The sequence below is a fragment of the Arthrobacter livingstonensis genome (genome assembly GCF_003219815.1).
GTDB lineage: Bacteria > Actinomycetota > Actinomycetes > Actinomycetales > Micrococcaceae > Specibacter > Specibacter livingstonensis.
Genome location: NZ_QJVD01000024.1, coordinates 1 through 55,642, shown reverse-complemented (window position 1 = coordinate 55,642; position 55,642 = coordinate 1). Strand labels below are relative to the sequence as shown.

Here is a 55,642-nt window from a genome sequence, read left to right as displayed (position 1 = left end):
AGGCATAGCCATCAAAGATGCCCCCGCGTGGATTCATGCAGGCGCGCTGGCCGTCAGCCTGGGCGGGCCCTTGATCGGGGACGCCTTCGCCGGGGGCTCCCTCGCCTCACTCACCCAAAGGGCAGCACTTGTGCGCCAGCTGGTCGATGAGGCAGGTGGCACACTATGAGGCGCGATCTCATAACGCCCTACGTAGTGACTTTTGGTGAGACCATGGGCCTCATCAAATCCGACCAGCCTGGTCCATTGGCCCACGCCACGTCGTTGAGCCTCGGTATCGGCGGTTCTGAGTCCAACGTTGCCATCGGCCTGCAACGCTTGGGCGTCGTGTCCGTCTGGTGCGGAAGGGTGGGGGACGATGCGCTGGGCCAGCGCGTCATCCGCGAAATTCGGGCCGAAGGCATCGATGTGTATGCCACAGTGGACGCGACGGCAGCCACCGGATTGATGCTGAAGGAGCGTCGAACCTCGTCTCTGCAGAATGTGACCTATTACCGCAAGGGAAGCGCCGGCTCCAAGATCAGTGCAGCCGACATTCCAGCATCGCTTATTTCAAGTGCGACGCTCCTGCATATCACCGGCATCACCCCAGCCCTGTCAGCCGAAGCCGCGCAGACAATGCAATATGCCATTGACACAGCCCGGGGTGCCGGCGTGCCCATTTCGCTGGATCTGAACTACCGTCGCGCACTTTGGTCGGAAGAAGACGCCGCCGTGGCCTACCGGGAATTGATTCCCCAAGTGAACATCGTCTTCGCCAGCGACGACGAGGCAGCCATTGCCGTAGGCGCCTCCGACGGTCCAGCTGATCTAGCCGCGAAGCTGACAGCCATGGGACCAAGCGAGGCCATTATCAAACTGGGTGCCGAAGGGGCCCTGGCAATCATTGACGGTGCCGAATACTTCCAACCGGCAATCCCCGTCGACGTGTTGGATACCGTCGGCGCCGGAGATGCCTTCGTAGCCGGCTACCTGACAGAATTGGTCACGGGACAAACGCCGGAAGTGAGATTGAGAACGGCCGCCAAAACAGGCGCCTTCGCCTGTCTGGTACCCGGCGACTGGGAAGGGGCACCACGTCGGAGTGAACTGGATCTCCTGAACAGCAAAGAACCAGTGTCCCGATAGCGCTCAGACACCCCTTGGTCTCGACAGGCAGACCCCTACGCCTCTTATAAGCTTGGCAGGCCTTGCCGAAGGACTCAGGTACAACTATGAGGCAAGTTTCGACTTGAACTTCCCTACCATTGCGGGTCTGCCTTCCGCTAGGCAACGGTTGTTTTCACGACCATATGGCCGCTTCTCATTGAACTCGATGCCGAGATCAAGGTAGCGACGACGGCTATGGATGCTTCTACGACCGGGTTGTTCTTCAGCTTGGCCGTGCGTTCAATCGCAAGGAAGGAAAGTTGCTCAAATTTAACGTTTCCACTCACGTGGTAGAGGGGCTCTTCAGAATTCAGGGTGTAGTTTCGGTCTGAATCCGCCAGATTCGAGCAGTGATCTGGCGACATAGTTGGTGAGATTGCGGAAGCCGAGGGCGGATCCTCGGAGGTGTTCCAGCCGGCCATTGATCGCTTATGCCGATGTTTGGGTTATGCCGACATTGTGGTTGTTTGTCTTGGTTGGGGCCGGTTCACTCGGAGCCTTGTCGGCATAATTAGAGGCCTGCGAGCCAGGTGAGGATGTCGGGTCCTGGGATGTAGTTGCCGGGAATGACTTCTGGTGGTCTGGTCTTTTCCAGTGCGGCATTTTTTGTTGCCATGTCGGCGTGGAGGTAGATGTCGGTTGTGGAGGTTTGCTCGTGGCCAAGCCACAGGGCGATGACGGTGATGTCGACTCCAGCGTGCAGGAGGTTCATGGCGGTGGTATGGCCGTTATGTGGAATTCCACATAAGCGGCACACCACCCGGGCGCGCCTCCAGTTCGTGTTGGCGGGATAGCCCGTATGTGTGTCGGCGTCGACAGCGGATTGGTGGCGGCTCGGCAAAGCGAACCGGCCGGGGTGCGGCGTGCCGTCAATGATGGTGAACGGGTCGATGACCAGCGGCTGAGGCCAATGACTGTATCGCATGCCGCTGGCCTGGCGAGGCCCCCTATTCCGCACCGGGGACCAGACGTCTCCCAGCGGCAGAATTCCCACTCACGGTTCCTCAAGCGGCGCGCCTCTCGCGAGTGCTGAGGGTGGCCACTGCCTCGGCGTCGCTGGCTTCGGCTCGTATAAAATAGTCCGCCCATTCCTGGGCGTCGGGATAACCGGATTCTGCGCGAACCAGTGCGACTGCGGCGTCAACATCCATTCGGATTCGATGAAGCGTAACGGATCCGCCTTCCAGCCATTCGACGCCAAGCCGGACGGCGTCGAATGGCTGTGCTGGGACGTGGCAATCGCCGCGCCCCACCAGTCTGCAACGCCGTCATCGGCTGAGGGCGGTTTCTTGGTTGATTCCGCTGAGCTTGTCGGGATTGGCGATTGAGTAGACCCGTGTAATTTGTCCGTTCTCCACGGTGAGGCTCGTAATGGCAACGAGGTGCCCCTTCAACTCAAGTCGAATCCCGGGCCGACCGTTTATCCAAACCGCGGAAGCCACGAATTCGCCTGCCGCTTTGGAGATGCCTCCGACGAGAAAGCGCGCGAGTCGATCTGCGCCGATGATAGGGCGACGAGCTGCCCCTGGTACATTTCCGCCGCTGTCGGCAATCGAGACGACGTCGGGGGCGAGCAAGTCCATGAGGCCCTGAAGATTGCCCGTGTTCAGCGCGGCCACGAACCGGTCGACGACGTTTTTGTGTTCGGCGCCGACTACACGTATTCTCGGCCGCCGCGCCGAGACGTGATCCTTGGCGCGGTGTTTGATCTGCCGCACGGCCGCCGGGGTTTTCCCGACGGCATCCGCGATTTCTTCGTAGGGCACCTCGAACACCTCGCGCAGGACGAAGACGGCGCGTTCAGTCGGGGTGAGTGTCTCAAGCACGGAGAGCATGGCGATGGAGATGCTCTCCGCGAGCTCGGCGTCCTCCGCGACGTCAGGACTGGTCAGGAGCGGTTCGGGAAGCCACTCCCCCACGTATTCCTCTCGTCGCCGCGAGACGGTGCGGAGGTAGTTGAGTGCCTGCCTCGTGACGATGCGAACGAGGTAAGCCCGCGGCTCCCGGATCACGGCCGGGTCGACCGACACCCACCGGAGCCAGGACTCTTGCAGCACATCCTCGGCGTCGGCGGCCGAGCCGAGGAGTTCGTAGGCAACGGTGAATAACAAGCTCCGGTGGATGACGAACGGATCGTCATCGGGACGCGCGGCGCGGCTCATTCCCATAGCCTACTCGGCGGCCGAGCCGGCCGACGGCACGGCCAACGGGGGCAGGCCACACGCGGCGGCGAACTCCTCGGAGTGGATGCCGAGCGCGACGTTCATGCGAGCCGTCATGTTCATGGCGGCCACGCGGGCCGCGAGCTCGACGAGGGCCGCAGGCCCGAGTTCGCCGAGGAGCGCCGCTGACAGCTCATCCGTAACTGCCGGCGGCGTTTGGCTCGCCGCCTCCGCGTACTCCATGACCTGGCGCTCTAGCACCGTGAAAATGTTTGACTCCCGCCAGCGGGGCACTTCGCGGACCTTTGTCTCGTCAAGTCCGCGATTGTGCGCCATGAAGTAATTAATGTCGAGACAGAAGCTGCAGCCGATCGTGGCAGCTGATGCCATGGCCGCGTACGAGGCGAGGTCTGGTTTAAGCTCGCGCCAACCATCGACTTTGCGCCCGAACCCCATGGTGCCCTTCATGACGGCCTGGTTGTGCCATAGCACGCCGATAGATTCTGGTACGTGGCCCACCATCTTGCGGGCTGCGAACTTCATGATCGTTCCGTACACGCCGGTGATCTTAGTCGCGGGGATACGCATCTCGTTGGTCATGTCTACTCCAATGTCGTGGATGGGTCGAGTCCTTCAACATAAAGACACCGACCAACACGCGGGTGTGACATTTGCTCCGGGGCGGGCGCCAAAAATGCAGAAGCGATCCACGCGCTAACCGCGAGCCAGCACACAGCGGGTCCACCAATTCCCACAGGGCGTTCGGCTTGCGGGCAGAATCCATGGTGGATATTCGAGTCCAAGTTATTTCTACTGTGAGCGTTGTCCGCGCAAGTCGCGTGTGGAATGTTTGTACAGTGAAAGATCTCAGGATTAGACGGCTCGGCCGAGGCGATCTGACGGCAGCGCGCGAGCTGTTCACGATGATGGTGGACATCTTCGAAGAGGGTGCCACGGAAGAGGACGTTGGACCGCTCACTGACGACTATCTCGACCGGCTCCTGGACCGAGATTCGTTCTGGGCCTTCATAGCGTTCATCGGCTCCGACATTGTCGGAGGCCTCACAGCTCATACGCTGCCGATGACTCGATCCTCCTCCTCGGTAGTCTTCATCTACGACCTCGCGGTTCGTCTGGAATACCAGAGGCGTGGCGTCGGAAGTCTGCTGATTCACGAACTGCGCGACTGTACCGCGGCGGCAGGCATCCGCGAAGTGTTCGTCGCAGCAAACAATGAAGACACGCACGCTCTCGACTTCTACCGGGCCCAGGGGGCTGTGGCCTCCCCGGTCACATTCTTCACCTTCACCCCTCGGTAAATGTTCCGCTTACCGAATGGTTCCTTTCGTTGCTCGGTATCCGCGGAACCGTTGGCTAAACCATTCACCGCCGGATTCACTCCGACGCAGCACCGCGGGCAGTTTTAGATGCCCCACAATTGTTCATGTGCCGTCAAGGTGGGCTTCGGCGAGGATGGGCTCGAACAGTTCCACGGGGTTGCCCGACGGGTCGTCGAGCAGAACCTGCTTGCCGTCTATGCCGGTCACGATTTCGTTGCGAAAGTGGGTTCCGGCTGCGCGCAGCGCCTCTACGGTTGCCGCAATGTCGGAGACCTCGATGGAGAAGCGATTCCATCCACCCGGCACTGGGATTGTGCCATCGGGCATGGACTGACCCCCTCCGGGCCCGCTTCCGGGTGCGCTCAGCACAAGGCGCAGGTCACCCCTTGCGAGCATGGCGAAAGCCGGAGCGGGGTGCATCACTTCGTGAAAACCGAGATGCCGGCAGTAGAACGCGATGGCGGCGTCCACGTCGTGGACGATGTACCGGACGCTGACTGTTGCCACCTAAGTTTCTCCGTAAATCGTTATCCAAATTCTAATCCTGAAACCCGCTTCCGCCGCTCAACCGAGCACTCCTGCCTCTTTTTGGCATGCTTCGCTTACTCGCGCTTGAGTGAAAGTGCCAGGCTGGGCACGAGGAAGGAGAGGAGGAAAACCGGCAGGATGCTTTTCCCGCTGCATCGGTAGCTGGCGGTTTCACCGTCGACGACGTCGAAGGTCTTGGTCCGGCTCGTGTTTCGGCCCTCACGCACTTGCACGGTGTGATGCCCGGGGATGACGGGAATGTCAATGCTCTGGTTCAGCTCAAGGGAACCAACAGGCTTCCCATCTACCAAAACGCCGTAAGTACCGCGGCGGACTTCCACCCCGATGGTTTTGTGTGTCAGCTTCAGCGTCGCAGACATTTTTGTTCTCCTTTTCTTGACTATGAGTGCGTCGCGACAGCCCCTTGGAGGCGGTCGCAAGATGCAATAAGGAACGATCCGCCGCTACCGCCCGAGCGGTTCGAGGTGTATTTGTTTGGCAAGTTCGTACGCTTCGTGAAGATCACCGTCGCTCTCGACGAAGACACGCCCGACGACGAGCACGGAATCCGTTGGCGAAGCAATCTGTGTCGTCCCATCCGGGACGGTGCCTTTCCATCCCGGTCCGTTAAGAACATAGTCACCGGCCCTCGTGCCCGTGGTGCGTTTTCCAACATAGGCAAAATTTGAACTGCGCGCGGGATCGGTGAACTGCACGCTGTAGTACCGGCCGGACATGTCAGGGACATGCAGGACTTGTGGCCCCTTCGCCAGTTCAAGCCAGCCGCCAACGTAAAGCAGGTCCTCGGCCCCGGTGGCCATAAGGCTCCCTCCAGCCCCCGAGGGCGCGGCAGTCTCGGGTACGGCGTAGAGAGTGTTGATGGGGATCGGTCCCCCGCCCAGCCCCTGCTTGAGGATCGCCCTTTTGTAGCCGTTGACCGTCAGGCGCGGCCAGAAGTAAAGAAAGGCCGGCAGCGCGAGCAAGTAGACGATGACCGCCGCTACGGCGAGGACAACCACGTCATTCCATCCGTGCGAGACCTTCCGGTAAATGACCCAAGCGAATATAGCCAGTATGACGACAGTGATGGGATATCCGTATTTCAAAATCAGACGGTTCATCTCACTGCGTCCTCACCACTGGCGGAAGGCTGTAGGCTCCGTTGAGAATCGCCGCGCCAGGCAAATATGCGCGCAGCATCAGCTTGAAATTACCGGTAGGAGTTGAGAGCCAGTTGTCTTCGTTTCCACTCTGAGGCCCCGGCGCCTTTGGCTGGAGGTGGATATCAATGGAACCGTCGGTGTTTTTTGCCAATTGTGAACGGTCACCGACACTCTGGCGTCCAGTTGAGCTGGTAACCATGTACCCGACCACATCGGTCGGCGTGAGTGACCAGAAACCGTCATTCGGAGGCAGTTGCCCAGGTGGGAAATGCAGGACGTAGGCATGCCTGCCGCTGAGCGTCCGCCCGGAGCCATCCTTCGTGGTCGTCCAGTAGGCAGCCTCTTCAAAAACGTTCACGACGGGCAGTGCCTTGGCACAGGCTGCCCTCACGAGGATCCCATTACCGGGCTGGCCGCATGCGCGGATGGCACTCCATCCGTTGACCGTCGCTGTGATCCGCCTGCCCACGGCGTTCATGATGAGGATTGCCGTCAAGAATGCCATCGTAGCGCCGATGATTACCCCCTGCACCACACCGGAACCAGTGACCCACACGAGAATATTTCCCATATCCGCACACTAGCACTGTTCTAGTTGTTATAGAATAACCAGATGCTGTTCCGTATTGACCCCTCAAGCGAAGCGACACTGTTCGCTCAGTTGGCGGCTTCGGTGCGCACGGATGCCGCCGCCGGCAGGTTGCGGCCAGGCGATCGGCTCCCGGCTGCCCGGGAAGTGGCGGCATCCCTGGGGATCAACGTGCATACCGTGCTGCACGCCTACCAGGACCTGCGTGAGGAAGGGCTGGTCGATATGCGACGCGGCCGCGGCGCGGTGGTCACCGATGCCGCCGAGCCCCTGGCGTCCCTGCATTCGGAGATCCTCTCGCTCGCCCGCTCCGCACGAGAGTTGGGCCTCTCCCCCGATGCGATCGCATCCCTCGTGAAGGAGGCCGCCCTTGAGCCATGAACGTCCCGATCCCGCCGTGCGACGGTTCGCGCTGGTCACCATCGTCCTACCAGCCGTCGTGACGACGGTCGGGCTGGTGGTCCAGCTCGCATCGTTGCCGCAGGCGCCGGCGCGGATCCCCCCGTTCTGGGACAGTTCGGGCGCGCCGAGCGGCTGGGAACCTGCGTGGCTGCCCCTGGCCCTTACCATCGTGCTCGGCTTCGGGCTGCCCGCAGTCTTCGGCCTGAGTTCACTGCCGAGCCTGCGCCGTGGCGATCGCAGCCCCACCTTCCGGATCTTCGGTGCCCAAGCCCTGGCAATCTCCGTCTTGCTGACCGTCGTCGTGACGTCCCTCCTGCTGCAAAGCCTAGGAACAGCAACAGAGGCTGGGAACCGCCTGTGGCACCTGCTCCTTGCTGGACTTGCCGCGGCAGTCCCGGCCGCTGCGCTCGGGTGGCTCCTACAGCCAAAGGGTTCGCCTCCAATGCCAGCACCCGCTGCCAGTGCAATCGACTTGGCACCGGGCGAGCGTGCAGCCTGGATGCGTACGACGTCGCTGCCCATCCCTGCGGTGGCGGTGATCACCGCGGCTGCGGTGATCATGGCCCTCAAAGCGGGCCTCACTTGGGCGCTCGGCGATCGAGCAGGCAGCGCGGCTCTCCTGACAGCCATCGCTGTGGCACTGCTCGCACTGCTGGCGGCCACCGCGGCTTTTCATGTGCGCATCGATGCGCACGGCCTCAGTGTCCGGTCCATGTTGGGCGTGCCACGCTTCCACGTTGCACTGCACGAGGTGGACTCGGTGACGGTTATCGATGCCCGATCCCTGGGCGTGCCGGGCAGTTGGGGCATCCGCATCCGCCGTGACCGAACAACGATCATCATGCGGCCAACCATGGGTATCCGAGTCACACGGCAAGACGGACGATCCCTCTTTCTCACCGTGGACGACGCCGCGACAGGCGCCGCACTGCTGCAAGCACTCGCAGCACAGGCCCCACGCCCGACGGACAATCCATCCACTCATCAATAAGCGAGACCGCAGAACCAAGACAGATGACGCCGCGACACAGGGTTCCAACGCTACGTCAACAGGTGGCCACGGCTGCCCAGGTCCTACTCAAACGCCAGGACTGGCAGAACACACCCACCCGGTGCGATGATGTCCCATGACGACCGAAGAACCTGGCAGCGAGCCGGAAGAGCAAATGTGTTGGTGTTGTGGCACCGTGTATCCCGAGTCACGGCTCATCCGTCTCGGGTCTCGCCCGGAAGCAGGCGTATGTCTGAACTGCACCATCCACCTTCGGAGAAGAGCCCGAGAGCGGTTGGCCGAGGGTCGGAGACCCCTAGCACGCTGGAAGGCGCAGGTATCCCGCCAAAGCCGTGAACAAATCATGGAACACCACTGGCACCAACGCCCCATCATCGGCCCCATACTGCGCTGGATCAACCGCCACCTGCTCTAAAACAGCCCTCCAGGACACGCCGCTATGAGAGATCTTCGGAACAAGAGGACCAAACCGTGCCCGACACAGGGACCCAGGCACCGTACCCCGTCCAGTGTCACTTCGGGGGCAACGCAGAGAACGGAAAAAATCGTGCGGTAGGGACACGCGGAGGCGAGTACCCCCCCGGTCCGTGGCTTGACCATGGGCGCTTCAGCCCAGGATATGGGGCTGGTCGATCACCCATAGCCACGTGCCGTCCGGTTGACGGCGCGCGACTTCCGCGGTGGCGCCGTTCGGGATACGTGTGGACGTCAAAGCAAGTTCGCCGTTGCGCACGGCAGGGAGTTGCTCACCAGGAGCGAACGTGGGCCGGTTGGCGAGTAACTCTTCATAGAACTGACGAATAGCGCGGTGACCTATTGCTTTCCGACCGGCCCCGGTAACCAGCACCGCGCCGGGTTCGTAGAGGGCCACCAGTCCTTCGATATCACCGACGTTCGCCCGTTCGATGAAGTATCGGCTCAGGTCCTCAGGCCGTACGGCGCCTTCGTGATTTGTCGCCAGACTCATGTATCAAACCTTTCGATAGGCAGACATTGCCGCTCAAGCCCCATGAACAATCATGCCCGTCGACGCCAACATGGAACTGACCGCTGCCTGGAGCTTGTTTTGACCGGCCAGGCAAGTTCTAGCGGTCGTTGCAACACCCCTCTGGAAAACGGGAGTTGCACCACGCTTTGCTCATCATCATGTTTCGGGCGTCGCTGTGTTCACTGTCGAGTTGAGCCAGGCGAGGATTATCCCCACACTTTCAGGGTCGAGGTGGGCGCCGGGTTCGTTGTATCCGTTCCCTGGCGACGCGGCGACTTCGGCCGGGCTGCGCGTGTCTTCCTTGAATACATGATTTGCGTTGGGCGGGAATGCGAAACTCACGTTGGCCCTCCCGGCCGTGGCCGCCTGAAGCGGGTCGCCGTCCGCGTGCCTGTCGATCTGCACGTCGCCCCCCCCAATCATCACCAGCGTGGGAATCTGGACCTTGCCCAGTGAGTCGGTCGTGGATTCGACCCACAGCTCACGGGCAAAGGGAAGGTTCGCCGGGGTCTCGAAGCTGGAGAGGACCATCTTCACGCTATCGGGCAGGGCCGGGTCGGGATTCATCGACTCCCCCGCCGTGTAGCGGGCTGCAGCTTCCTGGACCTTGGGCATCAGCTCTACCCCTCCGGGGAAGTGGGCAGACTGAAGAGCCAGTTGGGAGAGCAACACGTCCTGGATCGGACGTCCCGGTGGGGCCGCCAACACGATCCCGGTAAAGGGAAAGTCCTGGACGCTGGTGGCGTAATGGATCACATGCAGGGCGCCTTCGCTGTTGCCGAGTCCAACGATCCGCGATGAGTCAACAAAACCCAGTCCGGAAAGCGCACGGACGGCTCCCACCAGCTCATCCAGATGCGACCGCATGCTCAACTTCCCGAAGAGCTTGGGAACATTCTCCTTAGCATGCGGACCGGACACCCGCTTGTCATAACGCAGAGATGCGATACCGGCGTTGGCAAAAGCCTCCGCGAACAGCCGGCCGCTGCCGTTGCTCCCAGGAAGCAGCGGCGAACACCAATCCCTGTCAGTTGGACCGCTGCCGGCGACAAGGACCACGGCAGGAAAGGGCCCGACGCCGTCCGGACGGGCACAGTGCCCTCCATCGTGATGCCATCCAGATCCCAAGAAACATCCATAGAACTCATCATGGTCACAGTCTTCCGGCGAACCAACAACGGCACAAGGCTTCCACACCCAGGCCATAACCCGGGGACAGTTTCGTGATACCAGCGACCCGCGTTGGGCCACCCTAGGGCGAGACCGGCCGGCTTGGATCCGGGCCGACTTCTCCCCCCGAGTAGTGTCACCCACACGTCGCGTAATTCCCACGGTTCTGCAACGGGGATTCGTCTGTCGGTCAGCAATGAGCATGTCAGTGGTAGCCGCGTTTGAGGAGCGTCCCCGCCGATTTTCCAAAGTCCAGGTCACTCGGAATGCTGAAGTTGAGAGCGTCGGCATAGCGGGTGATGATGTTGAACAAGGCCGCGACTGCTGAGGCATCTTCTAGTTGCTGCGTGGTCATCCCGGACGCGAGGGCAGCACGCGCATCATCGGCGGTCATCAACCCCGGATCGACGGTGAGCTTGTCGTTAAACGCCATCGCCGCGCGAAGGTAGGGAGAAATCGGAGCGGAGGCCGGGTCCTCCAATGCTGCCGTGACCGTCTGCGGGTCCATGCCGCGCATGGCCACCGCCGTGTGTGCACCAATGCAGAAAGCGCAGGAATTACGTCGAGCGACGGCGGCGGCCATCAGTTCGCGCTCCGCCACCGACCACTCGCTGGGCCCGCGCATGGTCCGTTGAGCCCACTGGCCAAGGCCGGGACTGATGAAATCACGGTCGTAGAAGGCAACCCGTGCCGCATCCGGGAGCCGGACACCGCTGAGCATCGAGATGAACTGGATCAGGAGCCTGGTGCTCCACCTGCCCCCACGTTCAACGTCACGAAGTCGCATCAGTGGCCTCGGCAATAATGTGGGCTGCAGCGTCCCATCGCCTCATTCCGGCACCGGCCGCCGCGGCAAGAATGATTTCAAGCGCGGCACGATCCGAGCCGGTGCGTTGACGAACGGCGTCGACTTGATCGTCGGTCACCCGATAGGCGGCGGTGCCGATCTGTGCCGCAAGCTCGTCGTAGGGCTCTTCAACCACGCCGCGCCCGGCTGCCCGATTGAAAACTGCTTGGCGCAGTGCCGACTCGGTGACGCCCGGTCCTGTCACCCGCTTCCGCAGGGCCTCTGCGAACTCTGTATGCGAGCTGTTCTCCATGGAGCCCAATACTAGACCCCACCATGCCTGTCCCGGCCCGTGGACGGATTCGCTGAGCGGGGCTGTCCCGCAAGGTTGCCCTGCGGGACATGGAAACCATCACATCCAGCTATGAGTTGACCGTCGTTCAGACCTAAAAAATCACAATGCCCGAAATTCCATCCCCTGCCATCATTGGCAGCGTCTCGATCTCGAGACGACCCACCACCCCCTGCCCGAGCGTAAACTGGTCATCACGGACAGTAACCTGCACTGCGCCGAAGAGGATCACAGATGAAGCTGCTTTCGACAAGGCTGGCAGCCTAATCCGCGATGACGTCGGTACTCACCAAGAGTCACCCATCTTTTACTCATCTATTTCAACCGAAAACTACGGCAGTCGTTGACATGTCGTAGGCACCTACAACAGCGAAAGTTCCCGAGAATACACGACTATTGATAGACAGCGACACGCCTTAGCATCCAGATGGTGAGATTCTCTTGGTCACTGGTTCGATTCCAGTCCGGGGCACCAACATGGTCCTGACCTGCGGTTATATCCCGCAGGTCAGTGATTTTCGAGGCCAAACCCGCCCCCACTCCCCTTTTACTCCTCCAATTCAGCTAATTTTCCTCGCGCTGCAGCTCCCCTTTTTCAGCTGAACGGCCCCCCTTTTCCAAGGCACGCACTTGAAAAGCGCGAGAATACTAGGTTTTCACCCATCCGGGTACCTTGACGCTCTGGCGGATAACGGTGAAGCCTACGATCGTCCTGCTCTTTGTACTAAATGACTTCGGCACATACTTGGACTTGCCATCTGCTGCACGACGTCTAATGACCCACCCGACCTAGACAGCTCTGGCTGCATCGATTCCGACGGTAGGCCATGCCAGCTGGCGTGGCTCAACTGTCCCGGGCGTATCTGGACTCGCAACAACCTTGGCAACCCGGCCGCGGGGGTCAACGGCTCTCAGTTCCCTACCCGCCTCAAGATGGAACGCATGAAGTGGACCAGTGTTTTCATTCGGTACGCGACAAAGAGGGTTGGTCCTGGTTTTTGCATGCCCCGTTCAGCGTCCCACCACCCGGGGAATCAACGAACGGGTCGTACGGAAACTCCCAGAGCCCACAACTCAAGAACCGCAGGTCAGCACCCTATTTGTCCGAGGAAGTACCGGCTTGCGGGACAATTGCAAATGCCTATACGGGACGCGCTTCAAGGACGCCAAATCTGCAGGTCGCGCAACTAACCGCGCTGGATGTCAGCCTTACGGGTATGCCCGAGGAACGTATAGTGCCACGTCAGTTGCGCGGAGTACGATGCCGTCATGGACGTCATTCTTATTCCCGGACTCTGGCTCGAGGCGTCCTCGTGGGACGCGATCCTTCCCGCCCTCGAACGTGCGGGGCACATTGCGCATCCATTGACGATGCCCGGCACTGGTGAGCCGGCGGCCGAGTCGTCGTCCATCGGCATCGCCGACTGGGTCTCCGCGGTGGTGGCCGAGGTCGATCGCCTCGATGGGCCGGTCGCCATCGTCGGCCACAGCGCAGGCGGAAACGTCGCCTGGGGTGCCGTTGATGCGAGACCCGACCGAATAGCCCGGGTCGTGTTCGTGGACACGGCACCACCCCCGAACGGGAGCGGGATCTCCAAGTTCAACGTGGTCGACGGTGTAATCCCCTTTCCGGGGTGGGATTACTTCGATAGTGACGACGTCGCCGATCTCAACGAAACTGTACGTGCCCAGTGGGCTGAACGGGCAAGGTCGGTGCCCGAGCAGGTTCCGGTGGAGGAGCTGGAGTTGCACAACGACCTGCGATACGGCGTGCCGGTCACGATCCTCTCGAGCTGGATGGACGAAGACGCGTACCGGGCGGGAATGGCACACGGAGGTCGGTTCGGCGAGGAATTCGAGGCAATCGCCGATGTCGAGGTCGTTAAGCTCAACTCAGGACACTGGCCACAGTTCTCCAAGCCGTTGGAGTTGGCTCGGGCGATTGTCAACGCGCTGCGCTAACACGGCCCTTCGAATATCTGGTGCGGAATGCCGGCCCATTCTTTGAGTACCAACTGGTCACACTGGAGAGGATGGCTCGGCACAACGCGCGCTCAACTTAACCGAGCGCCCGTAAAGCGTTCGGCGAAAGGGACGGTCGCATGTGGACGATTTACCTTGTAGCTGGATGGTCGTCATTAACCCACGTATTGCCTGACGATATCTGACAAGGCCCTCGATGCGCGTCTCGAGTCTCCCGTGAGAATTGTCAGTTCGGAACTGTGACAGAGACTCTGTCAAGGAAGCCGTCCGACGGTGGAGTATGAAGACAGACGAAACAGAGGTGTACCAGTGGAGCAGGCAGATCATGAGGGGATCGCACGGGCGTTGAGGGAACACCCGGCGAAGAAAGGCGTGGTATTTAACATCGCTGTCACGGTGCTGGAGGTCGGCGGGGGCATCGGACTCTTCCACCTCGCCAAGGGCATCAGCGGAAATGACGTTGCGGCATACCTGGCCGGTAGCATCGCCCCGCTGTTGGGAGCGTTGGTCGTCTGGGTGCGCTCGAGGAAGTTCAGCGGCGCCTCAGCAGCAATGTTCGCGTTCGTTGCACTGTCGGCCGTGGTGGCGCTGGTGGTAGGCAGAACGGATCCGAAAGTGTTGCTGTACAAGGACTGCGCCATCACCGCGCTGGTCGGCTTGGTGTTCGGTCTGTCCTGTGTGCTGATGCCTCGCCCGGTGGTGTTCTATTTCGCTCAGCGTTACGGTACGGACGGGACCCGTGAAGGTATGTCCGCGTTCGACAAAATGTGGGTCGCCTACCCGGCCTTTCGCCACGGCATGTACCAGATCAGCATCATCTGGACCGTGATCTACCTCCTCCAGACCGGCGCCACGGCCCTGATCATTGCCTCCACGACCTTCTCAACGGCCTACAACTGGAACCAGATCCTGCCGATCACCGCTTTCGTGGTGGCGATCGGCCTGACGGTGATCATCGCCCGCCACGGCCAACGCATCGGTCGGCAGGAAGCCGCAGACGCCGCAGGTGATCAGGGGAATAGCTCCAAGTGAACGCCCCCGAGAGTTCCCGCGGGCTCGTCTGGAATGCCACCCGATAGACACGCGTATGCCGAAACGACAAACCCTGAGTGTCCGTAGGCCGTTCCGGATACGGTTCAGGCCTGGCATCGGTCATTCAACAAATTAACAAATCAACCCAGTCTGCCCGCGCGGTTTTGCGGGGTGGCGGTGGTGTTTCGGGAACGTGAAAGATCGGCGTAGATCCACGCCGGCGTGGACGGTTCACTCCAGCCCGGATTCGAAGCCCTGCCGCCAACTCGAATAGGACGGTTGCCACGCCAATTCTTCTCTGGCCTTGGCATTGGATGATCCCCTGATCCGGGTTATCATTGACATTCCCATGTCGCCCACCAGCGGCCCGGCGATCCATGCCGGCAGCCGCATCGGGGGTTTCGCACCGATTGACTCTGCCAGGTACGGCAGCCACCGCGACACCGGAGCCGGTTGGTCATCGACAATGTTGTAGATGCCCGGCTTCCCATGCGTGACGGCCGCCACGGTAGCAGCGGCTGCGTCGTCGACGTCGCAGAACGACCACACACCCGCTCCACCGGCCACGAGCGGAAACCGGCGTCCGGCCACCATCTCCAGGAGACCGCCCCCTTTTCCAAGTCCGGTCCCGGGTCCGTACAGGCTGCCGTACCGCAGTGCCATTCCGTCAATGCCGGCCGTGTGGGTTACTGCATTTTCCAGGTAACGGATCGCCTCAACCGTCTTGAGCGACGCCGCCGCCGGAGTGGGATCAAGCGGGTCTGTCTCGACCTTGATAAGGCTCCCTGTGGGTTCATTTGGCCAGCCGGTGTAGCTCTGAGCGATGAAGCGCTGTGCCCCGGCAGCTACGGCAGCGGCCAGCAGATGGTCTGTGCCCTCCGTGCGGAGCCTGTTGGTGGTAGCGAAATCCTGGCCAAACTTTCTAGGATTTCCACCCATGGCCGCAAGCGAGGTGAGTTCATGAATGACCACGTCGGGGTGCGCTTCCGAAACCGCCCGGCCAACCGATGCCAGGTCCAGGCCGTCCAGCACGATTCCCCGCGCGCCGGCTGCTTCGATGGTGGCGATCTTGGCGGGAGTAGTTGTTGTTCCCGTAACTTCGAAGCCCGCCGCAACCAAGAGCGGGAGTAGCCGTCGCCCGATCGCGCCAGAGGCACCGGCAACAAAGACACGTTTTTTCATCGTCCACCTCGGCAGCGCGCAGGCATATTTCCTTCGACACTACCCTTCACGCGGGGCGACCGTCCAGAACTGCTTGACGCAACAATCCCACTGCCGACAGCCCCACCTCCAGACCAGAGACGGGAACCACTCAACCCGCTACGGAACTACAGCGGCCACCACACCGCCCGGCAAAATCTTGGCGTCGAATATTTCACTTATCCCCAACCCCTAACAGAACTGGCAACCACCACTCATCCACCACTCGACGACGACACAGCCTGATTTCATCCCCCAGCATCCCGACCCCACCCCACTCGCAGCCCGTCCCCAACTCGCCGCCCAGCCCGACACGTTGGTGGTCCGGGTTCGCAGGCGGGCGAGTGGGCCAGACGGACTAATGGCCTTGCCGAGGTCCTGACGCGGTGAAATACCGTCCGGTGATCGTTCCCCCTACGGGCGCCCCGCAATGTCGATTGGTACCTCGAATCAGCCTTAAGGCGAACGTTGAATTACCCTCCGTTGATCGTCCCGGTGGTGATGGGCGCTTGAGTGCGGGGCGGTGCCGCCTGTTCCCGTCGGCGGTCCGAAGGCTACAGGGCCTTCGCGGGTGTGGGGCGGTTGGGTCGTAGCGCGCCGAAGTGAGTGGGGTGTGGTTTCGCGGTGGCAGGTGTTCGCGCCGATGGGGCGCAGTTATACCGACGCGGGGTTCTTATTTCCTCCCCTTGCTGGGACCATGGGTTTGGGGTTCTGGGATAGGAATGTTCATGGGCGTGCTGGCTGGACGGGTTGTCTTGGTGACTGGAAGTTCGAGGGGAATCAGGTCCGCGATCGCTATGGAGTTCGCGGCTGAAGGCGCCGCGGTTGCGGTGCATGGTCGTGATGAGGCGGCAACGGCAGCGGTCCGGGATCGCATCGTCGCGGCCGGCGGGCGCGCCATGATGGTGCTTGGCGAGGTAACCTCCCCTGTAGATGTCGATCGGATCAACACGGAGATCGAGGCCGGCTTGGGTCCGCTGGACATACTGGTGGCTAACGCAGGAGGGAACCCTGTGCGCCCGGGCCCGCTCGAGTTTATGGGTCTGGATCAATGGAGAGCCGCGGTCGATGCGATCCTCACTGCGACGTTTGTGACGATTGCTGCGATTCTGCCCGGGATGAAGGAACGTGGTCGTGGGTCGATCGTGACGATGTCCTCGGCGGCCTCTCGCCGCCCGACACCACAGTCCCCGGTGGCGTATGCGGCGGCGAAGGCTGGTATTGAAGTGCTGACCAAATGGTTGGCGGCGGAGGCGGGGCCCTCGGGTGTGCGTGTGAACTGCATCGCCCCCGAAACAATCCTGACCGAGCGTAACCAGTGCTTGATCCCCGCCGATGCGCAGGAACGTCTCGCGCAAACCCATCCGCTTCGACGACTCGGCACCCCCCATGATGTCGCACTGGCCGCCGTGTACCTGGCAAGTGACCAGGCACAATGGGTGACCGGCATCATTCTCGACATCGCCGGCGGAGCCGTGCTGAACTAAACAGTCCAGCTCACCGTCTCCGGCCAACCGCAATCGCGTCCGTTGCCCTTGATTGCCGCCTACTGTGTGAGGATCCGACGGTGTGCCCTCAGGCATGGTCACTGATTAGTGGCGGCTGGCCATCACTGGTCAGCCGGTGGCGAGGCTGAAGGCGCCGCGGGCGAGGGCGAGGAGTTCCGGGGCGGTGGCCTCGTTGAGGGGTTTGTCGGGGTTCGCGGTCATCAGTACGGTGGCGTAGGTGCGCCCGGTGGTGCTGCGTGCGAGCCAGCCGAGGGTGAGCACTCCGGGTTCGGAGCCGGCTTTGAACCACATCCCGGACCAGTCCCGGGTGTTCAGGTGCAGGCCGCCGTCATTGGCCGACATTATTGCGGTGAGGGGGTTGAGTGCCGGTGTGCGGGCCATCTGGTCCAGCCCGGCCAGGGCCCGGCACACATCCTGGGGGGAGGCGTACCACTCCAGGGTGGTGATGTCGCGGGGTTGCTGCCAACTATTGACCGTGTTGAGCGGGATGCGGTCGATGGTGTGGTTTAAATATGCCAGTCGCGCCGTGGGGCTGAGGGCCAGGTAGGCGTTGCGGTATTTCGGGTAGTCCGTGCCCTTGAGGATGGACAGTTCCCTGGTGCGTAGGAAGGGCACGTTCCGGGCCGAGTTGGCCGAGCCCAGGGTGTGTTGCATCGACTCGATTGCCCCACGGCCGACCGTTGCCGCCAGGAGATCCGCAGCGGTGTTGTCGCTGATCGAGACCATCTTCGTGGCGGCGTCCTGGACGGTGACTGTGCTCCCGTCGGGCCGATTCTGCAACACCCCAGTGGGCAGGCTCTTGATTTGGCTGGTGATGGTCAGCTGCTGGTTCCAGCGCAACGTTCCGGATTCGATCTGCTGGGCGACCGCGCCCAGGACATACAGTTTGAACATGGAGGCCAGAGGGGCCGCCCGCGTGGCGTGCACCGCGTGGATTGTGGTGCACGCGCCGTAGGCGCCCACCTCGGCGATGACCATCCCGACCTTGGGTGCCACCGCGGTCAGGCGTTCGTCGAGTTCGCTCCAGGAGGTGCGGGCGGGGTTCGGTGTGCTGGCCGGTGTGATGAGCAACCCCTCGATCTTCCCCTCGGGCTGGGTCGCCAGGCTCAACTGCAACTTCCCTTCTCCGCTTTCCACCACCGCGACCAGGTGCGATGGTCTAGACCCGGGGACGATCGAGGTCACCTCGAGGCCGCCTGGCGGGGTCACCGCCGTCAGGATCTGGTTGATCTTCGTGGGTCGTACCTGGGCCAAGAACGCGGCGTCGAAGTGCCCCTTGACGGTGGCGGGGTCAATCGGCAGCGCCCGGCTCGCGTCCAGCAGCCATGCCAGCTGTTTTCCGGCCGGTGTCGCCGGCACGCCAGACTCGGCCGACGGGGACGCGGGTGTCGGGGACGCGGTGCTCACTCGGCGGCGGGGTTCGTCGGGGTTGATGGGTGACGCGGTTTGTCGGGGTTAATGGGCGCCGGGTCAGTTGCCGACCCGCGCATGGGTGAATCGGGAAATGACTCGGGGCCACTGCTGCGCGGTGGGTGACGTTCTTGGCTGGCGTCCGTACCGGGCTGTGGCCGGTGCTGGGGGCGTTGTCGGGCTCGGTGTCGGAGCAGCGCGATGGCGGCGATGATGACGGCCAGCGGGATAATCCCGCCGAGGGGGCCGGCGATGGCGAGGAACGTGGGGGTCGAGACGGTCAGGGCGAGGAGTGTCTCGGCGGCGGCGGCGAGGAGGAACAGGGCCCCGGCCAGGGCTGTGGCTGCGCCCAGGTCGCGCCTGGTCGCGGGGTCGGCAAGTCGTTGTTTGAGTGCGCCGGCGTGGTCGCTGTCGGCGTCGCCGGCGATGATCTGCAGGCCTGCGAGCAGCAGTGGGCGACCAATCGCGGCGGAGATCAGGCAGGACAGCGCGATGACGGCGAGGGCGGCGACGTCTCGAAGTTTCAGCGGTAGAACGGCGTTTCCGAACAGCAGTGACAGACCGACCGCGGCGGCATAGGCGGCGATGACGATCACGGCGGCCGCGTCGAGGCGACGGCGCCGGACGCATCGGGTCAGCGCCCAGAGCAGCGGGATGCCGGTGGCGATAAGCAACGCCTCGGCGGAGGTATGGACGTGGGGTCGGGCGATCAGGTACACAGGCCACGGCAGCACACCCACGACCACCGCGGTTGCAACGGCCTTGGCCGCTGGTGCCAGGAGCCGCCGTCTCGAGCGCGGGCTGGACGAGTAGACCTGTGCCAGGCGGTGGTGTTGCAGCCAGCGCGGCGGGTGCCTGGTGCGGACCCGCATGAGCAGGATGAGCGCCACGAGGGACACGATGAACGGTGCCTGAAGCTCAGAAGCCGTCATCGGTCCTCGCCAGTTTCGACTGGGCGCCACAACAGCCCCGCGACCTGGCCCGTGCTGGTGTAGACGGCCCGACACGACGCATCCAGGTGCTCGAAGGTCAGGGGCAGTTCGACCACGGTCAGGCCATCTCGCACGCTTACCGCCGCTACCCCGGTGCGAACCAGAGATCCCCACCGCGCATTGATGCGGGTCCGGGTGGACTGCAGCAGTTCACGAGAGAGGATCTCGGCCATCCTGGCCGTCAGAACCTTCTCCACGACCTCCCAGCGACCGGCCAGGAGGTCATCGGCCAACTGGACCGTCAGCTCCACCGCCCCGTCCAACGGGAGCTCATCCGCGTCTGGCGGGTCGATCGTTTCCGAGCCGAAACGCTGAAATGCGGCCTGTCGGGTTATCCGCAGCAGTCCACCGATCTCCGCCCAGGTGTGTCCTTCGCTGCGGGCTTGGGCGACCAGTGCCCGCAGCGTGTCCTCCACGATGAGGTTAAGGCTCCGGGTGGCCGCGATGGCCTCCATGACTGAGCTGTCATCGGCACCATCACTCTGATGCAAGACCTCGGCCGCCGCGTGGGCGTTCGAAACCAACATCGCGCCCATCACGTCGCGTTCCGCTTGCCTTCTCATCACCACGCCACACTTGTAAACGTATCCTTTACGCACTCGTGTGTCAAGGCTGTCTTTACGCACTGACATCAATCCGATCCCAATGGCTGACTACTCGCGCAGTATTGGTCAAGGAATAGCTGCAGCGTTACCCGATTTCTGATCCGATCAGGACGGTGGCGCGGTGTTCCCATTGTGCCTGCCCGTGCATACGCTGTGGTCACGGAGAGGATGCGGTGTGATGACGTACGAGCCCGTCTTGGGCCAAATAAATTTGGTGGTTCGGGACATGGACGCCGCCGTGGCCTTCTATCGTCACCTTGGCCTGACAATAGACGCAGGGCCGGGAGCAGTGCATGCCTCCAGCCGGCTCCCCAACGGCATGCTCCTCGAGTGGGACAGCGTCGAGTTCGTGCCGCACTGGGACTCAGGTTGGGCAGGTAGCACCGGGGGCAGTGCGGTGATTGGGTTCTCCGTGACCACGCCCGAGGCCGTAGACCGGATCTATGCGGAGTTGACCGGCGCAGGACACGAGGGCCATCAACAGCCCGATGACGCTTTCCGGGGTTCCCGCTACGCGATCATCGATGATCCCGACGGCGACAGTGTTGGGATCATGGGTCCGGAAGAACCGGAACGGAAGTCCTGGCCACCCACCCCGCCGCCACACGGGTCCTGACCTCCACGCTACGCACGTGGCGTAAGCGACAGGATGCCAGGAAAGGGTTCCCCCGACGTGCGCCGATGGGGTTGAAGGATAGTCCCAAGTGCGCTTTCACGACGGCGCGAAATAGCGCCTGCTGATCAACCCGCTACCTGAAGGTGGCGCTTTGGTTGGTGCGCCCAGGTTTAGCTCGGAAACTTCGGGCACCGGCGGCAAACAAATTGACCGGGGCGAGAAGGCCGGCGGTGGCAAGGAGCCACCTCGTGCTGCCGCCCGCCACAGCGTCGGTGATGGGAGCATGGCCGAGCAGATACAAGCCCTGCCAGAGCATTGTTCCGCCGCGGTGCCCGGACACCGCACAAATACAGGCCACGTGAATAACGGTCCTTAGCAGCAAAACACCACAGAATAGGCTGGCACGGCCCCGGATTCCCTTGCCACGGGCCGCCGGATTCGCCGAGGGGAGAACGTGTCATGTCGGGGGACTCTGTCCGGACAGTCCGATTCGACACCCCATCGTCTGCCTCGAGGCTGAGGGGATGGAGGAATGGGCTGGTGGGGGCGTGGACCCGTTTCATGGGCCCGGGGCGGATGCGACGCCGGATTCGTAGGCGAAGACGACCAGCTGGGCGCGGTCGCGGGCACCGACCTTGGACATGGCGCGCGAGACATGGGTTTTCGCCGTTGTCGGGCTGATGCCCAGACGCGTGGCGATCTCGGCGTTGCCGAGCCCCTTCGCGGCAAGCGCCGTCACCTCCCGCTCCCTGTCCGTGAGCGAGCCCAGCCGCTCCCTCAGTATCGGGTCGCGCCCGGGAACTGAGGCAAACTTGGCAATGAGCCGTCGTGTGACGCTCGGCGCCAGCAGGGCATCGCCGGCGGCCACGGTGGCGACGGCACGGCGCAGCTCCTCCGGTTCCAGGTCCTTGAGCAGGAATCCGCTGGCCCCGGCACGCAGTGCGGCAAAGACGTAGTCGTCAAGTTCGTAGGTGGTGACGATGATGACGCGGCTGCCCGAGAGCTTCGGGTCGGTACAGATCTGTGCCGTGGCGGCCAGCCCGTCCAGGACCGGCATTCGGATGTCCATCAGGACCACATCGGGGCGGGTGCGGCGGACGAGTTCGACGGCGGCCCGGCCGTCGGCGGCCTCTCCGACCACCTCCACGTCACCGCCGCGTGCCAGGATGGCGCGGAACCCCTCCCGGATCAGGGCCTGGTCGTCGGCCAGGACGACGCGGATGCTCACGGTTCCCCCAGCGGCAGGCGGGCTTCGACGCAATAGCCACCGGCGGCCGTGGTGCCCGCCTGGACGGTACCGCCGGCCAGTTGGGCGCGCTCCTGCATGCCGGCGAGGCCGAAGCCGCCGGTGCCGGGGGATACGGGGCGGCCGTCGTCCGCCACGAGGATGTGCAGGTCCGGACCCTGGACCGTGACGGCGGCGGTGACGTTGGCCGCGTCCGAGTGCGCCATCACGTTCGAGAGCGCCTCGGTAACGATCCAGTAGGCCGTCAGCTCTAAAAACGCGGACAGTCCGGCGTGTTCCGGGGGCAGCTCGAGCCGAACATTCAGCCCGCTGGCCCGGGCCTTCTCCGCAATCCCGGCCAGCTGGGCCAAGCCCGGTTGCGGTGCCGGGGAGCTTGTCGATTCGCCGCGGAGGGCGCGCAGGGTCTCGTGGAGCCCGGGCAGCACGTCGCGGGCCGCGGTGCGGACAGCTTGGATGGACTTGCGGGCCTGTTCGGGGTCGTCGTCGAGGGCATCGAGAGCTACCCCGGCCTGGACGGCAATGACGGAGAGCGTGTGGGCGAGCACGTCATGGAGGTCGCGGGCGATCAGCAGACGCTCGGCCGCCATGTGCTCGCGCAACGCGCTCTCCCTATCGTGCGCCGCCTGCGCGGTCCGCGATTCTGCCTCCAGGCGCCGCTGCCGGACGACGGCGCCAATGAGCACGGCGCCGCCCATGGATGCGGCCGGTGCTATAACGGCCGGTGAGTACCAGGGCACCGGGTTGGGTGGGATGACGGAGAGGAATTCCGCGGCGACTACCAGTGCCAGGCCGGTGGCGATGGTGCGCAGCCCGCGGCCGTGGGCGGTCACGGAGTAAAACGCCACGAAAAACACGATGCCGGGAGCCTCCCCGGGATAGCCCACCAGGTGGTAGCCGTAGACCAGCACCAGGGTGGCGACGGAGACCAGCACCGGTGCGCGGCGACGAAAAACGAGCACGGCCGAGGCCGCAATGGCGATGGCGTAAGCCCCCACAGCGGGCGGAACGGGATCCTGGCTGTACGTCAGTTCCACCCAGGTGCCGAAAATGACGACGACGGCAACGATCCCGGCCAGCACGAAGTCGATCCGGGCATCGTCCGCCCGACTCCTGATTGAGGCCTCCCCGTCTGCCATGTCGCCAGCATAGCCCCACCGGTGGCCGCGTCGCGGGGCTTTGCCGGTCACCACGTCAGGCATCCGGCACCGTCGTGGACGGCGCCGTCGTGGACGGCGCCGTTGTCGACAGTGTCGTTGTGGACAGGGCCGGACGACGGCGGCGTCGGACCGGCATGCCCGGGCGGCGGTAGGCGAGGACGGCTACCCCAGACAGCCCCAAGCCCCACGCAGCCAGTACCGCAATGCTGGAGAGGGTCGGCCGCTGCCCGGCCGCTATCCTCCAGCCCAGGCTGGCCAGCTGGTAGGTGGGGAGGGCGTGGGCAAAGCTTGCCATGCCGGATGGCAGGATCGCCGGGGGCACCCACAGCCCGCCCATGGCGGACATTGCCATGTACAGCCCATAGCTTACGGGGTAGGCGCTGTCCGCGCCGAGGGCGTAGCCGATGGCAATCCCGAGCGCCGCGAACACGGAACTTCCCGCCCACATGGCCCCAGTCAATGCCAGCCACTGGCCGGGGGTGAGGGCGACACCCTTGAGCAGTGCCGCCGTCGTGCACACCAATACAATGGCCGGCAGTGCCGTAGCGACGCTGGCCGCCACCTTGGCGAAGAGGACCTGCGAGGTGGGGAGGGGCATCGCGTGCAGCTGTTGCAGCCAGCCGATCTGGCGTTCCTCCGCGATGCGCGGCGCCGTCGTGGACAGCACGGCCCAGATGGCACCGTAGGCGGCCATGGCCACCATGATCTCCACCGTGCCCTTCAGCTGCCCTGGCTGCACGGGGCCGCCGCCGAACAGGGTGGCGAACAGCAGGTAAAAGCCGATCGGTGCCAGCACGGCCAGGGCCAGGTACTTGGGGTCGCGGAGCATGCGGATGATTTCCAGGCGAAGAAAGTGGGTGCTCATGATGGGTCCTTGGTGAGGATGCGGAATGAGTCGTCAAGGGTGGGCGCGGCGACTTCCAGGTTGCGCCATGCGATGGTGCTGGCGACGAGAGCCCTGATGGTGGTGTCGGGGTCGCCCGTGCGCACGCTGGCCCGGTTGCCCGAAAGCTCCACGTCGCAGGCGCCGGGAAGTGCCTCCAGCTGCCGACGCGCGCCCGCGTCGGGATCCAGTGAGAAGCGGATGGTACTCAGTCCAGCCAGTCGGCGGATGGCCTCCGGTGTGCCATCGGCGATGACGGAACCACCCATCATGACAACGGCCCGTCCGGCGTTCTCGCTGACCTCTTCGAGGTAGTGCGTGGCAAAGAGCAGCGTCCGTCCGGTGCTGGAGTAGGCGCGCATGGCTTGCCAGAACTCGGCGCGGCCGGTGACGTCCAGGGCCGTGGTGGGCTCGTCCAGGACCAGGACCTCCGGGTTGGCGACGGCCGCCAGTGCGAAGCGGAGCCGCTGCGACTGGCCGCCGGAGAGCCGGTTGACGCGCCGCCTGGCCAGGGTAGAGAGCTGGGCCAGTTCCAGCGTCTCGCCCACGCCCAACGGGTGGGGGTACAGGCGGCTGCCCAGGGTGAGCAGTTCGGACACGGTGACGCCGGGCATGAAGCCGGCGTCTTGGAGCATGGCTGCAATCCGGCCCCGCAGCACGGCCGCCCGCGGCGCCGTGCCGCAAATGGCGACGTGTCCGGCGTCGGGTGCCGTCAGGCCGAGCATGACGGCGACGGTAGTGGACTTCCCGGCGCCGTTGGGACCCAGCAGCGCCACCGTTTCGCCGCGGTCGATCTGAAGGTTCAGCTCCCGGACGGCCGCCACGGGGCCGTAGTTCTTATCTACGCCTCCGAGGGACACGGCCGGTTGCTGCTGCGTGTCCGGGCCCTCGTGGCGTCCCGTTCGTGTTCGGGTGTGACTGGTTGTTTTGTTCATGGCTTCAGTGTGCGTGCCTGACTCGGACTGCCGCGTCGGCCCAACAGACAAACCCACTACGCCCTTGGGACCATGCGGCGGGCCGTGGACTACGTCCCGGGGATCATCCGGGTCCCGGCCGCTGATCACGGCCTCACCCGGCACCGGTGCTATCGCGACGACGACGACACCCCGGACATGCTTGAGCCCATGGAAACGGGCAGCTACGACACAGTGGTGACCGACGGCGCAACTGCCCTGCAGGGGGGCCAGGAAGTCCCCACAGTTGTACGAAGGTCAGCACCGGGGTATGGCGGGCCCGTATTGTAGTCGCGCTCAGAGAACCCAGAACCTGACGGTGCGGAGCAACCGCGTCTCGTCGTCGGCGTCGGCCGGTGGTTCAATCGTGGACTGGATCACGTCGAAGCCACGGCAGTCCCCCGAGTGGAGCACGACTTGTTTGTTCATTCCGGCGATCACCTCCGCCGAGAGGTGGAATGGGATACGGAGGCGCTTCGCTATCAGCCGCGCCTGGAACGCGCTATACAGTGCCAGGTACACGAGACACTCGTCCTTCGGATAGTCGATCTACTGGAAGCGGAAGGTGGCGCCAGGGTCGATGCCACAGCGCCCGGTAGCTGTCGCGATGTCGTTGAGAGCCTCGTAGCTGCGATCGGATCATCGCCGAGCGGATCGCGCCCCTCAGGCTGGGGAGCTGGTCAAATATCTCGCCCAAGGTTCGGCTTTCGGAGTGTCTCAGAACTTCCGCTAGAAGTTCGAGAATGGAACCATTGACTCTCACACAGTGTGAGACGGAATCCTCGGAGACTGGCGCATAGCCTCTGGTGGTAGCGCTGGTCTGCGTTGTTGGTGTGTAATCTCGCTACATCGTGGACAGTGAATCTCACTTCCTCGTGGACGCCGGGTCTCACTACTTTGTACACAGCTACCGGCACTGTGGCGCCGGTAGCTGTGTACGTGGTTATCGAGTGGCCATCACATCGGGTTGTTCTTCGTGGCGTTTGGCAAATTGGTCCTCGTAGTGGTCTCGTTTGAGATCCCATTGTTTTGTCGAGTACGCCGCCTGAACGCCTTGAACAGAGTATGAAGCAACGTAACGGCCGCGGACATTCAGCGCAACCATCGGCAGCGGGAAGGAGAATACGATCTCACCTGTGGCTGGGTCGGTGAGCAGGAAGGCGTCGTCGGTGATGGTCCGGTAGAACTGGCGGTCGGCGTAGGGCGTGGGCAAGGAGACGTGGAAGCCTTGGTAATAGACTTGCCGGTTCGCGCGGGTGATCTCTACGACTGACTGGTCCGCGGCCCGGTCTTGGGCGTTTTCATCGGGCAGGATTTCCCCGGTCTTGGAGATCGTCAGTGCTGCCCGGTCAAGGTCCCCCTGACGGCGTGCGCGTACTTGCGTGTAGTACGAGGCTTTCGCTTCCAGGACCGATAGGGGAATCGGCTCCGTTGCCGGTGTATGTTCCAGTAAATCCCAGGCTGTACGCGGTGTGGCATGGTCCAGGGATTGATGCGGACGGCGGTTGTTGTAGTGATCGCGAAAGCGGCTAATCCGGCCCTGGAGCTGCTCGAGAGTGGCGGGCTGATGCGCGTCGAGGAACCGCAGCAGGGTTTGGTGAGAGCGCTCATTCTTGCCTTGCGTGGTGGGTTTGCCGGGCAGGCCGCTAATCGGCATGGTCCCTTTGGAGGCGAGGAAGATTTCAACGGAACCGATCCTGCCGGCCCGCAGCTGGTTGAACGCCAATGAGTTGTCCGAAAGCACCTCTTTTGGCGGGCCGTAAGCGGTGATGGCTCGTTCGAGCACGTCCTTGGCATCGGCACTGTTCTCGGCACGGGAGTACGCTACTGTGCCCACATCGAAGCGCGAAGCGTCATCGAGGAGCTGGTACACGGTGACAACTTCTCCGCCGGCCAGGCGGTACTCAAAAGCATCCAGTTGCCACAACGACATCACGGTGGCGCGCACGAACGGGATGTACGAGGACTTCGGGCGTTTCCTAGGGGCTGCGTCGACGTGGCCGACGCTGGAGAGCAGGCGGGCTATCGTCGCGACCGAAGGAACCTTCCCGCCCGGAAACTTTTCTTGCTGGCTCGCTTCGTAATAGATCGAGCGTGGGCCGTAGTCCCAGCCATCGGCTTTGAGTTGCTTGCGGATCTTCACCAATTCGTTAATGACCCCGGCATCATATTTGCGGGCCGGAGTCTTCGGTGCACGGGAGCGGGGGTGAAGGGCCGCCGTGGATTCATGGACAGCACGGCCGCGAATCTTATAGAAAACGCTGCGGGAAATCTTGATCGAGCGGCAAAAATCCGTGACCGAGAGTGCATGAGGCTGCAGGGGATCGAAGTTGATGATGGCAGCACGCGTCTGGGGTGAAAGAGAGTTCGTCATTCAACGACTATCGCCGCCAACCCGTCGGTAAAAGTGTCTCCGATGTGGTGAGACAGCGTGTCTCCGATGTCATGAGATCGTGTGCCCACGAAGTGATGAGACAGGACATACAAAGTAGTGAGACCCGGCGTCCACGAGGAAGTGAGATTCACTGTCCACGATGTAGCGAGATTACACACCAACAACGCAGACCAGCGCTACCATCCGGGGCTATGCGCCAGAGACATCATGTTCAACATTGGAGAGTTCGCGTCGATAGGCAGGGTGTCCGTCCGGATGCTCAGACACTACGACGAGATCGGCCTGCTTCCCCCCGCCATGGTGGATTCCCACAGCGGATACCGCTCCTACGAGGGGAAACAGTTCGCTGTGCTTGGGGCCATCCTGGCGTTCAAGGACCTTGGATTCCGGCTCGATGAGGTAGCGCTGATCGTGCAGGGCGAAATCGATGACGATGTCCTTCGCGAGATTTTGACCGCCCGGCGCACGGAACTCGCCCGGCAACTTGACCTCGACGCAGCACGGCTGCTCCGAATCGACACGCGACTCCGTCATCTCAAAGGAGAACCACCCATGTCCCCCATCACCACCGAACTCAAGCCCCTGCCGGCCGAGATCGTCGCCCAGGCAAGCGCCATCGCCCCGGGTTTCGGGCCCGAGAACATCACTCCGGTCATCGGGCCGTTGTTCGGCCCGCTCGCCCGCGATCTCGCGACCGCAGGAGTCAGGCCGGGATCCCAATCCATCGCGATGTACGAGGCAATCGAATCAGGTGACGGCGAGGGGGCACGCGTATACGCGGCGTTCCCTGTCGGTGCCGAGGTCTCCGCGGGCAAGGGCTTCACCCTCTCCAATGTCCCAGCCGTTGCCCTCGCCGCCACGACTGTTCATTACGGTTCCATGGCAACCATTGGAGAGTCTTGGCAGGCCCTCCACGCGTGGATCGATGATCATGGTTATGAACTGGCTGGGGTGTGCCGCGAACTGTACATCCTCTCAGAGCCAGAACCTCAGGAGAACTGGGTAACCGAACTGCAGCAACCCGTCACCCGCCCTTGACCAGGCACTGCCCGGACACGCACCAGGCTCGTGTCCGGTGAGGGTTCCCGCTTGGAAGAAGCAAAGAATGGTCAGCGTGGCATCGGCCAAGTTGGAAGAGTTCGACCTGGCTGCGCACTACGGGGTGCGAGACCTGGTGGCCTCCCTCGAACCCTGCCCGGCCCGAACAGCCTGTGGCAACACCCGAACCACCCACAGCTGTCGTGCTGGCCCTCCTTCGACCTCAAGAGCAGCCTTCGTCGACCCGGCGACGGGGCCGGTACCGAGGAACTGCTCAGCTTCACGCCCTACAGATGCGACGCCGCTACTGAAACCACTGAAAGATCGAGGTGCGAGTCATGGATGACCAAGCAGCCGTCGCCGCTAACGATCCCGAAACAGCGCGGGCCGACTCGATAGCGGGAGAGCTCGTCACCGAGACCTTCGAGTACGACGGTGGACGGCAGGTCACCGTGTACGTGCCAACGGAGCCGCCCTAGGCAGTCGTGTTCGCCGGTGACGGCCAGCTGATCTCGCAGTGGGGCGGATACCTCGAGGCCGCCGACGTACCGCCCACGATGATCGTCGGTGCCTACCGGACGGCCGATGAGGATGAGATGGTACGCATCCATGAGTACTCACCGTCGTTCGATGAGGAGCGGTTCGCGGCACACGAGAGGTTCTTCGTCGAGGACGTCCGCCGATGGGTGCGGTCGCGCTTCGGCGTCGCGCTGCCCGCCGAACGCACCGCGGTGTGCGGCGTGTCGGCCAGTGGAGAGCTCTCACTGGCCATGGGGCTTCGGCATCCGGACATCTACGGTGCGGTCTTCTCCGCCTCCCCAGGCGCCGGCTACCGACCGCCTGCGGTGATGCCCAGCCCGCTACCGCGCACCTATCTCGTCGCCGGCACACTGGAGCCGTTCTTCCTCGAGAACGCGACCCGGTGGGCGGACGCACTGCGCGATGCAGGCGCGGACGTCGTGATGACGGAGCGTGTCGGCAAGCACGGCGACCCGTTTTGGGCAGGCGAGTTCCCGCGGATGGTTGCGTGGGCGTTTGGAGACGCTAAATCAGCGCTGGCGAAGGCCAAGGACGCGTGACACCAGGACCGACATCTATGGCGTTGGCGCCGACTTGTCCCACCGACGGCTGACCGTTCACGGTCCACGGGCTGCTGATGACCGTCGCGGTCAGGGCTAAAGCGCACAAGCTCCGTCCCTCTGGACTGAATCGCCGAACATCCATCGAAAGTTCGAGGAAGGAACCGCCTACCCAGCATCTCGCCCAACCGAGGCGTCCGCACTGACATCAGCGGGGCCGTGTCAGTAGACGTTCCGCTTGCGAGCAGCTATTCAGAGCGAAATCTGGTCACAATCACATGTGTGTGGCCCCGAAAAGGTGTCCGCTTTACGTGAGCCTATCGACGCGTGGTCAGCGGGCGCCTGCTGCGAGGCGGCGTTTTGGCGTGGGGCGCCGTTGCCGCGAGGCGTGATCAGAGTTAGCTGATCTTGTGACGGTAGCTGGCGATCGCGAAGGTGTAGGCGACGACGAGGATGCCGAGGAACCAGCCGAGGGCGACCCAGATGTCACTGCCGATGGGTTGTTGTGCGAATAGTGCCCGGATGGTGTTCACGATGGAGGTCACGGGCTGGTTTTCGGCGAACCAGGCGACGGGGCCGGGCATCGAGCTGGTGGGCACGAACGCTGAGCTGATAAACGGCAGGAAGATTAGCGGGTAGCTGAATGCGCTGGCGCCGTCGACGGTCTTTGCCGAGAGTCCGGCGATCACGGCGAGCCAGGTCAGGGCGAGGATGAACAGGATCAGCATTCCGGCAACGGCGAGCCAGGCGGAAAAGGAGGCTCCGGTGCGGAAGCCCATGATCAGGGCGACGCCGATGACAACCGTGACGGAAACCACGTTCGCGGCCAAGGAGGTGAACACGTGCGCCCAGAGCACGCTGGATCTGGCGATGGGCATGGACGCGAAGCGTTCGAAGATGCCGCCTTGCAGGTCCAGGAAGAGCCGGTAGGCGGTGTAGGCGACGCCGGAGGCGATCGTGATGAGCAGGATGCCGGGGAGCAGGTAGTTCACGTACGACTGGCTGGATCCGGTGTGGATCGCGCCACCGAGGACATACACGAACAACAGCATGAGCGCGATGGGGGTGACCACGGTGGTGATGATCGTGTCGGGGCTGCGCAGGATGTGGCGTAGCGAGCGTCCGGTGAGCACGCTGGTGTCTGCGATGACGTGGGCACTCATCGGATGTCCTTTCGGGTCGTGACGCTGCTATCGATGCGGTACTCAGCGGTGGTGCCGGTAGTGGCGGTGTCACCGACGAGGGCGAGGAAGACGTCCTCGAGAGAGGGCTGCTTTTCTACGTATTCGACAGTGGCGACGGGAAGGAGCTGCTTGAGTTGGGCGAGGGTGCCGTTCTGGATGATCGTGCCCTTGTGCAGGATCGCGATGCGGTCGGCGAGTTGTTCGGCCTCGTCGAGGTACTGCGTGGTGAGCAGCACCGTCGTGCCGTGACCGGCGAGTTGCTTGACCGTCTGCCACACCTCAATGCGTCCTTCAGGGTCCAGCCCGGTCGTTGGTTCGTCAAGGAAGATGATTGGGGGGTTCCCGATCAGGCTCATCGCGATGTCGAGCCGGCGCCGCATGCCACCTGAGTAGGTTGAGCCCCTGCGGTTGGCTGCGTCGGTGAGCGCGAAACGGGCAAGTAGATCATCAGCGATCGCGCCTGGGTTCTTCAAATGACGCAGCCTGGCGACCAGCACGAGGTTCTCCCGCCCGGTGAGGATTTCATCGACCGCGGCGAACTGGCCGGTGAGGCTGATGGACTCCCGCACGTGCGCAGCTTGCGTAGCGACATCGAAACCGTTCACGACAGCCGTCCCTGCACCCGCTTTGAGCAGCGTGGACAGGATGTTCACGACCGTGGTCTTGCCGGCCCCGTTCGAGCCCAGCAGCGCGAAGATGCTCCCCGCCTCCACATCGAAGTCGACGCCCCGAAGCACGTCAACGTCCTTGAACGACTTTGTCAGGCCCTTCACACGGATCGCTGCTTGAGTACTCACTTCCGTTCCTCTCGCTCGGCGTCTTCGATGGCCTTGTTGAGACGGGCGCGCTCCTTATCGATCCAGTGCGTGCCCGCGTAGGCCTGTGCGAAGGTCTCGGCGAAGTCGACCGGGTCGTCACCGACAATCTCGCGCACGGGCGTCCCGTCGACCGCGGCACGCTCCCACAAGTCAGCCAAGTCGCCGAACATTCTGATGAGGGTCCGGCCATCGGTGAAGCCCCCGTAGTACATGAAGTAGCGGTGCATGGCCTGCGCGGCACTCCCGTACGGCTCGGGCAGGGCCTCGAGGCGGGCCTTTTCCTGCTTGTACTGCTTCTTTTGCTCAAGCGATCCCGTGAGGGTCTCGATCCACTTTGCTGGCATTGCTACTGTCCTTTTTCCTGAGGGTGTTCGATGTGGTGGTGAAGCCGTTCGATGCGTTCTGCCAGGAAGCTCCAGGTGGCCCAAAATTCTTCGAGGTACTCGCCGCCGAGTGCGTTAAGGGAGTAGACCTTGCGTGGGGGGCCTTTCTCGGATGGAACCTTCATCACGTCCACAAAGCCGCGCTGCTCGATCCTGACCAGCAACGCATAGACGGTGCCTTCGACGATGTCGGAGAAGCCCTGCTCGCGCAGCTGCGCCGTGATCTCGTACCCGTATGCCGGCTGCGTGGCCAGGATCTCGAGCACGATTCCTTCGAGCGTGCCCTTGAGCATCTCGGTCATCTGCTGCTTGCTCATGGATTCCGTTCTCTCAACTACTTGGTGTCGCTGACTACCACTAGATAGTAACGCGGATTACCACTAGATAGTAACGCGGATTACCACTAGATAGTAGCGCGGATTACCACTAGATAGCAAGGTTGAATAGTTACTGTTCTGGAGTGGGCGGATGCTGCAAATCCGATGGCGGGACCCGGCGCCGGAACGAACGCGTCCTAAGTGTGATGAGGGGCATGACAGATGACTTCGAATGGCCTCTATTTCACTCGGATTCTGGTCAGTCGCGCTCGTTCACGCCGTCGGGTTACAGATCATCACGGGAGGGGCCGGCACATTCGGCCCGAGCACCTCGTGTGGTAACTGGGCTTGGTGGCGATGACCAGCTCATCGAGATCGACACCACCTCAGCAACCCGGCGCCAACTGCGCCAAAGACACGCCCCGTGGAAGGTTCGGCAAACGGACGGTTGTATGTGGACGATTCACCTTCGCGCGGGATACTCGTCACCAATGGGTGAATCGCCGGACGATAACTGATATGGCCGTCGCTGCGGGTCTCGAGTCTCCCGTGAGAATTGTCAGCTCGGCTCGGTGGCACTGGCTCTGTCAAGGAAGCCGTCCGACGGTGGAGTATGAACACAGACGGACCAGAGGTGGACCGGTGGCGCCGACAGATCATGAGGGGATCGCACGGGCGTTGAGGGAACACCCGGCGAAGAAGGGCGTGGCCTTTAACATCGCTGTCACGGTACTGGAGGTCGGCGGGGGCATCGGACTCTTCCACCTCGCTAAGGGCATCAGCGGAAATGATGTTACGGCGTACGTGAGCGGCAGCATCGCGCCGCTGCTCGGGGCGGTGGTGGTCTGGGCCCGCTCGAGGAAGTTCAGCGGTGCTTCAGCGGCAATGTTCGCGTTCGTCGTGCTGTCGGCGGTGGTGGCGGCGGTGGTAGGCAGAACGGATCCGAAAGTGTTGCTGTACAAGGACTGCGCCATCACCGCGCTGGTGGGCTTGGTGTTCGGGCTGTCCTGTATTCTGATGCCTCGCCCGTGGTGTTCTATTTCGCCCAGCGCTACGGTACGGACGGGACCCGTGAAGGTATGTCCGCGTTCGACGACCCTTCTATGGTTCAAGTCAAGAGGGTTTGAAGTTTTCTGAAGAGTTGCCTGGCGATGAAACGTTTGAGGCAGCGGCGGATCTCCTTGATGCCCTTGCCCTCGGCGGTGCGCCGCGCAACGTATGCCTTGGTTTCTGCGTCGAACATCATCCGTGACCGGGCTATCGTGTGCAGTGCCCTGTTTAGCTGCCGGTCACCATGGCGGTTGAGTCGGTACCGGACGTTGTTGCCCGAGGATGCGGGGATCGGGTTCACCCCGGCCAGCGCCGCGAAGGCCGCTTCGGACCGGACCCGGCCGTGATGTGAGTACGAAACGATGACCTGTGCCGCCGTCACCGGACCAAGCCCGGGCAAGTCCATGAGGCCTGCCGCCATCAGGTCAACGACTTCCTGAAGCTGTTCCCTGTTCTGTACCAGTTGAACCTGGAATTGGTTGATGGCCGTGGCCAGCCGTTTGGCCTCAGCGCGGGCGGTCCGTGTCTGCAGGTCCTCGCGCCGGAGGGTCCTCCACCGGCTGATCTCCAGAACCTGGGTGTCGGTGAGTGCCTTGCGCGCGTCAATGCCCAGATCCATGGTGCGAAGCAGTGCGGTGAGGATCAACCGGTCGGAGGTTCCTTGGCGTTCCATGGCGTCGCGGGCATTGAGCAGGATCCGCAGGGCCTCCCTGTTTCCTTCTGCCCGGGGATCCAGCAGTGCCCCGACCTGTTCGCCAAGCACAGTCCGGGCGGCCGCCAGCGCGTCAATGTCATCGGACTTTCCACGGCCGGCACGGGATGTCCGGCGCGGCGGGCGGACTTCGCAAAAATCCAGTTCCGTCTGCCGTAGGGCGCGGGTCAGGCCCGAACCGTAGGAGTTGGTTCCCTCGATGGCCACCAGCGTCTTGCCGGGTTCGCTGCGCCGATGGATCCAGGCAATGGCACGCTTGAGGCCCGGCGGGCTCGTGGGGAACGTGGCGGTGTCAACAACCTGGCCGGAAACGGCCGCGAGGATCGCGTAGGTGTTGGTTTGGGCGTGGGTGTCCACGCCGACGATATTCTTGTATTCATCACGGACGATGCTCATAGCAGTGGGTTCCTTCCCGAGACAGGACACAGTATGGCCAGCCGGGATGGGATCGCGCCGTGGCAGATCTCTAACGAGTCACAACCTGAAAACCGTGGGTCGGACAACCTTCTATCAGGCCACCGGTGCGAGCCAGACCGGCCCCACGGGCCGGGTGGACAAGTCGTCTAAAAGACACTGCACCAGGCAGGTCAGATATGTGGTGAGTCACGCCCGGTCCGAGTGGTTCAAGTCTGGCAGCCAGCCTCGGGCTTGCCACTACCCATTAGAAATATGTGGGTCGCCTACCCGGCCTTTCGCCACGGCATGTACCAGATCAGCATCATCTGGACCATGATCTACCTCCTCCAGGCCGGCGCCACGGCCCTGATCATTGCCTCCACGACCTTCTCAACGGCCTACAACTGGAACCAGATCCTGCCGATCACCGCTTTCGTGGTGGCGATCGGCCTGACGGTGATCATCGCCCGCCACGGCCAACGCATCGGTCGGCAGGAAGCCGCAGACGCTGATCAGAGGAATCGCTCCATGTGAACGCCCCCGAGAGTCCCCGCGGGCTCGTCTGGAATACCACCCGACAGACACGCATATGCCGAACCGAGAAACCCTGAGTGTCCGTATACCGTTCGCTGTCCGCTTCGTTATTGGAGCCGATGGCGAAGTGGTGCCGTGGGAAGGGTGGAGAGGCCGCCGAGTTTGATGCCAAAGGTTCTCTCGGTTCAAGTGTGTCGAGCGGCACGGATTCCACGGGCCGAGCTGACGAGGGCAACGACCGAGGCCAAAGATGCGATGACCAGCACTATGACGACCGGGAAGCTGCTGCTGTCCAGTGCCGCATCCCCTGCCACGGCAACGGCGATCAGGCAGCAGGCACACATCGCCGCCAGGGCAAGGGCGAGACCCGTAGCAAGGCGGGCGGGCAGGCGCAACGTGGGAGCCGGAACCTCCAGGCGCCGCAGGCTCACCCCAGGCCCCACGCCCAGACACATCAGAAATCCTATGAGGACACACGACCAGCCAATGAGCGCCCACGGCCCTGCCGGGTTCGAAGGTGCAGTGTGGCTTATCGCCAGGAGCGCCAAAAGCCCGAGCACCAGCAGGATCCCCGATACCATCACGGGCACTAGCGGGCCAAGGAAAAACTTTGGCCTAGAACGCAAGCCCGGGCCCAAGGCGCGGACCACTATATGCGCTGCACCCATCAACGCCAGTAGCCAGCCGATGAACAAGAGCGCCGAGCCGGCATGCAATAGTCCACGTACCAGTGCGGAAGTGCCGCTCCCGGGAGGGTCGAGAAGTGCCTTATTCACCGCCGGCACGATCAAAAATCCCGCACACCACGCCAGCCAGGTCGTTGATACGCTCGCTTGCAGGCGAAGACGCCGAGCCTGGGGCCCGGCAAAGCGGGGCCTGATCCACGCGCCGAGAGCACCACGGACGAGGTCGGCGGTCGTGCGCGCGGAATCTGGCAGCTCTTCTGTCAGCGCCGCCAGCTCGGATCCATACCGTGCCCGGAAAGACGGCGGGTAGGCGCGAAGGACCATCCTCGCCGCCCAGCTCACGGTCGAGCCGTTCGAAGACGGGCGAGCCCGTGGGCGGAGAAACTGCGCATGGCCTTCAGTCGTGCGGCCAAAAGCGCCGCACCGGCAGCCGTGATCTCGTACGGGCGTCGGCGCTCCTGCCCCGGGAGGGCCCGGACCAGGCCGCGTTCTTCCAGCCGAGCAAGCGCCCCGTACAGGGTGCCGGGCCCAAGGGTGATGTCGGCGTTTTCTTTCGTGTCCAAAATAATCGCATAGCCATGCTTCGGTCCCGCTGCGAGGCTGCCAAGTATCAACAGCGTCGGATCCGCCCATGCCACTTCACTTTTACGACGAGCCATCACTTACTCCGTTTCCCGTAGTACTTGAAACGCTACTCCAAACCTGTGATCGATGTCCAGATTCCGTGTTGATTCATGGAAGATGCCCGCGTAGCTGCCATGAATCAACACGACCCCTGCCCCTGCCCCTGAGCGTAAACTGGTATTCAGGGGCGGTAACCTGCACTGCCCCGTGGAGGATCACTGATGAGCCTGCTTTTGACGATACTGGCAGCCAAATCCGCGATGATGCCAACAGTCGTCGCGAGGCACCCATCTTTTACTCACCTATTTCAACCGAAAAATACGGCAAATACTGACATGCCGTAACCGCCTAGAACGGCGAAAGTTCCCGAAAATACACGAGTATTGATAGACAGCGGCACCCTGTGACGTCAAGATGCTGAGATTCTCTTGGCCGCCGGTTCGAGTCCGGCCCGGGGCACCAACATGGCCCTGACCTGCGGTTATGTCCCTCAGGCCAGCGGGAGCAAGGGCTAAAATTGCCGCAACTCACCTCTTACTCATCTTATTCAGCAAAATTTTCTTGAACTTGCACTCATCTATTTGAAGACTGCCAACTCATCTTTTTCGATATCCGGAGCAAAAAATGGCAAGATTCCGCGGTTTCTCCGAGCCGGACCGACTCGGAGCTGTGGCTGCCATGAATTGGCCTTCCGACCGCCGTTTCCCGGCACCGGTCAACGTCAATGGGCAACGAACTTGCCTGCAAGACAGCAAGCAATTCGGCGCGGCAGCTTCGACCGTCCAGCTCACGTCATTCGGCAATCGTGGCCCGAATTGCCGTGTCGGAGAAGCAATCTGCGGCATGTCCACAAAACCTGACGCTTGACAGATGGCCGGACCGATACGGCCGGGGCCCGGCACTGCCGACCCAAGGCGGCCCTAAAGACCCCGACTGGACCCTTACCCAAACTGAGCACCGGAGGCCGGCTGCATCTCGCACTGGCATGCACCAGCCTCAGTGGCCCCGGTCCTCCAGGCCCCCAGTTGGGAAGGACCGTGTGCCCTAGCGTTAAGGGGCGTCGAAATCTGAGCCTTCGGGCGTGCCTACTTGAATGTTCTTGCCGTCGCAAATTCAGCCCACCCGGCAGGCCGGCGCGCCGCGCTGCTGGTGGACGGCCTGCAATGGCTGGGTCCTTGACGTGTGGGGCCCGGGCGGGCGACGCCGGACCCCGCTTGACTCCGCGTCCTTCGCCACGCTGCTGGTCACCGAGGCGGCGGACTGGACGGCCGTCCAGCCCAACCGGTTGGCCATGTGAAACGCCATGGATCACACATGGGGGATGACGCCGAAGGTGCTCTTCCTCTCCGAAAATCAGTGCCACGGGGCCGCCGGGATCAAGAGAGTTATTCGTCGTCGGCGGTTCATAGACGAGCCAAGAGCCCTTGTATTGAATTTTCAGCTGCTGCTTACGTCATCCTGCTGTGCAGCCTGCCGGTGATCTGGTGTGCTTCTTCGAGCAGGAACCGGCCGAGGAAGTTCTGGCGGTCTTTCCGGAACCGGGTTTCAATGCCGGTCAGTGAGAGGGCCCAGGCGGGACGGTCCTGGGCGTCGAAGACGGCGGCGCCCATGCCCCAGCTGCCTTCCAGGACGAGGCCGGGATTGACGGAGTACCCGTCGTGGTGGGTCCGGGCCAGGTTGTCCCTGACCAGGGCCACGGGGTGTGTGGGGGCGAAAGTGCCGGCGTGATCGTCCCAGCGGGCCAGTATCTGTTCCTGTTCCTCCTTCGGCAGGAACGCCATGATCGCGTTCCCCGCCGAGGCGACACCGAGGGGGAAGCGGACGCCCTCGTGGAGCACGAAGGAACGGATGGGGAAGGGCCCCTCCTCCCGGAGCAGGCACACGGTCTCCCCTCCCCGGCGCACGGAGAAGAACGCACTCTCCCCCGTCTCCTCCGCCAGCCTGCGCAGGCTGGGCCGGGCAATGTCCTCCACGGGGAACCTTGCGGCCGCCACGGAACCCATGAGCAGCGCTTCAGTACCCAGCACCCAGTTCCCGGTGGTGCCGTCGTGGTCCAGCAGCCCCTCGGCCGCGAGGGAGGTCAACAGCCGGTGGACCGTGGGGCGGGTCAGCCCGGACTCCCGGACCACCTCAACCAGGGCGGCCCCTTCCGGCTTCCTGCTCACGATCCGCAGCAGGGCCGCGACCCGCCCGACGACCTGCGCGCCTTGAACCGGTACGTGAGCCATGAAATTATCCTCATTCCGTCCATATTGTGGATAGCAACCAGCCTACCGTCCACACTGTACAAATCCGAGGATTTCGCCCAAATACTTGCCTTGACAGCGTATTTGCCATCACCCTATGCTCAAAGTCACGCCTTGAAATCCATAAAGTGGACGACCAGCAATCAGCTCAACGAGGAGATTTTCATGACCAAGGTACGCAGCAGTGCGGCGCAGGCACTGGCGGACGTGGTCCGGGACGGCATGACGCTGGCCGTGGGCGGTTTCGGGCTCAGCGGCATCCCGGCCGACCTGATCGAGGCCGTCCGCGATTCCGGGGTGACGGGCTTGACGGTGGTCTCGAACAACATGGGTGTGGACGGCAAGGGCCTGGGCGTGCTGATCGAGGCCGGACAGGTCGCCAAGGTCATCGCCTCCTACGTGGGCGAGAACAAGCTCTTCGCCCAGCAATACCTGGCAGGGCTGCTGGAGGTCGAGTTCACCCCGCAGGGCACCCTGGCCGAACGGCTCCGCGCCGGCGGCTCCGGCATTCCGGCGTTTTACACCAAGACCGGCGTCGGCACCCTGGTCGCCGAAGGCAAGCCGCATGCCGTGTTCGACGGCGAAACATACGTCCAGGAGCGCGCCATCACCGCGGACGTCGCCTTGGTCCACGCGCACACCGCCGACACCGACGGGAACCTGATCTACCGGTACACGGCACGGAACTTCAACCCCGTCGTCGCCACCGCAGGGCGGATCACCATTGCCGAGGCCGAGGTCATCGTCGAACCCGGCGTGCTGGACCCCAACCACATCGTCACCCCCGGCGTCTACGTCCAGTGCCTCATCCAAGCCACAGACCGGGTGAAGGACATTGAACAACGCACCGTCCGCCCCCGGATCGAAGCCCGCCCCGAAACCCTTTCCGTAGCCGTCCCGGCCTAAACCACCCGAACCCGAGGAGAACACCACCATGGCTTGGACCCGCAACGAAATGGCCACCATAGCAGCCGCCGAACTCAGTGACGGCGACTACGTCAACCTCGGGATCGGCATCCCCACCCTGGTCGCCAACAACCTCCCCGCCGGCGTCCGCGTCACCCTCCAATCCGAAAACGGGATCCTGGGCATGGGCCCCTTCCCCTATGAAGGAGAGGAAGACGCGGATCTCATCAACGCCGGCAAGCAAACCGTCACCCTCCTCCCAGGCGCCAGCATCTTCGACTCCGCCACCTCCTTCGGCATGATCCGCGGCGGCCACGTCAAAGTCGCAATCCTGGGCGCCATGGAAGTCTCCTGCACAGGAGACCTGGCCAACTGGACCATCCCCGGCAAAATGGTCAAGGGCATGGGAGGCGCCATGGACCTCGTCGCCGGCACCCCACGCGTCATCGTCCTCACCGACCACACCGCCAAGGACGGCACCCCCAAAATCGTCAACGAATGCACCCTCCCGCTCACCGGGCGCCGCGTGGTGAACCGCATCATCACCAACCTCGCCGTCTTCGACGTCGAAACCACCAACACCAGCACCGACTACATCGAAACCGACGACGGCGGCATCCCTGCCTTGGTCCTGACCCGGCTCGCACCCGGCGTCACCGTTCAGGACATCGAGGACTGCACCGAACCGGCGTTCACCGTCCGCCTCGAAACCGCCACGAGAGCCACTGAAAAAGCCCTCGAAGAGGCATCTGAAGGAGTCACCGCATGAGCCTGCAAGAACAATTCGGCAAAGACATGCTGCTCACCGGCTGGGGCCACAGCAAATTCGGCAAGCTCACCGAGGAAACCCTGGAATCCCTGATCATCCAAGTCGCCACCGACGCCATCACCAACGCCGGCATCGAACCCGGACAAGTCGATGAAATCTACCTGGGCCAATTCAACGCCGGCATGATGCCCCTGGCCTTCCCGTCGTCCCTGGCCCTGCAAGTCTCCGAGGACCTTGCTGGTGTCCCCGCCACCCGGGTGGAAAACGCCTGCGCCTCCGGATCCGCCGCCGTCCAGCAGGGCACCAAGGCCCTGCTCGCCGGCACCGCAAAGACCGTGCTCGTCATCGGAGCCGAAAAAATGACACACGCCGGGGCCGACACCGTCGGTGCCGCCCTGCTCGGCGCCGACTACGACATGGCCGGGCAAACCTCCACCACCGGCTTCACCGGACTCTTCGCCGACGTCGCCAAACACTACGAAAAACGCTACGGCCCTGACATTGTAAATCTCGGCGACGTATTGGGGTCCATCGCGGCCAAGAATCATCGCAACGGCGTCGACAACCCCTACGCCCAGCTGCGCAAGGATCTCGGCGAAGACTTCTGCCGCACAGTCTCGGAGAAGAACCCCATGGTCGCGGACCCCCTACGCCGCACCGACTGCTCCCCCGTATCCGACGGCGCCGCCGCCGTCATACTCTCCACCCACCCCACCGGCGGGGCCACCGATCCCGTCCGGCTCGCCGGCTTCGGCCACGCCAACGACTTCCTGCCCGCCTCACGCCGGGACCCCACCGCCTTCGCCGCCACCAGGGTCTCATGGCAGCGTGCCCTGGCCATGGCCGGCGTCGAGCTGACTGACCTGGATTTCGCCGAGGTCCACGACTGCTTCACGATCGCGGAACTGCTCATGTACGAGGCCATGGGCCTCACAGAACCCGGCCAGGGCAGCCGCGCCATCACCGAGGGCTGGGTCTACAAGGATGGGAAACTCCCCATCAATGTCTCCGGCGGACTCAAAGCCAAGGGCCACCCCGTCGGCGCCACCGGCGTCTCCCAACACGTCATCGCCGCCATGCAACTCACCGGCAACGCAGGCGCCATGCAACTCCCCAACCCCCACCGCTCCGCCGTGCAAAACATGGGCGGCGTCGGCATCGCCAACTACGTCAGCATCCTCGAAACGCTCTAGGCTGCCAAGTTGAACTCTCCCCAGAAAGGGCGGAACCGGTGACCACTTCAGCAACGCACCAAATTAGCTTTGACGCAGGTCTGCGTATTCGCAAGGCCGTCATGGGTGAGGCTTATGTCAACAGAACTTTTGAGGGGGTGAGCGATTTCTGCCGGCCAGTCCAGGAGTTGGTGACCGAGTACGCTTGGGGGAAAGTGTGGTCCCGGCCTGGGCTGGACCACAAGACACGGAGCATGTTGAATCTGGCGATGCTCACTGCGCTGAATCGTCCGCAGGAATTGGCAGGACACGTCAGGGGCGCTCTGAATAATGGCGTGACGGAACTGCAGATACAGGAAGTACTGTTGCAGACGTTGATCTATTGTGGTGCGCCTGCTGCTCTTGAGTCGTTTCGAGTCACCGAGTCAGTGCTCCAAGACATCCGGAATCAACACTAGGTCTTCCCGGCATTCGCCGGTCCACAAGGAGGTGGCAGATGGCGGCGGTTCCGCGCGGAGCGTCCAGCAAGTTTAATTCCCCACGCCCTGTCGGCAAATGGGTGCCTCGAACGCGCCTGACGGAATTCCTCACCGCTGGGCAAAACTGGCGTCTGGCCTTGATCCATGCACTGGCAGGTTTCGGAAAATCCACCCTTGCCGCCCAATGGATGGATCTACTCGCCGCCCAAGGCCGCACCAGGGTGTGGCTCTCCCTGGACCGCGATGACAACAACACCATCTGGTTCCTCTCCCACTTGCTCGAAGCCATCGGTCGCGCCATACCCGGGTTCGACGACGACCTTCAGCAGCTGCTCGAGGAACGTCCCGACGATGCGGAACGCTACGTCATCCCGGCGCTCATTAACGCCATCGACGAAGGCGGGGACGACGTCGTCGTCGCCCTGGATGACTGGCATCTGGTCACCGACAAGCGCACGATGGACGTAGTGGAACGACTGCTGGACTCTGGCGGGACACACTTGTCCTTCATCATCACCAGCCGTACCCGCGCAGGTCTGCCCCTGGGACGACTGATGGTCCGCGGACAGCTCGTCGAGGTCGATGCCGTCGCGTTGCGCTTTGACCAGCAGGAATCCCAATCCTTCCTCGTAGACATCAACCGACTGGATCTTGATAGCGGGGACGTGGCCAGTCTGCACCGGACCACCGAGGGGTGGATCGCTGCCCTGCAGCTTGTCTCGTTATCTCTGCGAGATCATCGCGAAGCGTCGGCCCTGATCGAGAGACTGTCCGGCGGCCACCAGTCCATTGGCGAGTACCTGGCGGAAAACGTTCTTAACACACTCGATCCCGAGGTCCTCAATTTTCTACTGGCCACTTCCGTTCCCGAGAGGTTGTGCGCCGGACTCGCCTCAGCACTCTCCGGCGTGCAGCAGGGCCAAGCCATGCTGGAACAGATTCAAGCACAAGACCTCTTCCTCCAGCCCCTTGACGAAGATGGGGACTGGTTCCGCTATCACCACTTGTTTGAGGATTACCTGCGTCACCGGTTGGCGCGGGACTACCCCGGTCGAATTAAGTCACTCCACCTCACGGCAGCGCACTGGTATGCGGAGAACGGCTTCCCCAGCGACGCGGTCGACCATGCCCTGAGCGCCGGTGACATCGACTTCGCTGTGGAAATCGTTGAGTCCCGGGCCATGTGGCTGGTGGAGCACTCCAGCATGGCGACGTTGCTGGCCCTGGTAGGCAAGATCCCGGCCGAACGGGTGGCAGGTCAGGCCCGTCTGCAGATGGCCATCGCTTGGGCGAATACGCTCCTCCACCTCGCCCCCGAAGCACAGGCGGCCCTGAACCGTGCCAGCGCAGTGATGCCTACCGATAAAACATTATACGATGACGACCGCTTTGAACTCGGAGTCGAGAGCCTGGTGGTGCAGAGCTGCATTGACATGTACGGGGACAACGTCAGCCGCGTCCATGAATTGGACGAGAAGTGTTTTGCCCACGCCGACCGGCTACGCCCATGGATTGTCTCCGTCGCGGCGAACCTCTCAACGTTCAAAAAGATTCATGACGGCGACTACAACCTTGCGCTCAAACAGCAGGGCTGGGCCAACACGTTTCACGACCAAACTTCCGGCCCCTTTAGCAATGTCTATGGCCACTGCTTTGCCGGCCTTGCCGCCTATGCTCTGTTGGACCTGCAGGAAGTTGAACACCAATTTTCCCTGGCCGTCGACTTGGGCCGAAGCCATGCAGGCAGGCATTCCCACGCTGCCAGATTGGCAGGGGCCATGATGGGTCAACTTCTCTACGAACGCGGTGCGCTCGACAAGGCCGAAAGACTTCTGGAAGAAACCCACGAACTCGGCTCTGAGGGCGGCGTGGTGGACTTCATGATTTCCACGTACTCCACGCTGGCGCGTATCAAGGAACTACGTGGAGACACTGCCATCGCAGCCGACATCCTCAACGAGGGTGCCGCCGTCGCCGACAGTCTGGGTCTCAGCCGACTCACACACGTCATCAATCTGGAACGGGTGCAACTGGGAATCGATACACATCCGTTCGATCCCGCTAATTCCCCCGCATGTGCCGAGGGAACCGATCCGCTAGAGGAACGTCGTCCGGGACTAGCCGAAACCAACTACCAGATCCTCCTCGCCACACTGATCCGCTCCGAACTGGCCTCAACGCTTCCCGCAGCCCGGGATTCTGGGCAGTCATCCACCGTCGCTGCTGCCCGCCTCCTTTGGCAACGGGCCGCAGCGTATTCCGGACCGCGGGCAGAGTTGCACGCCCGCATCCTGTTAGCTGAAGCGCTGCACCATGCGGGCCGGCAGGCCGACGCCGAAGAGACCCTTCTGCCAGCGTTGGACACGTGCTGCCGTTTGGCTCTGGTGCGGCCTCTCCTTGATGGTGGCCCGGGCTGCTCGGAACTCGTGAAGACCATCTCCGACAAACACAGACTGGGTGCGAGAACATACGCGCGCACTCCCGAGCTGGGGCCTTTCCTCAGCCTGTTGATTCGGCTGGACTCAAATACGGCGGTTAACCGGGGCCACTCCCCCGCTCGCACCCTTGGCGGAGCCCAGTTCGGGCGCCCACAGCAGGCCGGTATTGCGGAGCCGGGCCTTACAGGGCGCGAACAGGCGATTTTGCAGCTGGTCGGTCAGGGTCGTTCCAACCGTGAAATTGCCCACGAGCTGCATCTGGGGATCAACACGGTGAAGTGGTATCTGAAGAACCTGTTCAGCAGCCTTGGCGTGGACAACCGCCAAGACTGCGTGACAGAGGCACGCCGCCGACATTTACTGGACTCTGAATAGCCGGTACCTGCCCGATTATTTGAACGATTCCAGCCGCGCGAGAACGTCTTCGGGCCGAGCAGAAACCGGAACTTCCGCGTAGAAGAAGTCCGTATCCGGCAGTGCGATCTGAGCCCCGTGCCAGAACGCGTCAGGGATGTACCCGCCCTCGGCGGTTTCGGCGTGCAGCTTGACTTGACGCCCATCGAGCTGGCCTAAAGTCCACCGATAGTTGCCGGTCACGTTGGCGATGGGCGTGTAGGTCTCCAACGGCACCGAAACGTGCGCTCCGCCCTCCTTGTGGCAACGATCGTCGAGTAGTACGCCGGAGATGGGGAGCTTAGTGAAGGAACGCAGCCAGTCGCTGACATACATGGAGGCGTTCTCGGCGTCATCCGCGCTCAACTCAGCGACGTAAGCGGCACCACCAAATGCGTGGGTGGCCAGGAGCCAGTTCATCGGCGACGGAATGCGCAGCACCACGGGTTCACGGGCTGTCTGGGCGAAGACCGTGGCGAATTCCTGCACTGACTTGGTCGTTCCCTCGTCCGCCAAGAGGGTCCGCAGTGCGTACCCCGTCCGGGATCTGCCAGCCATGGCGGCCTCAAGCCTTGTGTTGCCGGTGGCCAGGTGATCGTAAAGCCTACCCAGGTCCAATAGTGCAGTGTCGGGCCTCAGCAGCCCTTGGGCCTGCGAGAAATAGGCGCAGTATTCGACGGCGTTGTCCCATGGAACTGTGCGACCTCGAAGAATGACGGACGAGGCGTAATCGTGGTGATCCAACACCACGGCTTTGGCCCTGCCTGAAGGGGGCGCGGCAACAATGCTGATCAGTGAGGTGGACGTTGACGTGGTCATGGTATCTCCAAGTTTCTGCTGTTCAATGCCCTCAGCACCGCACCGTCCCGTGAATTGTGGAGGATGCGGCGCTGAGGGCGATAGTGACTTAGTAGGTGGTACCCAGCGGATGCTGCAGGGCCTAAGCCCGGCGCTGGACGACTTCGTTGTGCTTGGTCTCCAATTCGCGGATCCGCTCCTCGAGCTTCTCGATCTTCACTTCACGGCGATCCGGAATCATGATCAGCGGCAGCTTGTCTACCGTCGCCTTCACCCTCTCCGGACCATTGCTGGTGAAGTGCGTGGCCGTCAGCTCGTCCGTTTCATCACCCCAGGAACCGTAGTACAGCAGGTCCTTCGGAGGCTCGATTTGGACATAGGACTCCAGGAATTCCTTGTACGGCTTGCCACGGGAGAGCCGTGCCTGGCGCGCATCGTGGCGAAGCTGGCGCGTGGCCTCCTCGTCGACAACAAACGTCTCAGCATCCCAGACCACACCATAGATGGTGGTGGCCACGTGAGCGGAGATACGTCCCAGTTCCAGGTCCTTGGCCACGGATTCCGGATCGCGCTCCAGCACATCACCGTAACCGCCACCGGAACCTTGAGCGATCATATAGAGCTCACCGTCCTTGGCGACGTCAAACTGCAAGCCCATGTGCGCCGTCGTATATTTACCACCCTCATAAGGCTGGTCATTCATGATCCGCTCCATGGACAAGTCAAATTGGCTGGAATCCTTGCGGATAATGTCATAGATGTTGATGCCCTTAACCATGGCCAACGGGTTGGTGCTGCAACCGTAGCCACCAAACATGCCGGTGACCGAGGAGAACTTCGAGCCCGAGGTCACCGTCATGAAGCCCCACATTGGAGTTCCCTCGGCGGCCACGATCATCTCGTACCCCATGCCACCGCTGTTCTTGCCGAAGCCCTGGTTGTCACGAACGATCCGCTTACTCACCAACTGCATGAAGGGAACCTCCTCCTCCATGACTTCCTGCTCAGCGGTGTCCGCCATCGCACAGAACAACGGCGAGACGGCATCCTCACCGTCGCGGAAGGCCTTGGCACCACCACCCATCCCATTAAGGTCAGCACACAAGTTGCCCACCTGATCCCCATGTTGTGTCAACCCGCCCCAAAGGAACGTGTTGATCTGGTTGAACCAAGGCGCCAAAACGTTGGAGAACTTCTCCGGGTTGGAGAACTGCATTTTCGCAAACGCGGTCTGCAGAGCCGAGAAACCACGAAACGATGCCTGTAGCGACTGCCCCATCGGCGCGTCATATCCGGCGTCGGCCCACGTATGTTCATCAGAGATGATGTCAATCGGAGACATGGCCGAGGTACACCGTGGCAAATCTGGCCACCAGAACGCGAGGATCGCCTGCATCATCATCGACTTAACCGAACACAATGGTGAGTTGATGGCGCGGTTGAGGATTTCCGGTCCTGTCCCCCGCAGGTCAACCGTCATGTTCTCACCCTTGACGGTCACCTTGCAGGCAAACTTGATCAAGATGTTTTCCTTCAACGTCGAGTCCATGAACTGGTTGAACGTCACGGTGCCGTCGGGCAATTCACTGATGCGCCGCTTGACTTCTTGCTCAACGTCTTCGACCGTGACACGCAGGGCTGCAACGAAGGTCTCGATCCCGACCTCGTCGATGATGCTGTCCACACGTTCCTGGATCCGCTGCACCGCACCGATCTTCACCTTCAAATCGGCTAGTTGCAGTTTGGGGTCGCGGACCGAGTGCTGCAGGAAAGTCAGCAGGTCACGGCGCAACTCTCCCTTCTCAACGATCTTAAACGGGGACATCCGCAGGCCGTCATCGAACGGGGTTTCTGAACCGGACGGCATGCCGCCGGGCTCGCAGGCACCGTTCTCCCCTTCGTGGATGGTGGCAGCCACCCACGCGATGATCTGCCCGTCACGCATGATCGGCGTGATCATCGACTGGTCCGTGTTGTGGACGTTACCGTACCGGGCATCATTGTGAATGAATCCGTCGCCGGGGTTGATTCCGACGGTCGGCTCGTCCTTCCAGTACTTCATGATGTACCGGATGGGGTGGTGCAAGATTGCGGAGAACGCGATCACGCCGTGACAGGAGAGGTAGGTAACATCGCCCTCCGCGGTGTAGATCGCCGTCGTCAGGTCCCCCCACTTGGCCCCGGGGGCCGCGCCCATCGCCTCGCACATTTCGTAACCCTCATCCAGTGCGCCAGCAAGGCGCTTGCGGATCCGGTCAATCTGGATCGGGTCAATGCCCTTGGCGATGCACTCCTCCTCGTAGGCCGAACGCGAGGTGATCTGGTGGCTGCGCATGATGGCAGGATCGGGCCCCAGGAAGAGGGTGGTTTCGTCCATGAACTGGTCGACCCATTCCTGTTCCTGGTCAGTGAGCGGCTTCGACGCTTCGTCGCCGCCGCTGGCGTTGCTGGTTTCATTTACTGTAAGCGTCATTGCTATCAGGCTCCTTCAATGGTTAGTGCTGGAAGGTCGTGGGATGGTGTGCTCATGGTCAGTCCTTGAGGAACCAAACGGCACCTTGCGGCGTCGGTTCAAGACGCCACGACGGCTCCACCAGGAAGGTGGTGTTTTCCGTGGTTACGATGGCTGGGCCGTGGATGACGTGCTGGTGGTGCAACGACTCCTCGTCGTAGACAGGCGTATCAACGGCGCCATCAATCTTCACGAAATGCACCTGCCGAGTGCCCACTGGCTTCGGCATGGTCCTGTCATGCCCCGATTCGATTGAATCGAATTTCACCACGTCCCCATCCACGAAAGAGGACACTCGAACGGTCTGTGCCCTGATGCCGGCCTCCGGTGCCTGGCTGCCAACGCCATAGCGTTGGCCGTAGATGTCCGAGAAGGTGCGAATGAGGTGAAGAACATCGGCGACGCCGTTGACTCGGTTGATGTCGAAGACGACAGCCGTGGTGACCAGCTGATTGCCGTAGCGCAGATCCATTTCCAGGCTGTGACGGATATCGGCAGGGTTGTAACCCTGCCGGACCAGGTCCCCTTTGCCCCTGCCCTCCAGTTCCTCGATGACCTGGTTCAGCTCATCGAAGGTGTTGTACAGGCTGCGGTCCGTGGGGTTGTAAAGGACCACGTGGGAGCCGCGCTCATGGATGTGAAGTGGCTTCATATTGCCTGCACCACACGCCGAAAATACCGAGGAAAAGGGTGGGGCAAGGATCCGTTTGATACCAGCGTGATCAGCGATCCCGCAAGCGTGGAGCGGGCCGTTGCCCCCGTAGGCCAGCATGGTGAAGTCTTCCGGCAGGTATCCCCGCACGCGCAGTTCCTTCGACATGCCGATGGCCATCTGCTCATCCACTGCGTTCTTGACGATCTTGGCCACCTCAATGGTGTCCATATCCAGCTCATCGGAAAGGACCTCATCGAGGGCGTACACGGAGCGCTTCTTGTTCAACTTGATGAAGCCGTTGGCGTAGTTATCCGGGTCCAGATAGCCCAGCACCAAGTCCGCGTCGGTGACCGTCGGGCGCAGCCCCCCTCGGTCATAACATGCCGGCCCCGGATCTGAACCAGCCGATTCAGGCCCAATCTGCACCGAATGGTGGATCCTGTCATAACTGGCGATCGAACCACCCCCGGCGCCGAGTGTCAGCAAGTGGATCATCGGCACAGACACCAACCAGCGGCCGATGGTCGGCTGGAAGTCGTAGTGCTTTACACCACCCTCGGGGACAAGGCCAATGTCAAAGGACGTTCCGCCCATGTCCGTGGAGATCACGTTCCCCAACCCGGTGCTGTCGGCCAGGTGCTGAGCTGCACCTACGCCGGCAATCGGGCCGGAGTGAATGGTTTGCAGTGCGTCGGTGGAATTCGACTGCGCCATGCCGCCGGAGTTGTGGATAACCAGCATGGGCTTGTCATAACCGGAACCCCGCAGGTTATTGGACAGCTGCCCCAGCGCGTGGAACATGATCTCGTGCAGAAAAGCGTCAACTATGGTTGAGGTCGCTCGAACATATTCGCCCTTCCGCCCCGAAACCTGGCTGCCCAGCAGAACCGGAATGGCGCCTAGTTCATGAGCGGGGTACTCGTCCAGAATGATGTCCAGAATCTGCTGTTCGTGGATCGGATTTTCGGTGGAGTTGACCAACGAAACGACCAAAGCTTCCGCCCCGGCGTCGACCAATTCGCGGACCTGCATGCGAACGTCTTCTTCCATGAGTCCCACCACGACTTTGCCCGCAGAGTTAATTCGTTCCTTCACTGAGCGAATCAGCGCACGGGGAACCAGCGGATCGGGGCGGGTGGCGTCGGGCATGTTCTGCTGCTTGGACGGGTCCAGCCCCTCACCGTAGCCCCGACCGCGAGACAGCGGGATGGTGTCCTCAAAACCGTGAGTGACCAGGGCGCCGACACGTGGACCCTTGCCTTCAATGAGGGCATTGGTACCCAGCGTTGTGGCATAACGCACCGAATCAACCTCGGCCAGCACCAGGTCTCGGTTCAGGCCGGCCCGAGAGCAGGCAAGATCCAGGGCTTCGTTAAAACCTTGGGCCAGATTGTGGTGGGTTGTCAGCGCTTTCGCTTCGACATACACATCATCCCAGGCGAAAAAACAGTCGGTAAATGTACCGCCGATGTCAACGGAAATTCGTTTCATGACCAGTGGTTTCCTTTAGCTGTGCGAATGGGGGGCTGACGAGGAAAGGCTGTTGTAGGAACCAAGGGCCGGGCTGAAATCGGCAACTGCCTCTTCACCTGGTCCGTAGTTGATGACGGACGCAGGGTCCGTTCCACGTTCGGTCCACTTTTCGCGGAGCGAGTCAATATCCCACAGCATGTCCACTGTCGGCGGGTGTCCTGGCGGCACGTACTCGGTCTCCAGCTGAGTCCCACACCCGGGACAGTAGAACTCTAGAATCCGGCAAAACGTGGGATCCGGCGCAAACGTGAATTCGTACTTCTCCGGGTCCAAAATGGACTGGTGGATGTCCCTCGGGTCCCTGTCGTAGACAAGGGTCCCTTCCTTGTAGTTGCCTCTCGCATCGCCGAGGTCGTGGTCGCAGACCTTGCACGTCCAGCGCTCAGTGTCGAGGTCGATGATCAGATATTCAGTCATTGGAATGCGCATGCTTTGTCTCACCTGTTCTTCTAACAAATAGTGGTGCAATGGTCAGTTCTGAATGGTGTCCGTGAGCATGAGATCCCCGGCCACTGTCACGTCGAACTTCCATCCCTGCGGAACCCTGGCGGTGAAGTAGGGGCCCTCAACGATGGCCGGTCCCGCCGCCGTCGCTCCCGCGTTTTGGGTGCCCAGGTCGAAAACGGGAACCTCATCGACCTGCCCGGCCGTGGAACGTACCTTGCGGGTTGAGGAAGAGACAGCAGGCGATTTCTCCGTCGCTTCGGCCTGCGGAATCCTCGCGTGAGGCAGTTCGAATCGGGCCGTCAGAGTCAGCATCGCGTGATGTGCGCTGACGCTCGGCTGCGGATCAGACTCGGAGTAGGAATCTTCGGACAACAGCTGACCCTCAGCGTCCTCCTGAACTACACTCCACTCGAGCCGACACTCGCCAATCTCATGACCTTCCTGGAACATGTCTCGAGTCGCCCGCTCCCGCAGCCGCGTCTTGGTTGCGGCAAACTCGTCAGCGGACAACCCGGCAATGTTGGCCTCATACGTCTGCGCGATGTCCGAAAACCCAATTCCGAAGGCTGAGAACACCGCTGCCATCCTCGGCACGAGTACCCGGCGCACACCGGCTATCCGGGCAGCACCACAAGCGCTCATGGGGCCGGCACCTCCGAAAGCGGCTACCGTCGTGGTCTCCGCATCGACAACATCATCGGCGAATGACGTTGACATGCGCTCGAAGTACGCAGCCTCCATTCTGATCAGAGCCTCTTCAAGTGATATCCCCAACGGCCCGGCAATAACCTCAGTGATCACCGCCCGTGACCGCTGGGCATCAAGGCTGAAACCGCCGTCAAGATAGGTGTCAGGGTCTAGGACACCTAGCAAAAGATTGACGTCGGTGATGGTTGCCTGTTTGCCGCCAAAACCAAAACACGCCGGCCCCGGAGCAGCCCCGACGCTTTCCGGCCCCACCGTAATAACACCGTTGCGCAGGGCAATGACGGAACTACCGCCCACACCGGAGGAGTGAACGTTGCTCATCTCAAATGAAACCGGGACGCCCCGAATCGAACCCCGGCGGTCTGTCGAAATTGTCGAATTCTTCACCGACCCCACATCGGTTGTGGTCCCGCCAACGTCGATCATCAAGACATGTTCAAGCCCATAGGCGCTGGAGAGTGCCTTCGTCCCCTCAAGACCACCACGCGGACCCGACGAGTATGTCTTCAGTGCAACCGACTTCGCCACTCGCGACGAGGCTCCGTCGTTGCGGTAAATGAGCAGCGGGTTCTTGACCTTGTGATCGCGGAGCCGGTGCTCGGCGTTGTAGAGGAAACGCTCCATCGTCGGATGCAGGAAAGAGTTGATAATCCCGGACCACACACGACGACCGCGCACAGCATCAGGAGTGAACTCCCAAGTGAAAAGAATCGGGACCGAACCCAGGAGATGACGCGGAAACTTCCGCAATAGAACACCTTTAACAGTGCGCTCCTTCTCCCTGTCCGCCGTCGCGATGACCAATCGAGCAGCACCGTCAGTGGTCAGTCGGTTGACCTGCCTGACAATGTCTTGGGACAGTTCCTCCAGATCCCGATCCGTATCAATCACCGCAACGCGCGAACCAACAAGATCATCAAACAACTCAGCCGACGCATCCCCCGTCCGCAGCTCCTCCGCCAGCGTCGGGCTATCAGTGAGAACGCCAATCTGCGGACCCTTACGCTCCACCAGCGCATTGGTGCCCTGCGTGGTCGAATACCGGATGTGTCGCGTCGAATGCAAAAGCCGCGGAAGATCTTCTTCACCGAAGATGTCCGTAGAGGCCTTGGCCATCCCATCAAAGAGACACTGCGACAAGTCAAAGGGCGTGGTGAGGGTCTTCGTAAACGAGAACTCCTCACCATCCCAGACACAGATGTCGGTCAGCGTCCCACCGTTGTCGATGTTAATGAGCCGTTCCATTGATTCTCCTTTGTAGGTTGCGGCGAGGTGACACTAGTCGAATGCCTCAGCGACTAAAAGTGATGCAAGCCACATTGAGGACTGGTGCCAGTTTCGCCCAGCACGCAGGGTGGCCGGCTACTACCCACCCGGGTGGACTATTCAGGGCAACATACGCCCCCCGGGTAGGCGGACGAGCAGCAGATCTGCGCGTCGATCCGTCACTCACGCAGAGGTACTCCCGCAAAGCTGTGTTTCATCAGTTAATTTCCGACCATTTGCGGGCTAAGTATCCTGCCGCTTCACCACCTTAATGGGCCAGCAATTTGGGTAGCCAAGTATGCGCCAAGGCCACTTACATAGCCCTGCGCCGATCGCCCATTTGCATCCTGCAAGGCTCGCCAGGCCAGGCCACGCCTCAGAAGCGGGCATGAAGCCCTTGGTCACGTAGCTTTCCTGGGATGCAGCGGGAAGGGAGACATGACGTCGAAATTCTGCGCAGGCACTCGGTCGGAAGGGCCCGTTTCTTTCGGCCCTGGTTCAATACGGCACGGTTCGTGATGCCGACCGTTTCGTTCTTGAAACAGCATCTTTCAGTTCGCACTCTGGCTACCCAAACAACCGGATTTCATGTCGTCAACGGGCCTACTACGATCAGGCGCCCAGCACGGTTGACCTTCTGCGGTTCCGGGTGGATCCACACCGTCCAAGCAGTTGGTGGCCTTCTCGAGCCCAGGCTTAAGCACCGAGTCCCGCATGCCGCTCTTCAACTCCGCCAACGCATCGTTGGCCTTCAAGACAAGGCCTTCAGGTGCGCATTCCTCATTCGCTGCCTGCTGAGTATGTCGCGGAGGGAGAATACCTGCAGGTGGTGTAACCGGTGTAGCGACGCTGGATCCCCCACGCACGAGCAAGAGCCGCCGCGCTTGAATCACGTCTTGGTACACAGGAATCTGGGAAGACAGGGTGTCCATTTTCCCAGGACCAGATAATATTGGGAATCCAACGCTTGTGGATTCCAATGAGGAGGACGGTATGAACCCGCCACGCATATCAACGGACCAGGTTCAAAGCCCTTGGCCAGCCATCGGTTCCGAGGAAGTCCAGTGGGCCGGCACGCCCGATGCCAGCGCTTCCCGGCGTCAACGGCTGATGGCCCGGGGCCCCTACCAGGCTGCCGTGGTGCCACCCATTGCCCACAGCCAACCTTTCATCAGCAGTTCCGTGGCAGCACTGGTCGAAGAGGCAACTATCGACATGGTGCGCTTCGACCGCGACCTCGGTGAAGATGCTGCACCCTTCGCAGCACTTCTACTACGCAGTGAGTCCGCGGCCAGCTCGGAAATTGAGAATCTCACTGCTGGCGCGAAAAAGATTGCGCTGGCCCAACTTGGGGATCACTCGAGCACGAACGCATCGCTGATTGCCTCCAATGTCACCGCAATGCGAGCAGCCATCGACCTCTCAGACTTCATCAGCATGGACAATATCTTGTCCATGCACCGGGCCTTGCTGGAGGCGACTCTGCCCGAAATCGCCGGCCGACTGCGCACCCAGCCTGTCTGGATCGGGGGAAATTCACCCCACTCGGCAAGCTTTGTCCCTCCCCGGCATGAAACCATCAAAGCAGCCATGGCCGATCTGGTGGAGTTCATCCAGCGCGACGATATTCCCGTCCTGACCCTGGCGGCCATTGCCCATGCTCAGTTCGAGACAATCCACCCCTTCCCCGACGGCAATGGCCGCACCGGTCGGGCCATCGTCAGCGCCCTGCTGCGAAACAAGGGCGTCACCGAGAAGGTCATCATCCCCCTCTCCTCGGGCCTGCTGGCAAACACGAAATCCTACTTTGAAGCACTGGGCACTTATCAGAGCGGAAATCCAGAAACGATAACCGAGATGTTCGCCGAGTCAACTTTTTCCGCCACGGACAACGGCAGGGCGTTGGCCGCAAGTATCCGCGATGCCCAGACAGGCATTTATGCGACGCTGCCACACAATCCAAGTGAAAGCTTGCGTTGGACGGTTGACCTACTGATGCGTGAGCCTGCACTGACGGCTGAGATGCTGATAGAGCTCACAGGCCAGTCCTCAAGCTCGGCCTATCGAAACATCTCGACTCTGGAATCCCTCGGCGCACTCAGGCCAAGCAGTCACATCAAGGGACGCAAAGTATGGATAGCGCCGCCCATCATCGAGGCCCTAGACGAGTTCGCGCTGCGTGCGGGAAAACGAGTCCGCGGGTAACCTGCTGATTCTCCCCACGGCCAGAACATTGCCTACACATATGGATTGACCGTTAGCGGCCATGAGAAGCTCCCCGTAGGGAGGGCTAGTCACGAGAGCGCTCATTGCTTGAATTGAAGTGACCGTGGCAATATCTGTGGAATCACGAAAGGTCGCGCCCCAGCCTGACGTAGGGCAGCTTCCAGTCCAACCATGCCTCAGGCGTGAAATGGTACGCACGGACAGCCCCCAACTCGGCCCCTCGTCGGAGCGACAATGAACCTGCTTTCACAGATTTCGCGGTCAAGCCCCGACAACGTCAAAGGCCTCAGCAGTGCCACTCATCTTTTTGCCCATCTAATTCAACCGAAAACCACGGCGATCGCTGACATGTCATAGTCGACAAAAAGACCGACAATTCCTGAAAATACGCCGATTTTGATAGCCATCAGCACCCAATGACGTCCAAACCCTGAGATTCTCTTGGCAGCCGGTTCGAGTCCGGCCCGGGGCACAAAAGACCCCTGACCTGCGGTTATGTCCCACAGGTCAGGGCCATTTCGGACCCAAGTCATCTTTTACCGAAAATTGTCAAGCTGTGTGGAGTCATTAGGCGCTTAGCCTCATTCCACCGATCCGGTTTGGTGAGCGGTTGGATCTCAATTTTTGGTGGCTTGGCGTTTTTGGGCAGCA

The 55,642-nt window shown here is 62.1% G+C and carries 59 protein-coding genes (1 of these 59 cut by a window edge); 22 read left to right on the top strand and 37 right to left on the bottom strand.

The window, feature by feature from the left end:
• Positions 1-169: the final stretch of a bifunctional 4-hydroxy-2-oxoglutarate aldolase/2-dehydro-3-deoxy-phosphogluconate aldolase gene (locus CVV68_RS18225; protein ID WP_110502424.1), read on the top strand. Its footprint begins 506 nt before the window's first position; the window shows 169 of its 675 coding nt (coding positions 507-675); its start codon lies beyond the left edge, outside the window; the stop codon is at positions 167-169.
• Positions 166-1,128, top strand: a complete 963-nt coding sequence (locus tag CVV68_RS18220) for a sugar kinase (protein ID WP_110502423.1) — start codon at positions 166-168, stop codon at positions 1,126-1,128. The genes CVV68_RS18225 and CVV68_RS18220 overlap by 4 nt, the downstream gene beginning before the upstream one ends.
• 137 nt (positions 1,129-1,265) lie before the next feature.
• On the opposite strand, the gene CVV68_RS24355 is transcribed toward CVV68_RS18220, so the two are convergent.
• The 5 genes from CVV68_RS24355 to CVV68_RS18200 form a co-directional block, all read right to left on the bottom strand.
• Complete coding sequence (locus CVV68_RS24355; RefSeq protein ID WP_245933632.1) at positions 1,266-1,571, bottom strand: hypothetical protein; 306 nt, start codon at positions 1,569-1,571, stop codon at positions 1,266-1,268.
• Between the two features lie 89 nt (positions 1,572-1,660).
• Entirely contained in the window at positions 1,661-2,074 is a 414-nt protein-coding gene (locus CVV68_RS24350) for a tyrosine-type recombinase/integrase (RefSeq protein WP_110502422.1), read from the bottom strand.
• 79 nt (positions 2,075-2,153) lie between these two features.
• Entirely contained in the window at positions 2,154-2,300 is a 147-nt protein-coding gene (locus CVV68_RS18210; protein ID WP_211320901.1) for a hypothetical protein, read from the bottom strand.
• Positions 2,301-2,417: 117 nt separating this feature from the next.
• A complete protein-coding gene (locus CVV68_RS18205; RefSeq protein WP_211320900.1) occupies positions 2,418-3,317 on the bottom strand; it encodes an RNA polymerase sigma-70 factor in 900 nt (299 codons plus the stop codon).
• Between the two features lie 3 nt (positions 3,318-3,320).
• Entirely contained in the window at positions 3,321-3,911 is a 591-nt protein-coding gene (locus CVV68_RS18200; protein WP_110502420.1) for a carboxymuconolactone decarboxylase family protein, read from the bottom strand.
• 257 nt (positions 3,912-4,168) lie between these two features.
• Here CVV68_RS18200 and CVV68_RS18195 point away from each other — a divergent pair, with 257 nt between their 5' ends.
• Positions 4,169-4,630, top strand: a complete 462-nt coding sequence (locus CVV68_RS18195; RefSeq protein WP_170133245.1) for a GNAT family N-acetyltransferase — start codon at positions 4,169-4,171, stop codon at positions 4,628-4,630.
• A gap of 123 nt (positions 4,631-4,753) precedes the next feature.
• On the opposite strand, the gene CVV68_RS18190 is transcribed toward CVV68_RS18195, so the two are convergent.
• The 4 genes from CVV68_RS18190 to CVV68_RS18175 form a co-directional block, all read right to left on the bottom strand.
• The gene (locus CVV68_RS18190) at positions 4,754-5,158 is read right to left on the bottom strand and encodes a VOC family protein (protein WP_110502418.1); all 405 of its coding nucleotides are present in this window, start codon (positions 5,156-5,158) and stop codon (positions 4,754-4,756) included.
• 95 nt (positions 5,159-5,253) lie between these two features.
• Entirely contained in the window at positions 5,254-5,559 is a 306-nt protein-coding gene (locus tag CVV68_RS18185; protein WP_110502417.1) for a hypothetical protein, read from the bottom strand.
• An 84-nt stretch (positions 5,560-5,643) separates the two neighbouring features.
• The gene (locus CVV68_RS18180) at positions 5,644-6,300 is read right to left on the bottom strand and encodes a DUF1254 domain-containing protein (protein ID WP_110502416.1); all 657 of its coding nucleotides are present in this window, start codon (positions 6,298-6,300) and stop codon (positions 5,644-5,646) included.
• A 1-nt stretch (position 6,301) separates the two neighbouring features.
• Complete coding sequence (locus CVV68_RS18175; RefSeq protein ID WP_211320899.1) at positions 6,302-6,913, bottom strand: DUF1214 domain-containing protein; 612 nt, start codon at positions 6,911-6,913, stop codon at positions 6,302-6,304.
• A 42-nt stretch (positions 6,914-6,955) separates the two neighbouring features.
• On the opposite strand from CVV68_RS18175, the gene CVV68_RS18170 reads away from it, so the two are divergent.
• On the top strand, positions 6,956-7,312 hold the full coding sequence (locus CVV68_RS18170; protein WP_110502415.1) for a GntR family transcriptional regulator: 357 nt from the start codon (positions 6,956-6,958) through the stop codon (positions 7,310-7,312).
• On the top strand, positions 7,302-8,324 hold the full coding sequence (locus CVV68_RS18165) for a hypothetical protein (protein WP_110502414.1): 1,023 nt from the start codon (positions 7,302-7,304) through the stop codon (positions 8,322-8,324). Before CVV68_RS18170 ends, CVV68_RS18165 begins: the two co-directional genes overlap by 11 nt.
• A gap of 628 nt (positions 8,325-8,952) precedes the next feature.
• Here the strand turns inward: CVV68_RS18165 and CVV68_RS18155 are convergent.
• The 5 genes from CVV68_RS18155 to CVV68_RS23620 all read right to left on the bottom strand — a co-directional run bounded on the left by CVV68_RS18155 (position 8,953) and on the right by CVV68_RS23620 (position 11,895).
• Positions 8,953-9,312 carry a YybH family protein gene (locus CVV68_RS18155; RefSeq protein ID WP_110502412.1) on the bottom strand — a complete coding sequence of 120 codons (360 nt, stop codon included), beginning with the start codon at positions 9,310-9,312 and terminating at the stop codon, positions 8,953-8,955.
• A 177-nt stretch (positions 9,313-9,489) separates the two neighbouring features.
• Positions 9,490-10,200: an alpha/beta fold hydrolase gene (locus CVV68_RS18150; RefSeq protein ID WP_211320898.1), complete on the bottom strand. Its 711-nt coding sequence runs from the start codon at positions 10,198-10,200 to the stop codon at positions 9,490-9,492.
• 508 nt (positions 10,201-10,708) lie between these two features.
• A complete protein-coding gene (locus CVV68_RS18145; RefSeq protein WP_110502411.1) occupies positions 10,709-11,290 on the bottom strand; it encodes a carboxymuconolactone decarboxylase family protein in 582 nt (193 codons plus the stop codon).
• Complete coding sequence (locus tag CVV68_RS18140; protein ID WP_110502434.1) at positions 11,277-11,603, bottom strand: hypothetical protein; 327 nt, start codon at positions 11,601-11,603, stop codon at positions 11,277-11,279. The genes CVV68_RS18145 and CVV68_RS18140 overlap by 14 nt, the downstream gene beginning before the upstream one ends.
• Before the next feature lie 133 nt (positions 11,604-11,736).
• Positions 11,737-11,895, bottom strand: a complete 159-nt coding sequence (locus CVV68_RS23620) for a hypothetical protein (protein ID WP_170133244.1) — start codon at positions 11,893-11,895, stop codon at positions 11,737-11,739.
• A gap of 1,016 nt (positions 11,896-12,911) precedes the next feature.
• On the opposite strand from CVV68_RS23620, the gene CVV68_RS18135 reads away from it, so the two are divergent.
• A complete protein-coding gene (locus CVV68_RS18135; protein ID WP_110502410.1) occupies positions 12,912-13,604 on the top strand; it encodes an alpha/beta fold hydrolase in 693 nt (230 codons plus the stop codon).
• 294 nt (positions 13,605-13,898) lie between these two features.
• On the top strand, positions 13,899-14,657 hold the full coding sequence (locus tag CVV68_RS18130) for a VC0807 family protein (RefSeq protein WP_170133243.1): 759 nt from the start codon (positions 13,899-13,901) through the stop codon (positions 14,655-14,657).
• 231 nt (positions 14,658-14,888) lie between these two features.
• On the opposite strand, the gene CVV68_RS18125 is transcribed toward CVV68_RS18130, so the two are convergent.
• A complete protein-coding gene (locus CVV68_RS18125; RefSeq protein WP_110502408.1) occupies positions 14,889-15,839 on the bottom strand; it encodes an NAD-dependent epimerase/dehydratase family protein in 951 nt (316 codons plus the stop codon).
• A gap of 746 nt (positions 15,840-16,585) precedes the next feature.
• Here CVV68_RS18125 and CVV68_RS18120 point away from each other — a divergent pair.
• Entirely contained in the window at positions 16,586-17,344 is a 759-nt protein-coding gene (locus tag CVV68_RS18120; RefSeq protein ID WP_211320897.1) for an SDR family NAD(P)-dependent oxidoreductase, read from the top strand.
• Between the two features lie 129 nt (positions 17,345-17,473).
• Here CVV68_RS18120 and CVV68_RS18115 read toward each other — a convergent pair whose 3' ends face one another.
• The 3 genes from CVV68_RS18115 to CVV68_RS18105 are packed head-to-tail and all read right to left on the bottom strand — an operon-like array spanning position 17,474 to position 20,330.
• Positions 17,474-18,724, bottom strand: a complete 1,251-nt coding sequence (locus CVV68_RS18115) for a serine hydrolase (protein WP_146238954.1) — start codon at positions 18,722-18,724, stop codon at positions 17,474-17,476.
• A gap of 44 nt (positions 18,725-18,768) precedes the next feature.
• Entirely contained in the window at positions 18,769-19,707 is a 939-nt protein-coding gene (locus tag CVV68_RS18110) for a VC0807 family protein (RefSeq protein WP_110502405.1), read from the bottom strand.
• Positions 19,704-20,330, bottom strand: a complete 627-nt coding sequence (locus CVV68_RS18105) for a DUF3887 domain-containing protein (RefSeq protein WP_110502404.1) — start codon at positions 20,328-20,330, stop codon at positions 19,704-19,706. The genes CVV68_RS18110 and CVV68_RS18105 overlap by 4 nt, the downstream gene beginning before the upstream one ends.
• A 220-nt stretch (positions 20,331-20,550) precedes the next feature.
• On the opposite strand from CVV68_RS18105, the gene CVV68_RS18100 reads away from it, so the two are divergent.
• Entirely contained in the window at positions 20,551-20,988 is a 438-nt protein-coding gene (locus tag CVV68_RS18100) for a VOC family protein (RefSeq protein ID WP_110502403.1), read from the top strand.
• A 559-nt stretch (positions 20,989-21,547) separates the two neighbouring features.
• On the opposite strand, the gene CVV68_RS18090 is transcribed toward CVV68_RS18100, so the two are convergent.
• Genes CVV68_RS18090 through CVV68_RS18075 form a run of 4 tightly spaced genes read right to left on the bottom strand, consistent with a single transcriptional unit; the run spans position 21,548 to position 25,209 of the window.
• The gene (locus CVV68_RS18090; protein ID WP_110502401.1) at positions 21,548-22,216 is read right to left on the bottom strand and encodes a response regulator transcription factor; all 669 of its coding nucleotides are present in this window, start codon (positions 22,214-22,216) and stop codon (positions 21,548-21,550) included.
• Complete coding sequence (locus tag CVV68_RS18085) at positions 22,213-23,370, bottom strand: sensor histidine kinase (RefSeq protein WP_170133242.1); 1,158 nt, start codon at positions 23,368-23,370, stop codon at positions 22,213-22,215. The genes CVV68_RS18090 and CVV68_RS18085 overlap by 4 nt, the downstream gene beginning before the upstream one ends.
• Before the next feature lie 55 nt (positions 23,371-23,425).
• On the bottom strand, positions 23,426-24,256 hold the full coding sequence (locus CVV68_RS18080) for an ABC transporter permease (RefSeq protein ID WP_110502399.1): 831 nt from the start codon (positions 24,254-24,256) through the stop codon (positions 23,426-23,428).
• Positions 24,253-25,209: an ABC transporter ATP-binding protein gene (locus tag CVV68_RS18075; protein WP_110502398.1), complete on the bottom strand. Its 957-nt coding sequence runs from the start codon at positions 25,207-25,209 to the stop codon at positions 24,253-24,255. Before CVV68_RS18075 ends, CVV68_RS18080 begins: the two co-directional genes overlap by 4 nt.
• 84 nt (positions 25,210-25,293) lie before the next feature.
• Here CVV68_RS18075 and CVV68_RS18070 point away from each other — a divergent pair, with 84 nt between their 5' ends.
• On the top strand, positions 25,294-25,518 hold the full coding sequence (locus CVV68_RS18070; RefSeq protein WP_146238953.1) for a hypothetical protein: 225 nt from the start codon (positions 25,294-25,296) through the stop codon (positions 25,516-25,518).
• Positions 25,519-25,524: 6 nt separating this feature from the next.
• Here the strand turns inward: CVV68_RS18070 and CVV68_RS24675 are convergent, their stop codons facing one another.
• Together CVV68_RS24675 and CVV68_RS18060 are read right to left on the bottom strand one after the other, a co-directional pair.
• Positions 25,525-25,656: a hypothetical protein gene (locus CVV68_RS24675; RefSeq protein WP_281268303.1), complete on the bottom strand. Its 132-nt coding sequence runs from the start codon at positions 25,654-25,656 to the stop codon at positions 25,525-25,527.
• Between the two features lie 514 nt (positions 25,657-26,170).
• Positions 26,171-27,601 carry an integrase core domain-containing protein gene (locus CVV68_RS18060; RefSeq protein WP_110502395.1) on the bottom strand — a complete coding sequence of 477 codons (1,431 nt, stop codon included), beginning with the start codon at positions 27,599-27,601 and terminating at the stop codon, positions 26,171-26,173.
• 228 nt (positions 27,602-27,829) lie between these two features.
• Between CVV68_RS18060 and CVV68_RS18055 the strand changes: the two genes are divergently transcribed.
• The 3 genes from CVV68_RS18055 (at position 27,830) to CVV68_RS18050 (ending at position 29,739) form a co-directional block, all read left to right on the top strand.
• Positions 27,830-28,660, top strand: coding sequence for a MerR family transcriptional regulator (locus CVV68_RS18055; RefSeq protein ID WP_110502433.1), 831 nt, complete (start codon positions 27,830-27,832; stop codon positions 28,658-28,660).
• Positions 28,661-28,998: 338 nt separating this feature from the next.
• A complete protein-coding gene (locus CVV68_RS23975) occupies positions 28,999-29,139 on the top strand; it encodes a hypothetical protein (RefSeq protein WP_211320896.1) in 141 nt (46 codons plus the stop codon).
• A gap of 6 nt (positions 29,140-29,145) precedes the next feature.
• Complete coding sequence (locus CVV68_RS18050; RefSeq protein ID WP_211320895.1) at positions 29,146-29,739, top strand: alpha/beta hydrolase; 594 nt, start codon at positions 29,146-29,148, stop codon at positions 29,737-29,739.
• A 398-nt stretch (positions 29,740-30,137) separates the two neighbouring features.
• Here the strand turns inward: CVV68_RS18050 and CVV68_RS18045 are convergent, their stop codons facing one another.
• Genes CVV68_RS18045 through CVV68_RS18030 form a run of 4 tightly spaced genes read right to left on the bottom strand, consistent with a single transcriptional unit; the run spans position 30,138 to position 32,441 of the window.
• Entirely contained in the window at positions 30,138-30,902 is a 765-nt protein-coding gene (locus CVV68_RS18045; protein ID WP_110502394.1) for an ABC transporter permease, read from the bottom strand.
• The gene (locus CVV68_RS18040) at positions 30,899-31,720 is read right to left on the bottom strand and encodes an ABC transporter ATP-binding protein (RefSeq protein WP_110502393.1); all 822 of its coding nucleotides are present in this window, start codon (positions 31,718-31,720) and stop codon (positions 30,899-30,901) included. Before CVV68_RS18040 ends, CVV68_RS18045 begins: the two co-directional genes overlap by 4 nt.
• A complete protein-coding gene (locus CVV68_RS18035; protein ID WP_110502392.1) occupies positions 31,717-32,085 on the bottom strand; it encodes a DUF1048 domain-containing protein in 369 nt (122 codons plus the stop codon). The genes CVV68_RS18040 and CVV68_RS18035 overlap by 4 nt, the downstream gene beginning before the upstream one ends.
• A 2-nt stretch (positions 32,086-32,087) precedes the next feature.
• Positions 32,088-32,441: a PadR family transcriptional regulator gene (locus CVV68_RS18030; protein ID WP_110502391.1), complete on the bottom strand. Its 354-nt coding sequence runs from the start codon at positions 32,439-32,441 to the stop codon at positions 32,088-32,090.
• Positions 32,442-33,083: 642 nt separating this feature from the next.
• Here CVV68_RS18030 and CVV68_RS23255 point away from each other — a divergent pair.
• Positions 33,084-33,578, top strand: coding sequence for a DUF3159 domain-containing protein (locus CVV68_RS23255; RefSeq protein WP_146238952.1), 495 nt, complete (start codon positions 33,084-33,086; stop codon positions 33,576-33,578).
• Here CVV68_RS23255 and CVV68_RS18020 read toward each other — a convergent pair.
• A complete protein-coding gene (locus tag CVV68_RS18020; protein ID WP_110502389.1) occupies positions 33,550-34,599 on the bottom strand; it encodes an IS110 family RNA-guided transposase in 1,050 nt (349 codons plus the stop codon). The two genes, CVV68_RS23255 and CVV68_RS18020, sit on opposite strands and share 29 nt — an antisense overlap.
• 273 nt (positions 34,600-34,872) lie before the next feature.
• On the opposite strand from CVV68_RS18020, the gene CVV68_RS18015 reads away from it, so the two are divergent.
• On the top strand, positions 34,873-35,133 hold the full coding sequence (locus tag CVV68_RS18015; protein ID WP_110502388.1) for a hypothetical protein: 261 nt from the start codon (positions 34,873-34,875) through the stop codon (positions 35,131-35,133).
• Between the two features lie 185 nt (positions 35,134-35,318).
• Here CVV68_RS18015 and CVV68_RS23610 read toward each other — a convergent pair whose 3' ends face one another.
• Both CVV68_RS23610 and CVV68_RS18005 read right to left on the bottom strand, forming a co-directional pair.
• Positions 35,319-35,564, bottom strand: a complete 246-nt coding sequence (locus CVV68_RS23610) for a hypothetical protein (RefSeq protein ID WP_170133240.1) — start codon at positions 35,562-35,564, stop codon at positions 35,319-35,321.
• Between the two features lie 593 nt (positions 35,565-36,157).
• Entirely contained in the window at positions 36,158-36,478 is a 321-nt protein-coding gene (locus tag CVV68_RS18005; RefSeq protein ID WP_110502386.1) for a PadR family transcriptional regulator, read from the bottom strand.
• A gap of 1,064 nt (positions 36,479-37,542) precedes the next feature.
• Between CVV68_RS18005 and CVV68_RS18000 the strand changes: the two genes are divergently transcribed.
• The gene (locus CVV68_RS18000; protein ID WP_110502385.1) at positions 37,543-37,740 is read left to right on the top strand and encodes a hypothetical protein; all 198 of its coding nucleotides are present in this window, start codon (positions 37,543-37,545) and stop codon (positions 37,738-37,740) included.
• Positions 37,741-37,891: 151 nt separating this feature from the next.
• Here CVV68_RS18000 and CVV68_RS17995 read toward each other — a convergent pair whose 3' ends face one another.
• Positions 37,892-38,671 carry an IclR family transcriptional regulator gene (locus CVV68_RS17995; protein ID WP_110502384.1) on the bottom strand — a complete coding sequence of 260 codons (780 nt, stop codon included), beginning with the start codon at positions 38,669-38,671 and terminating at the stop codon, positions 37,892-37,894.
• Positions 38,672-38,854: 183 nt separating this feature from the next.
• On the opposite strand from CVV68_RS17995, the gene CVV68_RS17990 reads away from it, so the two are divergent.
• The 5 genes from CVV68_RS17990 to CVV68_RS17970 all read left to right on the top strand — a co-directional run bounded on the left by CVV68_RS17990 (position 38,855) and on the right by CVV68_RS17970 (position 44,828).
• The gene (locus CVV68_RS17990) at positions 38,855-39,595 is read left to right on the top strand and encodes a CoA transferase subunit A (RefSeq protein WP_110502383.1); all 741 of its coding nucleotides are present in this window, start codon (positions 38,855-38,857) and stop codon (positions 39,593-39,595) included.
• Between the two features lie 28 nt (positions 39,596-39,623).
• The gene (locus tag CVV68_RS17985; protein WP_110502382.1) at positions 39,624-40,364 is read left to right on the top strand and encodes a CoA transferase subunit B; all 741 of its coding nucleotides are present in this window, start codon (positions 39,624-39,626) and stop codon (positions 40,362-40,364) included.
• Positions 40,361-41,557 (top strand): acetyl-CoA acetyltransferase, encoded by a 1,197-nt coding sequence (locus CVV68_RS17980; protein ID WP_110502381.1) that lies wholly within the window; start codon positions 40,361-40,363, stop codon positions 41,555-41,557. The genes CVV68_RS17985 and CVV68_RS17980 overlap by 4 nt, the downstream gene beginning before the upstream one ends.
• Before the next feature lie 38 nt (positions 41,558-41,595).
• Positions 41,596-41,994 carry a carboxymuconolactone decarboxylase family protein gene (locus CVV68_RS17975; protein WP_211320894.1) on the top strand — a complete coding sequence of 133 codons (399 nt, stop codon included), beginning with the start codon at positions 41,596-41,598 and terminating at the stop codon, positions 41,992-41,994.
• A 242-nt stretch (positions 41,995-42,236) separates the two neighbouring features.
• Positions 42,237-44,828 (top strand): helix-turn-helix transcriptional regulator, encoded by a 2,592-nt coding sequence (locus CVV68_RS17970; RefSeq protein ID WP_170133239.1) that lies wholly within the window; start codon positions 42,237-42,239, stop codon positions 44,826-44,828.
• Between the two features lie 15 nt (positions 44,829-44,843).
• On the opposite strand, the gene CVV68_RS17965 is transcribed toward CVV68_RS17970, so the two are convergent.
• The 5 genes from CVV68_RS17965 to CVV68_RS17945 all read right to left on the bottom strand — a co-directional run bounded on the left by CVV68_RS17965 (position 44,844) and on the right by CVV68_RS17945 (position 52,744).
• Positions 44,844-45,665 carry a hypothetical protein gene (locus tag CVV68_RS17965; protein WP_110502379.1) on the bottom strand — a complete coding sequence of 274 codons (822 nt, stop codon included), beginning with the start codon at positions 45,663-45,665 and terminating at the stop codon, positions 44,844-44,846.
• Positions 45,666-45,786: 121 nt separating this feature from the next.
• The gene (locus CVV68_RS17960) at positions 45,787-48,117 is read right to left on the bottom strand and encodes a hydantoinase B/oxoprolinase family protein (RefSeq protein WP_110502378.1); all 2,331 of its coding nucleotides are present in this window, start codon (positions 48,115-48,117) and stop codon (positions 45,787-45,789) included.
• Positions 48,118-48,175: 58 nt separating this feature from the next.
• On the bottom strand, positions 48,176-50,302 hold the full coding sequence (locus CVV68_RS17955) for a hydantoinase/oxoprolinase family protein (RefSeq protein WP_110502377.1): 2,127 nt from the start codon (positions 50,300-50,302) through the stop codon (positions 48,176-48,178).
• A 15-nt stretch (positions 50,303-50,317) separates the two neighbouring features.
• Entirely contained in the window at positions 50,318-50,773 is a 456-nt protein-coding gene (locus CVV68_RS17950; protein ID WP_110502376.1) for an acetone carboxylase subunit gamma, read from the bottom strand.
• A gap of 42 nt (positions 50,774-50,815) precedes the next feature.
• Positions 50,816-52,744: a hydantoinase/oxoprolinase family protein gene (locus tag CVV68_RS17945; protein WP_110502375.1), complete on the bottom strand. Its 1,929-nt coding sequence runs from the start codon at positions 52,742-52,744 to the stop codon at positions 50,816-50,818.
• Between the two features lie 1,014 nt (positions 52,745-53,758).
• On the opposite strand from CVV68_RS17945, the gene CVV68_RS17940 reads away from it, so the two are divergent.
• Positions 53,759-54,970, top strand: a complete 1,212-nt coding sequence (locus tag CVV68_RS17940) for a Fic family protein (RefSeq protein ID WP_110502374.1) — start codon at positions 53,759-53,761, stop codon at positions 54,968-54,970.
• Positions 54,971-55,642: the final 672 nt, after the last annotated feature.

Coding starts and splice junctions, on each gene's coding strand:
- CVV68_RS17940 (WP_110502374.1), top strand. CDS start 53,759: ATGAACCCGCCACGCATATCAACGGACCAGGTTCAAAGCCCTTGGCCA.
- CVV68_RS17955 (WP_110502377.1), bottom strand. CDS start 50,302: ATGAAACGAATTTCCGTTGACATCGGCGGTACATTTACCGACTGTTTT.
- CVV68_RS18075 (WP_110502398.1), bottom strand. CDS start 25,209: ATGAACAAAACAACCAGTCACACCCGAACACGAACGGGACGCCACGAG.
- CVV68_RS18175 (WP_211320899.1), bottom strand. CDS start 6,913: ATGGGAAATATTCTCGTGTGGGTCACTGGTTCCGGTGTGGTGCAGGGG.
- CVV68_RS17950 (WP_110502376.1), bottom strand. CDS start 50,773: ATGCGCATTCCAATGACTGAATATCTGATCATCGACCTCGACACTGAG.
- CVV68_RS18145 (WP_110502411.1), bottom strand. CDS start 11,290: ATGCGACTTCGTGACGTTGAACGTGGGGGCAGGTGGAGCACCAGGCTC.
- CVV68_RS18210 (WP_211320901.1), bottom strand. CDS start 2,300: ATGGATGTTGACGCCGCAGTCGCACTGGTTCGCGCAGAATCCGGTTAT.
- CVV68_RS18080 (WP_110502399.1), bottom strand. CDS start 24,256: ATGAGCACCCACTTTCTTCGCCTGGAAATCATCCGCATGCTCCGCGAC.
- CVV68_RS18100 (WP_110502403.1), top strand. CDS start 20,551: ATGACGTACGAGCCCGTCTTGGGCCAAATAAATTTGGTGGTTCGGGAC.
- CVV68_RS18005 (WP_110502386.1), bottom strand. CDS start 36,478: ATGGCTCGTCGTAAAAGTGAAGTGGCATGGGCGGATCCGACGCTGTTG.
- CVV68_RS23975 (WP_211320896.1), top strand. CDS start 28,999: ATGGATGACCAAGCAGCCGTCGCCGCTAACGATCCCGAAACAGCGCGG.
- CVV68_RS18105 (WP_110502404.1), bottom strand. CDS start 20,330: ATGAGAAGGCAAGCGGAACGCGACGTGATGGGCGCGATGTTGGTTTCG.
- CVV68_RS18125 (WP_110502408.1), bottom strand. CDS start 15,839: ATGAAAAAACGTGTCTTTGTTGCCGGTGCCTCTGGCGCGATCGGGCGA.
- CVV68_RS18170 (WP_110502415.1), top strand. CDS start 6,956: ATGCTGTTCCGTATTGACCCCTCAAGCGAAGCGACACTGTTCGCTCAG.
- CVV68_RS18055 (WP_110502433.1), top strand. CDS start 27,830: ATGTTCAACATTGGAGAGTTCGCGTCGATAGGCAGGGTGTCCGTCCGG.
- CVV68_RS18135 (WP_110502410.1), top strand. CDS start 12,912: ATGGACGTCATTCTTATTCCCGGACTCTGGCTCGAGGCGTCCTCGTGG.
- CVV68_RS18015 (WP_110502388.1), top strand. CDS start 34,873: ATGTGGGTCGCCTACCCGGCCTTTCGCCACGGCATGTACCAGATCAGC.
- CVV68_RS17985 (WP_110502382.1), top strand. CDS start 39,624: ATGGCTTGGACCCGCAACGAAATGGCCACCATAGCAGCCGCCGAACTC.
- CVV68_RS24350 (WP_110502422.1), bottom strand. CDS start 2,074: ATGCGATACAGTCATTGGCCTCAGCCGCTGGTCATCGACCCGTTCACC.
- CVV68_RS18035 (WP_110502392.1), bottom strand. CDS start 32,085: ATGCCAGCAAAGTGGATCGAGACCCTCACGGGATCGCTTGAGCAAAAG.
- CVV68_RS17995 (WP_110502384.1), bottom strand. CDS start 38,671: ATGGCTCACGTACCGGTTCAAGGCGCGCAGGTCGTCGGGCGGGTCGCG.
- CVV68_RS18030 (WP_110502391.1), bottom strand. CDS start 32,441: ATGAGCAAGCAGCAGATGACCGAGATGCTCAAGGGCACGCTCGAAGGA.
- CVV68_RS18200 (WP_110502420.1), bottom strand. CDS start 3,911: ATGACCAACGAGATGCGTATCCCCGCGACTAAGATCACCGGCGTGTAC.
- CVV68_RS24675 (WP_281268303.1), bottom strand. CDS start 25,656: ATGAACAAACAAGTCGTGCTCCACTCGGGGGACTGCCGTGGCTTCGAC.
- CVV68_RS18150 (WP_211320898.1), bottom strand. CDS start 10,200: ATGCGGTCGCATCTGGATGAGCTGGTGGGAGCCGTCCGTGCGCTTTCC.
- CVV68_RS18220 (WP_110502423.1), top strand. CDS start 166: ATGAGGCGCGATCTCATAACGCCCTACGTAGTGACTTTTGGTGAGACC.
- CVV68_RS18020 (WP_110502389.1), bottom strand. CDS start 34,599: ATGAGCATCGTCCGTGATGAATACAAGAATATCGTCGGCGTGGACACC.
- CVV68_RS17960 (WP_110502378.1), bottom strand. CDS start 48,117: ATGACGCTTACAGTAAATGAAACCAGCAACGCCAGCGGCGGCGACGAA.
- CVV68_RS24355 (WP_245933632.1), bottom strand. CDS start 1,571: ATGGCCGGCTGGAACACCTCCGAGGATCCGCCCTCGGCTTCCGCAATC.
- CVV68_RS18205 (WP_211320900.1), bottom strand. CDS start 3,317: ATGGGAATGAGCCGCGCCGCGCGTCCCGATGACGATCCGTTCGTCATC.
- CVV68_RS18155 (WP_110502412.1), bottom strand. CDS start 9,312: ATGAGTCTGGCGACAAATCACGAAGGCGCCGTACGGCCTGAGGACCTG.
- CVV68_RS18085 (WP_170133242.1), bottom strand. CDS start 23,370: ATGGCAGACGGGGAGGCCTCAATCAGGAGTCGGGCGGACGATGCCCGG.
- CVV68_RS18185 (WP_110502417.1), bottom strand. CDS start 5,559: ATGTCTGCGACGCTGAAGCTGACACACAAAACCATCGGGGTGGAAGTC.
- CVV68_RS17945 (WP_110502375.1), bottom strand. CDS start 52,744: ATGGAACGGCTCATTAACATCGACAACGGTGGGACGCTGACCGACATC.
- CVV68_RS18140 (WP_110502434.1), bottom strand. CDS start 11,603: ATGGAGAACAGCTCGCATACAGAGTTCGCAGAGGCCCTGCGGAAGCGG.
- CVV68_RS18180 (WP_110502416.1), bottom strand. CDS start 6,300: ATGAACCGTCTGATTTTGAAATACGGATATCCCATCACTGTCGTCATA.
- CVV68_RS17980 (WP_110502381.1), top strand. CDS start 40,361: ATGAGCCTGCAAGAACAATTCGGCAAAGACATGCTGCTCACCGGCTGG.
- CVV68_RS18110 (WP_110502405.1), bottom strand. CDS start 19,707: ATGACGGCTTCTGAGCTTCAGGCACCGTTCATCGTGTCCCTCGTGGCG.
- CVV68_RS18045 (WP_110502394.1), bottom strand. CDS start 30,902: ATGAGTGCCCACGTCATCGCAGACACCAGCGTGCTCACCGGACGCTCG.
- CVV68_RS17990 (WP_110502383.1), top strand. CDS start 38,855: ATGACCAAGGTACGCAGCAGTGCGGCGCAGGCACTGGCGGACGTGGTC.
- CVV68_RS18060 (WP_110502395.1), bottom strand. CDS start 27,601: ATGACGAACTCTCTTTCACCCCAGACGCGTGCTGCCATCATCAACTTC.
- CVV68_RS18120 (WP_211320897.1), top strand. CDS start 16,586: ATGGGCGTGCTGGCTGGACGGGTTGTCTTGGTGACTGGAAGTTCGAGG.
- CVV68_RS17965 (WP_110502379.1), bottom strand. CDS start 45,665: ATGACCACGTCAACGTCCACCTCACTGATCAGCATTGTTGCCGCGCCC.